Annotated in this window: 62 protein-coding genes and 2 tRNA genes (1 of these 64 only partly in view); 26 read left to right on the top strand and 38 right to left on the bottom strand. The window is 60.6% G+C overall.

Translation table 11 applies throughout. From position 1 onward, the window contains the following. Positions 1-610: the 3' portion of an NAD(P)/FAD-dependent oxidoreductase gene (locus EOL43_RS12270; RefSeq protein WP_133489008.1), read on the top strand. 599 nt of this gene lie to the left of the window's left edge; 610 of the gene's 1,209 nt are visible here — the last part of the coding sequence; its start codon lies beyond the left edge, outside the window; the stop codon is at positions 608-610. Next, complete coding sequence (gene rsmD / locus EOL43_RS12265) at positions 607-1,167, top strand: 16S rRNA (guanine(966)-N(2))-methyltransferase RsmD (protein ID WP_133489006.1); 561 nt, start codon at positions 607-609, stop codon at positions 1,165-1,167. Before EOL43_RS12270 ends, rsmD begins: the two co-directional genes overlap by 4 nt. A gap of 76 nt (positions 1,168-1,243) precedes the next feature. Here the strand turns inward: rsmD and map are convergent, their stop codons facing one another. Next, a complete protein-coding gene (gene map, locus EOL43_RS12260) occupies positions 1,244-2,092 on the bottom strand; it encodes a type I methionyl aminopeptidase (RefSeq protein ID WP_133489003.1) in 849 nt (282 codons plus the stop codon). 35 nt (positions 2,093-2,127) lie between these two features. After that, positions 2,128-2,826 carry a DNA/RNA nuclease SfsA gene (gene sfsA, locus EOL43_RS12255; RefSeq protein WP_133489001.1) on the bottom strand — a complete coding sequence of 233 codons (699 nt, stop codon included), beginning with the start codon at positions 2,824-2,826 and terminating at the stop codon, positions 2,128-2,130. Positions 2,827-2,864: 38 nt separating this feature from the next. On the opposite strand from sfsA, the gene EOL43_RS12250 reads away from it, so the two are divergent. Genes EOL43_RS12250 through EOL43_RS12235 form a run of 4 tightly spaced genes read left to right on the top strand, consistent with a single transcriptional unit; the run spans position 2,865 to position 5,829 of the window. Continuing rightward, positions 2,865-3,593: a competence/damage-inducible protein A gene (locus tag EOL43_RS12250; protein ID WP_133488999.1), complete on the top strand. Its 729-nt coding sequence runs from the start codon at positions 2,865-2,867 to the stop codon at positions 3,591-3,593. Next, the gene (locus EOL43_RS12245; protein WP_133488997.1) at positions 3,590-4,321 is read left to right on the top strand and encodes a GNAT family N-acetyltransferase; all 732 of its coding nucleotides are present in this window, start codon (positions 3,590-3,592) and stop codon (positions 4,319-4,321) included. The genes EOL43_RS12250 and EOL43_RS12245 overlap by 4 nt, the downstream gene beginning before the upstream one ends. Positions 4,322-4,333: 12 nt before the next feature. Then, positions 4,334-4,909: a peroxidase-related enzyme gene (locus EOL43_RS12240; protein ID WP_133488995.1), complete on the top strand. Its 576-nt coding sequence runs from the start codon at positions 4,334-4,336 to the stop codon at positions 4,907-4,909. Beyond that, entirely contained in the window at positions 4,906-5,829 is a 924-nt protein-coding gene (locus EOL43_RS12235; RefSeq protein ID WP_133488993.1) for an OmpA family protein, read from the top strand. Before EOL43_RS12240 ends, EOL43_RS12235 begins: the two co-directional genes overlap by 4 nt. Before the next feature lie 63 nt (positions 5,830-5,892). On the opposite strand, the gene EOL43_RS12230 is transcribed toward EOL43_RS12235, so the two are convergent. From EOL43_RS12230 to EOL43_RS12200, 7 genes are all read right to left on the bottom strand, one after another. Then, entirely contained in the window at positions 5,893-6,798 is a 906-nt protein-coding gene (locus EOL43_RS12230) for a LysR family transcriptional regulator (protein ID WP_133488991.1), read from the bottom strand. A 235-nt stretch (positions 6,799-7,033) separates the two neighbouring features. Next, the gene (locus EOL43_RS12225) at positions 7,034-7,954 is read right to left on the bottom strand and encodes an AEC family transporter (RefSeq protein WP_133488989.1); all 921 of its coding nucleotides are present in this window, start codon (positions 7,952-7,954) and stop codon (positions 7,034-7,036) included. A gap of 25 nt (positions 7,955-7,979) precedes the next feature. Next, the gene (locus EOL43_RS12220) at positions 7,980-10,007 is read right to left on the bottom strand and encodes an NADPH-dependent 2,4-dienoyl-CoA reductase (protein WP_133488987.1); all 2,028 of its coding nucleotides are present in this window, start codon (positions 10,005-10,007) and stop codon (positions 7,980-7,982) included. A gap of 84 nt (positions 10,008-10,091) precedes the next feature. Then, positions 10,092-10,577, bottom strand: coding sequence for a 2-thiouracil desulfurase family protein (locus tag EOL43_RS12215; protein WP_133488985.1), 486 nt, complete (start codon positions 10,575-10,577; stop codon positions 10,092-10,094). After that, entirely contained in the window at positions 10,574-10,954 is a 381-nt protein-coding gene (locus EOL43_RS12210; RefSeq protein ID WP_133488983.1) for a hypothetical protein, read from the bottom strand. The genes EOL43_RS12215 and EOL43_RS12210 overlap by 4 nt, the downstream gene beginning before the upstream one ends. 24 nt (positions 10,955-10,978) lie before the next feature. After that, positions 10,979-11,752, bottom strand: a complete 774-nt coding sequence (locus EOL43_RS12205; RefSeq protein ID WP_205669551.1) for a DUF6478 family protein — start codon at positions 11,750-11,752, stop codon at positions 10,979-10,981. A gap of 120 nt (positions 11,753-11,872) precedes the next feature. Beyond that, on the bottom strand, positions 11,873-12,400 hold the full coding sequence (locus EOL43_RS12200) for a hypothetical protein (RefSeq protein WP_133488981.1): 528 nt from the start codon (positions 12,398-12,400) through the stop codon (positions 11,873-11,875). Positions 12,401-12,727: 327 nt separating this feature from the next. Between EOL43_RS12200 and EOL43_RS12195 the strand changes: the two genes are divergently transcribed. From EOL43_RS12195 to EOL43_RS12185, 3 genes are read left to right on the top strand one after another with little or no spacing between them, the layout of a single operon-like run. Continuing rightward, positions 12,728-13,654, top strand: coding sequence for a CPBP family intramembrane glutamic endopeptidase (locus EOL43_RS12195; protein ID WP_133488979.1), 927 nt, complete (start codon positions 12,728-12,730; stop codon positions 13,652-13,654). A 31-nt stretch (positions 13,655-13,685) separates the two neighbouring features. Continuing rightward, on the top strand, positions 13,686-14,636 hold the full coding sequence (gene accD, locus EOL43_RS12190; RefSeq protein WP_133488977.1) for an acetyl-CoA carboxylase, carboxyltransferase subunit beta: 951 nt from the start codon (positions 13,686-13,688) through the stop codon (positions 14,634-14,636). A 32-nt stretch (positions 14,637-14,668) separates the two neighbouring features. After that, on the top strand, positions 14,669-15,907 hold the full coding sequence (locus tag EOL43_RS12185; RefSeq protein WP_133489351.1) for a bifunctional folylpolyglutamate synthase/dihydrofolate synthase: 1,239 nt from the start codon (positions 14,669-14,671) through the stop codon (positions 15,905-15,907). Positions 15,908-16,313: 406 nt separating this feature from the next. Here the strand turns inward: EOL43_RS12185 and zapE are convergent, their stop codons facing one another. Next, positions 16,314-17,399, bottom strand: a complete 1,086-nt coding sequence (gene zapE, locus EOL43_RS12180; protein WP_133488975.1) for a cell division protein ZapE — start codon at positions 17,397-17,399, stop codon at positions 16,314-16,316. Between the two features lie 98 nt (positions 17,400-17,497). On the opposite strand from zapE, the gene EOL43_RS12175 reads away from it, so the two are divergent. Beyond that, positions 17,498-18,739: an MFS transporter gene (locus EOL43_RS12175; protein ID WP_133488973.1), complete on the top strand. Its 1,242-nt coding sequence runs from the start codon at positions 17,498-17,500 to the stop codon at positions 18,737-18,739. A 109-nt stretch (positions 18,740-18,848) separates the two neighbouring features. Here EOL43_RS12175 and EOL43_RS12170 read toward each other — a convergent pair whose 3' ends face one another. Further along, on the bottom strand, positions 18,849-19,307 hold the full coding sequence (locus EOL43_RS12170) for an Lrp/AsnC family transcriptional regulator (protein WP_133488971.1): 459 nt from the start codon (positions 19,305-19,307) through the stop codon (positions 18,849-18,851). Between the two features lie 162 nt (positions 19,308-19,469). On the opposite strand from EOL43_RS12170, the gene ald reads away from it, so the two are divergent. Then, entirely contained in the window at positions 19,470-20,588 is a 1,119-nt protein-coding gene (gene ald / locus EOL43_RS12165) for an alanine dehydrogenase (protein ID WP_133488969.1), read from the top strand. A 122-nt stretch (positions 20,589-20,710) separates the two neighbouring features. Here the strand turns inward: ald and EOL43_RS12160 are convergent. From EOL43_RS12160 to EOL43_RS12125, 8 genes are all read right to left on the bottom strand, one after another. Continuing rightward, a tRNA-Met gene (locus tag EOL43_RS12160) sits at positions 20,711-20,787 on the bottom strand. 142 nt (positions 20,788-20,929) lie between these two features. Continuing rightward, positions 20,930-21,358 carry a large conductance mechanosensitive channel protein MscL gene (gene mscL / locus EOL43_RS12155; protein WP_133488967.1) on the bottom strand — a complete coding sequence of 143 codons (429 nt, stop codon included), beginning with the start codon at positions 21,356-21,358 and terminating at the stop codon, positions 20,930-20,932. Positions 21,359-21,488: 130 nt separating this feature from the next. Further along, entirely contained in the window at positions 21,489-21,938 is a 450-nt protein-coding gene (locus EOL43_RS12150) for a YtoQ family protein (RefSeq protein ID WP_133488965.1), read from the bottom strand. A 115-nt stretch (positions 21,939-22,053) separates the two neighbouring features. Then, a complete protein-coding gene (gene pheT / locus EOL43_RS12145; RefSeq protein ID WP_133488963.1) occupies positions 22,054-24,450 on the bottom strand; it encodes a phenylalanine--tRNA ligase subunit beta in 2,397 nt (798 codons plus the stop codon). After that, the gene (locus tag EOL43_RS12140) at positions 24,447-25,166 is read right to left on the bottom strand and encodes a hypothetical protein (RefSeq protein ID WP_133488961.1); all 720 of its coding nucleotides are present in this window, start codon (positions 25,164-25,166) and stop codon (positions 24,447-24,449) included. Before EOL43_RS12140 ends, pheT begins: the two co-directional genes overlap by 4 nt. After that, positions 25,163-26,236, bottom strand: a complete 1,074-nt coding sequence (pheS, locus tag EOL43_RS12135) for a phenylalanine--tRNA ligase subunit alpha (protein ID WP_133488959.1) — start codon at positions 26,234-26,236, stop codon at positions 25,163-25,165. Before pheS ends, EOL43_RS12140 begins: the two co-directional genes overlap by 4 nt. Before the next feature lie 70 nt (positions 26,237-26,306). After that, a complete protein-coding gene (locus EOL43_RS12130; RefSeq protein ID WP_133488957.1) occupies positions 26,307-27,554 on the bottom strand; it encodes an RNA polymerase sigma factor in 1,248 nt (415 codons plus the stop codon). 6 nt (positions 27,555-27,560) lie between these two features. Beyond that, positions 27,561-27,911, bottom strand: coding sequence for a YciI family protein (locus EOL43_RS12125; protein ID WP_133488955.1), 351 nt, complete (start codon positions 27,909-27,911; stop codon positions 27,561-27,563). Positions 27,912-28,060: 149 nt separating this feature from the next. On the opposite strand from EOL43_RS12125, the gene EOL43_RS12120 reads away from it, so the two are divergent. Further along, the gene (locus EOL43_RS12120; RefSeq protein ID WP_133488953.1) at positions 28,061-28,396 is read left to right on the top strand and encodes a cupin domain-containing protein; all 336 of its coding nucleotides are present in this window, start codon (positions 28,061-28,063) and stop codon (positions 28,394-28,396) included. 17 nt (positions 28,397-28,413) lie between these two features. Here the strand turns inward: EOL43_RS12120 and EOL43_RS12115 are convergent, their stop codons facing one another. From EOL43_RS12115 to pyk, 5 genes are all read right to left on the bottom strand, one after another. Further along, complete coding sequence (locus tag EOL43_RS12115; RefSeq protein WP_133488951.1) at positions 28,414-29,955, bottom strand: hypothetical protein; 1,542 nt, start codon at positions 29,953-29,955, stop codon at positions 28,414-28,416. A 176-nt stretch (positions 29,956-30,131) separates the two neighbouring features. Then, positions 30,132-30,497 carry a 50S ribosomal protein L20 gene (rplT, locus tag EOL43_RS12110; RefSeq protein ID WP_133488949.1) on the bottom strand — a complete coding sequence of 122 codons (366 nt, stop codon included), beginning with the start codon at positions 30,495-30,497 and terminating at the stop codon, positions 30,132-30,134. 14 nt (positions 30,498-30,511) lie between these two features. Further along, positions 30,512-30,712, bottom strand: a complete 201-nt coding sequence (gene rpmI / locus EOL43_RS12105; protein ID WP_133488947.1) for a 50S ribosomal protein L35 — start codon at positions 30,710-30,712, stop codon at positions 30,512-30,514. A gap of 132 nt (positions 30,713-30,844) precedes the next feature. After that, complete coding sequence (locus EOL43_RS12100; RefSeq protein WP_133488945.1) at positions 30,845-31,081, bottom strand: hypothetical protein; 237 nt, start codon at positions 31,079-31,081, stop codon at positions 30,845-30,847. Positions 31,082-31,142: 61 nt separating this feature from the next. Further along, a complete protein-coding gene (pyk, locus tag EOL43_RS12095; RefSeq protein ID WP_133488943.1) occupies positions 31,143-32,582 on the bottom strand; it encodes a pyruvate kinase in 1,440 nt (479 codons plus the stop codon). A gap of 161 nt (positions 32,583-32,743) precedes the next feature. Here pyk and EOL43_RS12090 point away from each other — a divergent pair, with 161 nt between their 5' ends. The 4 genes from EOL43_RS12090 to parA all read left to right on the top strand — a co-directional run bounded on the left by EOL43_RS12090 (position 32,744) and on the right by parA (position 34,930). Further along, positions 32,744-33,484: an N-formylglutamate amidohydrolase gene (locus EOL43_RS12090; RefSeq protein WP_133489349.1), complete on the top strand. Its 741-nt coding sequence runs from the start codon at positions 32,744-32,746 to the stop codon at positions 33,482-33,484. A gap of 1 nt (position 33,485) precedes the next feature. After that, positions 33,486-33,821 (top strand): 5-carboxymethyl-2-hydroxymuconate Delta-isomerase, encoded by a 336-nt coding sequence (locus EOL43_RS12085; protein WP_133488941.1) that lies wholly within the window; start codon positions 33,486-33,488, stop codon positions 33,819-33,821. 12 nt (positions 33,822-33,833) lie between these two features. Beyond that, positions 33,834-34,148, top strand: a complete 315-nt coding sequence (locus tag EOL43_RS12080) for a DUF1244 domain-containing protein (RefSeq protein WP_133488939.1) — start codon at positions 33,834-33,836, stop codon at positions 34,146-34,148. Between the two features lie 116 nt (positions 34,149-34,264). Next, positions 34,265-34,930: a ParA family partition ATPase gene (parA, locus tag EOL43_RS12075; protein ID WP_133488937.1), complete on the top strand. Its 666-nt coding sequence runs from the start codon at positions 34,265-34,267 to the stop codon at positions 34,928-34,930. Between the two features lie 68 nt (positions 34,931-34,998). Here the strand turns inward: parA and EOL43_RS12070 are convergent, their stop codons facing one another. Continuing rightward, entirely contained in the window at positions 34,999-35,853 is an 855-nt protein-coding gene (locus EOL43_RS12070) for a D-amino-acid transaminase (protein WP_133488935.1), read from the bottom strand. A gap of 117 nt (positions 35,854-35,970) precedes the next feature. On the opposite strand from EOL43_RS12070, the gene EOL43_RS12065 reads away from it, so the two are divergent. After that, on the top strand, positions 35,971-36,420 hold the full coding sequence (locus tag EOL43_RS12065) for a DMT family transporter (RefSeq protein ID WP_133488933.1): 450 nt from the start codon (positions 35,971-35,973) through the stop codon (positions 36,418-36,420). A 2-nt stretch (positions 36,421-36,422) separates the two neighbouring features. On the opposite strand, the gene dgcA is transcribed toward EOL43_RS12065, so the two are convergent. Beyond that, a complete protein-coding gene (gene dgcA / locus EOL43_RS12060; RefSeq protein WP_133488931.1) occupies positions 36,423-37,388 on the bottom strand; it encodes an N-acetyl-D-Glu racemase DgcA in 966 nt (321 codons plus the stop codon). Positions 37,389-37,470: 82 nt separating this feature from the next. Then, positions 37,471-38,472: an N-acetyltransferase DgcN gene (gene dgcN, locus EOL43_RS12055; protein ID WP_133488929.1), complete on the bottom strand. Its 1,002-nt coding sequence runs from the start codon at positions 38,470-38,472 to the stop codon at positions 37,471-37,473. Between the two features lie 270 nt (positions 38,473-38,742). Between dgcN and EOL43_RS12050 the strand changes: the two genes are divergently transcribed. Both EOL43_RS12050 and EOL43_RS12045 read left to right on the top strand, forming a co-directional pair. Beyond that, entirely contained in the window at positions 38,743-39,702 is a 960-nt protein-coding gene (locus tag EOL43_RS12050; protein WP_133488927.1) for an L-malyl-CoA/beta-methylmalyl-CoA lyase, read from the top strand. Positions 39,703-39,771: 69 nt separating this feature from the next. Continuing rightward, complete coding sequence (locus EOL43_RS12045; protein ID WP_133488925.1) at positions 39,772-40,287, top strand: Spy/CpxP family protein refolding chaperone; 516 nt, start codon at positions 39,772-39,774, stop codon at positions 40,285-40,287. 43 nt (positions 40,288-40,330) lie between these two features. Here EOL43_RS12045 and EOL43_RS15585 read toward each other — a convergent pair whose 3' ends face one another. Next, the gene (locus EOL43_RS15585; RefSeq protein ID WP_276320890.1) at positions 40,331-40,453 is read right to left on the bottom strand and encodes a hypothetical protein; all 123 of its coding nucleotides are present in this window, start codon (positions 40,451-40,453) and stop codon (positions 40,331-40,333) included. Positions 40,454-40,646: 193 nt separating this feature from the next. On the opposite strand from EOL43_RS15585, the gene EOL43_RS12040 reads away from it, so the two are divergent. Next, the gene (locus EOL43_RS12040; RefSeq protein WP_133488923.1) at positions 40,647-41,612 is read left to right on the top strand and encodes an acetyl-CoA carboxylase carboxyltransferase subunit alpha; all 966 of its coding nucleotides are present in this window, start codon (positions 40,647-40,649) and stop codon (positions 41,610-41,612) included. A gap of 86 nt (positions 41,613-41,698) precedes the next feature. After that, a complete protein-coding gene (locus tag EOL43_RS12035; protein WP_133488921.1) occupies positions 41,699-42,034 on the top strand; it encodes a carboxymuconolactone decarboxylase family protein in 336 nt (111 codons plus the stop codon). Between the two features lie 3 nt (positions 42,035-42,037). Here EOL43_RS12035 and EOL43_RS12030 read toward each other — a convergent pair whose 3' ends face one another. From EOL43_RS12030 to EOL43_RS12015, 4 genes are read right to left on the bottom strand one after another with little or no spacing between them, the layout of a single operon-like run. Beyond that, complete coding sequence (locus EOL43_RS12030; protein ID WP_133488919.1) at positions 42,038-42,643, bottom strand: pyridoxamine 5'-phosphate oxidase family protein; 606 nt, start codon at positions 42,641-42,643, stop codon at positions 42,038-42,040. Further along, positions 42,643-43,377 carry a lysophospholipid acyltransferase family protein gene (locus EOL43_RS12025; RefSeq protein WP_133488917.1) on the bottom strand — a complete coding sequence of 245 codons (735 nt, stop codon included), beginning with the start codon at positions 43,375-43,377 and terminating at the stop codon, positions 42,643-42,645. The genes EOL43_RS12030 and EOL43_RS12025 overlap by 1 nt, the downstream gene beginning before the upstream one ends. After that, the gene (locus tag EOL43_RS12020; RefSeq protein ID WP_205669550.1) at positions 43,377-44,279 is read right to left on the bottom strand and encodes a cell division protein FtsX; all 903 of its coding nucleotides are present in this window, start codon (positions 44,277-44,279) and stop codon (positions 43,377-43,379) included. The genes EOL43_RS12025 and EOL43_RS12020 overlap by 1 nt, the downstream gene beginning before the upstream one ends. Then, entirely contained in the window at positions 44,279-44,953 is a 675-nt protein-coding gene (locus EOL43_RS12015; protein ID WP_133488913.1) for a cell division ATP-binding protein FtsE, read from the bottom strand. The genes EOL43_RS12020 and EOL43_RS12015 overlap by 1 nt, the downstream gene beginning before the upstream one ends. A 158-nt stretch (positions 44,954-45,111) precedes the next feature. Here EOL43_RS12015 and EOL43_RS12010 point away from each other — a divergent pair, with 158 nt between their 5' ends. Then, positions 45,112-46,170, top strand: coding sequence for a zinc-ribbon domain-containing protein (locus EOL43_RS12010; RefSeq protein WP_133488911.1), 1,059 nt, complete (start codon positions 45,112-45,114; stop codon positions 46,168-46,170). Positions 46,171-46,206: 36 nt separating this feature from the next. Here the strand turns inward: EOL43_RS12010 and EOL43_RS12005 are convergent, their stop codons facing one another. From EOL43_RS12005 to EOL43_RS11990, 4 genes are all read right to left on the bottom strand, one after another. After that, positions 46,207-47,223 carry an AbrB family transcriptional regulator gene (locus tag EOL43_RS12005; RefSeq protein ID WP_133488909.1) on the bottom strand — a complete coding sequence of 339 codons (1,017 nt, stop codon included), beginning with the start codon at positions 47,221-47,223 and terminating at the stop codon, positions 46,207-46,209. 32 nt (positions 47,224-47,255) lie between these two features. After that, positions 47,256-48,770 (bottom strand): tripartite tricarboxylate transporter permease, encoded by a 1,515-nt coding sequence (locus EOL43_RS12000; protein WP_133488907.1) that lies wholly within the window; start codon positions 48,768-48,770, stop codon positions 47,256-47,258. A gap of 11 nt (positions 48,771-48,781) precedes the next feature. Next, positions 48,782-49,264, bottom strand: coding sequence for a tripartite tricarboxylate transporter TctB family protein (locus EOL43_RS11995; protein WP_133488905.1), 483 nt, complete (start codon positions 49,262-49,264; stop codon positions 48,782-48,784). Between the two features lie 264 nt (positions 49,265-49,528). Further along, complete coding sequence (locus EOL43_RS11990; RefSeq protein ID WP_133488903.1) at positions 49,529-50,506, bottom strand: tripartite tricarboxylate transporter substrate binding protein; 978 nt, start codon at positions 50,504-50,506, stop codon at positions 49,529-49,531. A 118-nt stretch (positions 50,507-50,624) separates the two neighbouring features. Here EOL43_RS11990 and EOL43_RS11985 point away from each other — a divergent pair, with 118 nt between their 5' ends. Genes EOL43_RS11985 through EOL43_RS11975 form a run of 3 tightly spaced genes read left to right on the top strand, consistent with a single transcriptional unit; the run spans position 50,625 to position 53,649 of the window. Next, entirely contained in the window at positions 50,625-51,290 is a 666-nt protein-coding gene (locus tag EOL43_RS11985; RefSeq protein WP_133488901.1) for a response regulator transcription factor, read from the top strand. Next, positions 51,287-52,663: a sensor histidine kinase gene (locus EOL43_RS11980; RefSeq protein WP_133488899.1), complete on the top strand. Its 1,377-nt coding sequence runs from the start codon at positions 51,287-51,289 to the stop codon at positions 52,661-52,663. The genes EOL43_RS11985 and EOL43_RS11980 overlap by 4 nt, the downstream gene beginning before the upstream one ends. Then, a complete protein-coding gene (locus tag EOL43_RS11975) occupies positions 52,633-53,649 on the top strand; it encodes an ABC transporter substrate-binding protein (RefSeq protein WP_133488897.1) in 1,017 nt (338 codons plus the stop codon). Before EOL43_RS11980 ends, EOL43_RS11975 begins: the two co-directional genes overlap by 31 nt. Before the next feature lie 79 nt (positions 53,650-53,728). Here the strand turns inward: EOL43_RS11975 and EOL43_RS11970 are convergent. Then, a tRNA-Met gene (locus EOL43_RS11970) sits at positions 53,729-53,805 on the bottom strand. Between the two features lie 144 nt (positions 53,806-53,949). Here EOL43_RS11970 and EOL43_RS11965 point away from each other — a divergent pair. Then, positions 53,950-54,462, top strand: a complete 513-nt coding sequence (locus tag EOL43_RS11965; RefSeq protein WP_133488895.1) for an acyloxyacyl hydrolase — start codon at positions 53,950-53,952, stop codon at positions 54,460-54,462. A gap of 2 nt (positions 54,463-54,464) precedes the next feature. Here the strand turns inward: EOL43_RS11965 and EOL43_RS11960 are convergent. Continuing rightward, the coding region (locus EOL43_RS11960; RefSeq protein WP_205669549.1) for a cyclic nucleotide-binding domain-containing protein at positions 54,465-55,101 on the bottom strand (637 nt) is incomplete at its 5' end.

Below are 55,101 nucleotides of genomic sequence, written 5' to 3'. Positions count from 1 at the left end.
CGACATTCGCGAGGGCGTAGGACTGGACCGTCTGACCGGCGAGGACCGCGTAACGGGCGCCACCCTGTCGGACGGCACCAAACTGGACATTGATTTCGCCATCGTCGGTGTGGGTATCGCCCCCGATAGCGCGCTGGCCGAAAGCGCGGGGCTTGATCTGGACAACGGCATCAAGACCGATGCGCAGGGCCGCACTTCAGATGCGTCGATCTGGGCGGCGGGCGATTGCGCGTCCTTCCCCTATCGCGGCGAGCGGATCCGTCTGGAAAGCGTCCCCAACGCCATTGATCAGGCCGAGATCGTCGCCCGCAACATGCTGGGCGAAGGCGTCGACTATGTCGCCAAGCCGTGGTTCTGGTCGGATCAGTATGACGTGAAGCTGCAAATCGCGGGGCTGAATACGGGCTATGACAACATCGTCACCCGCCCCGGCGACAAGGATGGCAGCGTCAGCTTCTGGTACTATCAGGGCGACACGCTTCTGGCCGTGGACGCAATGAACGACCCGCGCGCCTATATGGTCGGCAAACGGCTGGTCGAAGGCGGCAAATCGCCCGACAAAGTCGCCGTGGCCGATCCGGGGACCGAGTTGAAAGCCCTTCTGGCATGAGGATCATCGCAGGCCGTTTTCGCGGGCTTGCGCTGGCGAGTGTCGGCAAGGGGGACGCGGGCGCACATTTGCGCCCCACCACCGACCGCGTCCGCGAAAGCCTGTTTTCCATGCTGACCGGCGGACGCTTTGGCGACCCGATCGAGGACGCCCGCGTGCTGGACCTGTTTGCGGGCACCGGCGCGCTGGGGCTTGAGGCGCTGTCGCGCGGGGCGACCCATGTCACCTTGGTGGATGACGGACGCAAAGCGCTGTCGCTGATCCGCGAGAACATCCAGAAATGCCGCTGCGCGGACGAGGTAACGATCCTGAAACGCGACGCTACCCGCCTGCCCGAAGGCACACCCCATGACCTGATCTTTCTGGACCCGCCCTACGGCAAAGGGCTGGGGGAAAAGGCGCTGGCGGCGGCAATCAAATCCGGTTGGGTTGCCGACGGCGCACTGATCGTGTGGGAGGACAACATGCCGGTTATCCCGCCCGCAGGCGTTACCCAGCTGGACAGCCGCCGCTATGGCGACACGGTGATCACGATCTGCGAGTACGCGGAAACGTAGCAGGCACCACGATTTCAAAGAAGATTCTGTGACTAGGGGGAAACCTCAGAAAGTTTCCCCTAAGTCAACTTTGCGTTCACCCCCAGGTCGGGTGGAACTTCCCGGCAGGCGACAGGGTGAAGATCTCGCACCCATCCGCCGTCACGCCGACCGAGTGTTCGAACTGCGCCGACAGCGACTTGTCGCGCGTGATCGCGGTCCAGTCATCGGACAGGATCTTGGTTTCCGGGCGGCCCAGATTGATCATCGGCTCGATGGTGAAGAACATGCCTTCTTCCAACACAGCACCGGTGCCCGGGCGGCCATAATGCAGCACGTTAGGCGGGGCGTGAAACACGCGGCCCAGACCGTGGCCACAGAAATCGCGGACGACGGACATGCGCTGTGCCTCGGCATATTTCTGGATGGCGTGACCGATGTCGCCGAAGGTGTTGCCCGGCTTGACGGCGGCGATGCCCTCCATCAGCGCGTCATGGGTCACTTGGATCAGGCGATCCGCGAAGGACTTGATCTTGCCCACTTTGTACATGCGGCTGGTGTCGCCATACCAGCCATCGACGATCACAGTGACGTCGATGTTCAGGATGTCGCCCTCGACCAGCTCGTCATGTTTGCGGCCGGTCTTGTCATTCTTCATCTTCGGCGTTTTCGAGCCGGGAATGCCGTGACAGACCACATGGTTCAGCGAAATACACGACGCGTGCTTGTAGCCCTTATAGCCAATGGTGGCCGACACGGCACCCGCTTCGTCGACCATCGCTTCGATCGCAGCATCCAGTTCGGCGGTAGTCACACCGGGGGCGATCATCGGGGCCACGCGGTCCAAAATCTCGGCCGCCAGCTTGCCTGCCGCATGCATCCCCGCGAAATCCGCCGGGTCATAGAGGCGAATGCCTTCCTTGGTTACGCGCATCTTGTCGTCCATGGTGGTTTCCTTCTTCTGCCCCCTAGATAGGGCCTTCAGGCCAAAGACGCCAGAGGGGCTGCGACATCGACCCCAGACGGCGAAATTGAGGTGCCTAAAACGATCACCTCGACCCCCGCCGCGCGGGCGGCATCAAAAGCCTGCCCATAGGCGGGATCAATGTCCCGCGCTAAATCGAACCGGTCGCAATCGGTGCGCTGCACCAGATATAGCATCACGGCACGGTGGCCCTCGCCCACCATCTTCGCCAATTCGCCCAGATGCTTAGTGCCACGGGCGGTGACGCTGTCGGGAAATTCGGCCAGACCGGGTTGGCGGGAGAGGGTGACGGATTTGACTTCGACATAGGTCAGGCCATCCCCTTCCAGCAGGAAATCAATGCGGCTCTTCTCGCCGTATTTCACCTCGGCCCGGACGGTGTCGTAGTCGCCCAACCCCGGCACGGCACGTGCCTCAAGCGCGGCCTTCAGCGCGCGGTTTGGAACCGAGGTATCGACGCCCGTAAAATGCCCGTCCGCATGTTCGACCAAGCGCCAGCCAAATTTCAGCTTTTTCTTGGGATCGTCGTTAGGCTCCAGCCAGATTTTCGCCCCCGGCTCGGCCAGACCCATCATGGAACCGGGATTGGCGCAATGCGCCGTGACTTCGCGACCATCTGTCAGCAGGCAGTCGGCCAGAAAGCGTTTATAACGACGTACAAGCGTAGCGGGTATAAGAGGGCTGGGAAATTCCATATCTCGGGCCTATACCGGAAACAGGAAAGGAACAAGCGATGCCCAACCCCTCTGCCGCAATGCTGGTAATCGGAGACGAGATTCTATCGGGCCGGACACGGGATGCGAATATGCATCACCTTGCAGGCCGCCTGACCGAACACGGCATTGACCTGAAAGAGGTCCGCGTGGTGTCCGACGATGCCGATGCCATCGTGACCGCCGTGAAAGCCCTGTCCGCAGGCTATGACCATGTGTTCACGTCCGGCGGGATCGGTCCGACGCATGACGATATCACCGCCGACTGCATCGCTCGTGCCTTTGACGACCACATCGACATTCGCGACGACGCCCGTGATCTGTTGGCCGCCTATTACGCCGAGAACGGCCGCGAGTTTAACGCAGCCCGCCAGCGCATGGCGCGCATCCCGGATCGGGCCACCCTGATCGACAACCCTGTCTCAATCGCACCCGGATTTACGCTGGAAAACGTGCATGTCATGGCAGGCGTCCCATCCGTCTTCAACGCCATGGTCGAAAGCGTCCTGCCCAGCCTGACCGGCGGCGCGCCCTTGGTGTCGCGCACCGTGCGGATCGACCGGGGGGAAGGCGATATTGCGGGTCCGTTGGGGCAGCTTGTGCAGAACTATGCTACGCTCAGCTTTGGATCCTACCCGTTCATCGAAAACGGCGCGTTCGGCGTCAACATTGTTATTCGCGGCACAGATGCGGCCCTGATAAGTGACGCCGCCCGTTCGCTTCAAGACCAGTTCAAGGAGGCCACATGACAACGCCCCATCTTCCTTCCCCCGAACAACTGATCGAGGTCTGTGAAGCCACCTGGCCCCCCGCCGCCACGCAGCGTGTTGGCGCATGGGTGGTGCGTGACGGCGCAGGCGGTGGCAAGCGTGTGTCCGCCGCGACCGAGAACTGGCCGACCACCGAAGCCGACCTGCCCGCCGCTGAAAAAGCGATGCGCGACATGGGCATGGATCCGCTGTTCCAAATCCGCGCAGGTGACGAGCATCTGGACGAGATGCTGGCGCAACACGGGTACGAGATCGTGGATCCGGTCAACATCTGGGTCATTCCCGTGGCCGAACTGACCCGCGACCCGCTGCCGCCCGTCTCGGCCTTTGCGATCTGGCCGATGTTGTCGATCATGACCGAGCTGTGGGAAGCTGGCGGCATCCACGAACACCGCCGCGCCGTGATGGAGCGCGCGGATTGCCCCAAGACAGCCCTTCTGGCGCGCACCGATGACACACCCGCGGGTGTTGGCTTTGTGGGCATCCATGACGGCATTGCGATGGCGCACGCCCTGCATGTGGATCCCAAGATGCGCCGGATGGGCACTGGTCAGAATCTGCTGAAACAGGCCGCCAAGTGGGCCGAGGATCAGGGCGCCAAGTTCCTGTCGCTGATCGTGACCCAAGGCAACCACGCTGCAAATCCGCTGTATGCAAATCTTGGCATGCATCTGGTTGGGCACTACCATTACCGTGTGAAACGCTAAGAAGGATACAGCATGGCGCGCAAAACAAACGGTGTCACCGCCCTTGACCTGCCGATGGTCGACCCCCTGCCCGAAGACATTCAGAAGTATTTCGACATCTGTGATGAGAAACTGGGGCTGATCCCGAACGTGCTGCAGGCCTACGCCTTCGACATGGCCAAGCTGCGCCCCTTCATGGACATGTATAACGAGGTGATGCTGGACGACAGCGGGCTGTCCAAGCTGGAACGCGAGATGATCGCGGTCGTCGTCAGCTCGATCAATCGGTGCTGGTATTGTCAGGTTGCCCACGGCGCCGCCGTGCGTCAGCTGTCGGGCAATCCAATGCTGGGCGAGGCGATGGTGATGAACTGGCGCATGGCCGATCTGGATGCGCGCCAAACCGCGATGCTGACCTTCGCGGAAAAGATCACCAAAGCCTCCTCGGAAACCTCGGAAGCCGATCGTCAGGCGCTGCGTGATGTTGGGTTCTCAGATCGGGATATCTGGGACATTGCGGCGACGGTCGGGTTCTTCTCGATGTCCAACCGCATGGCCTCGGCCGTTGGGATGAAGCCAAACGACGAATACCACGCCCAAAGCCGATGATCTTACCCCGCCGCCTGCTTGCCCTTGCCTGTGTGGTCGCCACGCTGCCCTTCTCGGCGGCGGCGCTGGACCTGCCCGCCGGGGCCAGGCTTCAGGCCGAGGTCTCGGAAAACGGTCAGGCCGAGATCGCCACAAGCCGTTTCGACGGCGCGGCGGTTCCGGCCATCACCGCGACTGGCCATGTGAACAGGCAGGCGTGGCGCGTCCCCGGCCAAAACGCGCGCAGCTATCAGATTTTGACCGCGCTGCGCGAGCAGTTACTTCAGGACGGCTATAACTTCCTCTATCAATGTCAGGCTGTGTCCTGTGGCGGGTTCGATTTCCGGTTTCAGGTAGGGCATTTTCAGTCCCCCGACATGTTCGTTGATCTGGCGGATTATCACTTCCTGAGCGCCCGCAAGGATGACAGCTTTGCGCAAATTCTGGTCAGCCACAGCGCGCAGGACGCGTTTTTCGAGCTCACCTTTGTGACGCCCTCGAAAGACAGCGTGCCTGTGCTGACGACGACAGAGGCGGCGCCGATTGCTGCGCCCCAGCCCAGCGACCCGCTGGATGTTCAGCTGTCGACCCTTGGGCATGTGGTCTTGTCCGGCCTGTCCTTCGCCACCGGATCAGCTCAGCTGGCCGAAGGCGACGTGCCCGCACTGTCCGATCTGGCCGCGTATCTTAGCGCAGACCCAGCCCGACGGGTGGTTCTGGTCGGGCATACGGATGCCGAGGGCAGTCTTGAGGGCAATGTCGCTCTGTCCCGCAAACGTGCGACGTCGGTAATGGAGCGTCTGATCACAGGCTATGGTGTAGACGCGGGCCAAGTGTCTGCTGACGGCGTTGGCTATCTGTCCCCCTTGGCCGGGAATGCCACAGCCGAAGGGCGCGAGCTGAACCGTCGCGTGGAAGCGGTTCTGCTGAACACCAACTAACCCGAACAAAAAAGCGGCGGGACCAGCCCGCCGCAGATGCTCTTCGCTTTTACTGCTCTGCCTTTACCAGATGTCTGGCCCTTTGTTTGCAAAGGCTTGCACCAGAAAATCAATGAAGGCCCGCACTTTGGGCTGCGTGAACCGTCCCGGAGGATACACCGCGTAAATCCCCTGAATGTCGGCGGGCAAATCCGGAATGGCCTCTTCCACCAAGCCCTGCTCTAACGCGTCGGCGTAGAGGAAGCTGGGCAGATAGGCGATGCCCAGACCCGAGATCGCCGCGTTCAACAGCGACTGCCCGTCATTCACGCTGAGCCAGCCAGCAGAACGCACCTGCCGGAGCTCGCCGGACGGAGCGGGGATCTTCCACACATTGCCCGAGCTTTGGCTGGAATAGTGTAGAAGCTTGTGATTGTTCAGATCATCAATGCGCTGCGGGCGTCCGTAGCGCTCGAAATAGGCGGGGCTGCCGACCATCTTGCGCGTGGTTTCGGCGATCTTGCGCGCGCGCAACGAGCTATCTTCAAGCTCGCCCACACGGATGGCCATGTCGAACCCTTCCGAGATCAGCTCGACATAGCGGTTTGCCAATTCCATGTTCACGGTGACGTCTGGAAAATCCTTCAGGAACTCACCCAGAACTGGGCTCAGGTGGTTAACGCCGAAATCTGTCGCGACCGAGATCCGCAGCATCCCAGCCGGGGCTGATTGCATAGACGTGACCAAGGCATCTGCTTCGCCCGCGTCATTCAACACGCGCCGCGCGCGGTCGTAATAGGCAAGTCCAATCTCGGTCGGGCTGACGCGCCGTGTCGTGCGGTTCAGAAGCCGCGCCCCCAAACGCGCCTCAAGACTGGACACATGCTTTGATACGGCAGACTTCGAGATCCCCATCTTCTTGGCGGCATCGGTGAATCCCCCTTGATCCACGACAGTTGCGAATGCCTCCATTTCGGTCAATCGATCCATCACTCACTCTCTAAAAAAATTCTCGCAGCCATATTTGTATCGCCACAAATTGGGGCAAGACTGTGAAGACCTGCCGACATTACAGGGGTAATTCGGTTTATGTTCACGATCTGGAAACGAGATAATTTGACAGATCCCAAGCGCTTCACAACTTCAAGCTGCAAGAGGTCGCCGCCCCCTTCGTGAGAACTGCAAAACCTCAACTAAGGAACAGCGAACTGAACGCGTGTTCACCCTAACGCAGGGTAAATACAACCTCTGCGATTGTAATCCAAAGGGGCAGACTGAGGGCGGACAGCAAGGTTGTTTGTGCAATCAATGTGGCCACAAGACGGCGATCTGCGCCAAATGCGGACGCAAGCACGTGTGCGGCGGACGCGGTAGGCAGCGCCGCAAACACCACGAGGACCGAGGCCACACCCGGCGACAGCCCCAGGATAACGCCACAAGCCAGTGCGAAGGCGGGCAGCGCCAACAGCTTGATGCCCGAGATCGCCGCGCTGAACCGGTTCAACCGCGCCAAGGCCTTCCACTCCATCGTGGCCCCGATGGACAACAGCGCGATCGGAATGGCGGCTTTTGCCAGCAGATCCAGCGGTGCCATGATCGGTTGCGGGATTTGGATTTTCAGAAGCCCGACGCACAGGCCGGACAGACTGGCCAGCAGGAAAGGATTCAGCGCGATCTTCAGAAGGGTCTGTTTCAGCCCCATCGCGCCGCCACGGGACAAAGCACTGACTGCAAACAGATTTGCGACGGGCACGCCCATGCCAACGGCCACGGCCATCTCGCCCAGACCGCCTTGCTGCAACAACCCTACAGCCACCAGACCCAGCGCGGTGTTGAAGCGCCACGTGACCTGCCAAGCACCCGCGAAATCCAGAAAACGGTCCGGCCCGATGCCGCGCGTCAGCCAGCCCAGCGCCAGCCCCATGCCCAGAATGGCCCAGACCACCGGGGCCATGGTGATGACCTGTGCAATCTCGATTGGGCGGCTGGCGGCGGCGACGAACAAAAGAGCGGGGAATAGGATCTCAAAATTCAGGCGATCCAGCCCCTGCCACGCGTTATCCGACAGACGCCCACGCACCAGCCCGCCCAGCACAATCAAAAGGAAGCTGGGCAGAAGTCCCAAGAAGATCGACAGGAATAGCATAGGGCCCTCATTCAGGCCCCAGCTGTTAGAGCGAGGCCGCCAATCGCGATCCTTGGTCGATGGCGCGCTTGGCGTCAAGCTCGGCAGCGACATCTGCGCCGCCAATGATGTGCGCGGTAATGCCTTTCTCGGCCAGCTGATCGAAAACTGTGCGCTCAGGCACTTGGCCTGCGCAGAGGATGATGTTGTCGGCCTCGATCACGCGCGGGTTCTCGCGCGCCTCGCCCGAGCTGACCATCAGCCCTTCGTCCGAGATGCGTTCGTAGTTCACGCCGCCCTGCATTTCGACGCCCTTCATCTTCAGCGTCGCGCGGTGAATCCAGCCAGTGGTCTTACCCAGCCCCTTGCCCAGCGCCTGCGCCTTGCGCTGCAGCAGCACGACCTGACGCGCGGGGGCTTCCGGTTTCGGACCCTCAGGGGCCAAGCCACCCCGCGCCGCGCCCGGATCGGTGACGCCCCATTCAGACAGCCATTCCTCTAGGTTCTCGGTCGGGCTGTCGCCCGCCTGTGTCAGGAATTCAGCGACATCAAAGCCGATGCCGCCCGCGCCGATGATGGCCACCTTGTCCCCCACGGGCGCCTCGTGGCGCAGCACGTCGATGTAAGACAGCACATTCGCGCCGTCCTGCCCATCGATCTGCGGATCACGGGGCGAGACACCGGTGGCGATCACCACCTCGTCAAAGCCAACCAAATCGTCAGCCGACACCTCGCGCCCCAATTGCAGATCAATGTCCGAGGCACGGACCATCCGGTCATACCAGTCAACCAGCCCAATGAACTCTTCCTTGCCGGGGATCTTCTTGGCCATGTTCAGCTGCCCGCCCACCTGATCGGCGCGGTCAAACAGCGTAACCTTGTGGCCGCGCTCATCCGCGACCAGCGCGGTCGCCAGCCCCGCGGGCCCAGCGCCCACAATGGCGATGGATTTCGGCGTGTCGGTCAGATCATAGCTCAGCTCGGTCTCGTAACAGGCGCGCGGGTTCACCAGGCAGGTCGAGATCTTACCGCCGAAGGTGTGGTCCAAACAGGCTTGGTTACAAGCGATACAGGGCGCGATCTCATCGGCGCGATCCTCGGCGGCTTTGACCACGAAATCCGGGTCCGCCAAGAACGGGCGCGCCATCGACACCATATCGGCCGCGCCGCCTGCCAGAACCTCTTCCCCCACGTCGGGTGTGTTGATCCGGTTTGAGGTGATGACCGGGATCGACACCTGCCCCATCAGCTTTTTCGTGACCCATGTAAACGCTGCACGCGGCACCGAGGTCGCAATGGTCGGGATGCGTGCCTCGTGCCAGCCGATGCCAGTGTTGATGATGGTCGCACCCGCGGCTTCGATTTCCTTGGCCAGCTGGATCACCTCGTCAAAGCTGGAGCCGTTCGGAACAAGGTCGATCATCGACAGGCGGTAGATCACGATGAACTCCGGCCCAACGGCGGCACGCACGGCCTTCACGACCTCAATCGGCAGACGCATACGATTTTCATAGGACCCGCCCCAGCGGTCCTCGCGTTTGTTGGTATGGGTCACAAGGAACTGGTTCAGGAAATAGCCTTCGGAGCCCATAACCTCGACCCCATCATACCCGGCCTCCTTGGCGCGGGCGGCGGCGGTGGCGAAATCGTCGATCTGTTTCTGGATGCCGTCCTCGTCCAGCTCTTTCGGCGGGAAGGGCGAGATCGGGGACTTCACCGGGCTGGCCGATACGCAGTTCGGCCCATAGGCATAGCGCCCAGCATGCAGGATCTGCATCGCGATCTTGCCGCCTTCCGCATGAACCCGATCCGTAACCGTCTTGTGGTTGGCAATGTCTTCGTCCGAGAACAATCCCGCCGCGCCGGGGAACACGCCACCTTCGTCATTCGGAGACATCCCGCCCGTCACGATCAGCGCCGCGCCGCCACGGGCACGGGTCGCATAGAACTCGGCCACGCGGTTCCAGTCGCCGCGCTCTTCCAGTCCGGTGTGCATCGAGCCCATCAGCACGCGGTTTTTCAACGTGGTGAAACCAAGATCGAGCGGGGCAAGAAGATGTGGGTAGCGGGTCATAGCGGTCCTCGGGCTGCCTGTTTCTCGAGATATTGACGTGCACGTAAAGCGCTGTCACCTGAAACGCTGCGTAATCTAGTTGCCCTAGGTTTCAATCAGGGATGCCAGTTCCTCGATCTGCTCGGACGAAAACACCTGCACCCCGGCCTGCGTCAACGCCGCCGTCACAACGCCCATCCCGGCACGTCGCTCCCCATCATGATGGCCACTGTAGATTACACGTGACCCGCAGGACGGGCTGGCCTCGGTCAGCAAAGCATATTGGCATCCGTGTTTTCGCGCATGGTCCACGGCAATCTTAGCGCCCTGAAGAAATGCATCCGTCACGTCGCCGCCATGCAGGTCCAAAATACGCCCCTGCCCCGACAGGACCGACGCACCATCATGGCCCGGTTCGATCTCGGCTGGCAGGCGCGGGACGGACAGACCACCCAAAAGCTCGGGACAAATCGGATGCAACCACCCTTTCTGCGCCCAACGGCTTAACCGCGCATCTGTCAGCGTTTTCGCCGCCCCGTCATAGCGCACTTTCTGCCCCAGCAGACACGCACTGACGAGGATCGCGGTCATCCTTCGTCGCCGTCCTGACAATGCCGACGGAAGGCGCGTTTCAGCATGTCGAGCTCGGATCGCAGCAAATCCATCTCGGCCCGGATGTCTGCCTGAAGCGGCTCGCCGGTGACAATCACGAAGCTGTCCAGCGTCTGCCCGGTGGCCTTGTCCTGAATGACGAAGGTCTGAATACCGTCAGCCAAAAGCGCGGCCGGGATCGGCACGCGCACGCTGAACTGACCGGACTGGCCGTCCAGCGCGGTGACCTCGACCCCCGGCACCTCTTGCGCCTGATGCATCACCTGAAGCGCGGGCGCGGCATCGACGGGCGCGGTCAGGACACCTTCCCAGATGCCGGCGTGAATGCGGGCTTTTTCAAGCGTCATGTTGGCCATGAGTGCTCCTTCTTGGCGATGCCCTTAGATCTCGGCACGGGGGTAACGGTACAGCGTCAGATCGCGCAGCGTGATTTGGTTCATAGCGGGATCACCAAACACCAGATCGACCCACATTTTCTGCACCCGCTTTTCGTTCATGTTGGAATAGGCGAGGTCGAATTCGAAGTTTGTCTCACCTTCGCCAAGGGTCTGCTTATTGGGCAGTTGTTCGTGGTTCGGGCCATGCTGAATGTTCAGACGTGCAAAGACGTCGATGGGGCGTTCGGCCTCGGCGGATACGGCCAGGCGCACGATATGATTACGGTGCAGACCGTCGGTTGCGCCTTCGGGCAGCTCGACCGCGAAGGACAAGAACGAGCCTTCGAAGCCAAAGACCTCAAGCGCGACGCCAAACGGCGCAAGGTCCGCTTCGCGCGTGTTGCGCACTTGGCGGACGGCAACCTCGGCCAGAGGACAGTCGTGGAACAGCTTCACCTCGTCCCCGAATTGCGTCGCGTTGCGCACAGACGCTACGCCGGATGGTTCGAGCGGGCCCCGCCATGCCTCGGGCCGGTGTGCCCAATCGGAATGGAGTGGCTTTTGAAACGTGTTGGACCCAAGGGCTGGCAGCGCCAAGCGGCTGTCAGCGGTGTAGAGCACCTGATCCAACTGCTGACGCAACTGCCGCGCCCGCACGCGTGCCTGCCGCAGTGTGGGCTTGTCGATCGCCCCAGCATCGCCCGCCGCACGCGTCCAACGGCGCAGGGCCCGACGGTCGGTCAAGCGATCCGAAAGCGAGGTAATCCAGCTTTGCATATCTGTGTGTCTGCCCGTTCTGGTGGTGATCAGGTGTCAGGATGGCTGCACTTAATCAGATAATCGTTAATTTCGCAATTTACGAAAAGTTGACGCCGCGCCACCATTGGCAGCGCGGTTTCAGGGGTTGGCCTTTTCGATCGCCGCGATGAATTTATTCAACTGCGTCAGACCATTGCGCGGGCTTAGCGGATGCTCTGTGAACCCGGTGACGCTGGCGACGACAAGTTTGTCACCAACCGGCAGGAACGCACGCCAGGTCGTGTCTGACAAGGATTCAGGACGATTGCCCGAACTGTCACGCGTTAGCACTTTCACCACGCCCGACGCGGTCTTTAGGTCCAAGACAGTCACGGTATCGGCATCGCCGGACCGGCTGAGCGCCGCGCGGCCAGCGGTGCTTTCCAGAAAACGCCGCGCCTGCGCCATCTGCGCGTCAGCATCACCCTTTGCAGTCACCGCACCTGCGGGCTGGGCCGAGACACTGGCCACCAGAAAGGCTGGTGTCTTAGGGCTAGGATCGGCGGCATTGCGCGTCAGGGCCGCACAGGCGCCAAGCGGGACAAATGCCCCCGACGCCTGATCCCGCAGCGAACTGACATCAACGCAATATCCCTTGGGCGCGGCGATGGTCACAGCCCCGGACATGACCGTCCGCTTCCGAACCAAATCGCGCGATGCGGACGGTGCTTGTTTCGAAAACAAAGGGCTATTGCGTACATCATCGGACGCTGCCCCACCGAAGCAGCCGGCAAGCAACGCCGTCAGAACAACCCCCGCCGCCCAACGCATCTGCTGCCTCCGAACTCGGCTTTTTCCGTTACTTAACACTCGGACACCCATTCCCGCCTCGACCCTGATCGGATAGCAAGCCTACCCCGCCAGACGCAAGTCACGGAAAACCTGATTGTCCTTTTTGGCGATCCACGACACATTTGTCAGGACGATCCAGTTGATGTGTACAGGAGCCGCCCCGTGACCCCCGTCCCCCAGTCTTACTTCTGGTCCCCTGCGCAGCACTCCTGCCAAATCTGGCGCTCGATCCTTGGGTTCATCCTGATTCATGTGGTCTTTTTCACAGCCACCTTCGCGATCTTCATGGGCGGCGCGTGGCTGATCGATACAGACCCTGCCATCATCTTTGGCGGTGGTTCGGCCACACATTCTGGCATCTTCTTTCTGACCTTCCTTGGCTATCACCTTGGCCTGTGGCTGGTCGTGCGTTTCCTGCACAAGCGCAGCTTCTTAACGCTGCTTGGCCCTCAGAGACGCGTCCTGTGGAGACAGTTCCGCATCGGCCTCTTGATTGCTCTGGGGATCAGCTTCGCTGCCGGTCTGCTGCAAATGTTCGAACCGCTGTTCATTGCCGCCCAAGATCAAACCCAGCTTGAGCGCAACCTGCCCACGGACGAATGGATGCTGGTTCTTGTTCCAGCCCTGATTCTGATCTTCATCCAGGCCTTTGCCGAGGAACTGGTCTTTCGCGGATACATGCTCCAACAACTTCGCGCCCGGTTTCAGTCGGTCTGGATCTGGGCGGTCCTGCCCTCGGTCGCCTTCGGCCTGATGCACGGAGACTATGCCACTTGGGGCATCAACGCGGTGTTTTACGTCATCCACACCAGCGTCGTGGGCATAGTCCTTAGCTTTGTGACCATCCGCACCGGCAATATCGGCGCGGCTGCAGGGCTGCACTTCGGCAACAACATGGCGATGGTGCTGGTGGGCAATGCGGGAAGTTTGGATGGTTTTTCCCTTTTCGTGGCCGAAGTTGATCTGAAAGGTTGGACCACGACGGCCGCAATGATTCTGCAAACCGTGCTGGTTCTGGTCGCATTTGTGATCTGGTTGAAGCTCACGCAGCGGCAAGCCCCAATTGCAAATGCCTCCAAGGCAGACTAACTAAGGCCAAACGCAAAAAGGAAGTCTGGCGATGAACTGGATCTCGAACTACGTCCGCCCCCGCATCAACTCGCTTTTCTCGCGCCGCGAGGTGCCGGAAAATCTGTGGACCAAATGTGGTGAATGCGGAACCATGCTGTTCCACCGTGAATTTGCCGAGAACCAGAATGTCTGCACGAGCTGCGATCACCACATGGCGATCACCCCGCGCGACCGCTTTACGCATCTGTTCGACGGCGGCATCTTCACCGAGGTAGACGTCCCCGCCCCGATCGACGATCCGCTGCAATTCAAAGACCAGAAGAAATACCCCGAGCGTATGAAGTCCGCCCGTAAAGGCACCGGCGAACGCGAAGCAATGCTGGTGGCCGAGGGCGAAATTGGCCGCACGCCGATCGTCGCTGCCGCGCAGGATTTCAGCTTCATGGGCGGCTCGATGGGCATGTATGTCGGCAACGCGATCATCGCCGCTGCCGAACGCGCTGTGGCTCTGAAACGCCCCTTGGTTCTGTTTTCCGCTGCCGGTGGCGCCCGGATGCAGGAAGGCATCCTGTCGTTGATGCAAATGCCGCGCACCACGGTTGCCGTGCAGATGTTGAAAGAAGCAAACCTGCCTTACATCGTCGTCCTGACCCACCCGACCACGGGCGGCGTGACGGCGTCCTACGCGATGCTTGGCGACGTGCATATCGCCGAACCCAACGCTCTGATCTGCTTTGCTGGCCCGCGCGTCATCGAACAGACCATCCGCGAAAAACTGCCCGAGGGTTTCCAGCGCGCTGAATACCTGCTGGATCACGGCATGCTGGATCGCGTGACACACCGCAAGGACATGAAGGACGAGCTGGTGACGATCCTGCGCATGCTGACCGGCCAGCCGCCTGCGGTGAAAGGCGATCTTCCTGCCCCGGCGCAGGAAGAGACCACAGACGAGGCCGCGCCCGCCCCAAAGGCCGACGCAGACAAGGCCGACAAAGCGTGAGCGCCCAAGGCTCGGACGTCATCCTTGACCGGATGATGTCGCTGCACCCGAAAATCATCGACCTGACGCTTGATCGTGTTTGGCGGCTGCTGGGGGCCGTGGACAACCCGCAGGACAAACTGCCTGCGGTCATTCATCTGGCAGGGACGAACGGCAAGGGCTCGACCCAAGCGATGATCCGCGCGGGGCTTGAGGGCGCGGGCAAGGCCGTGCACGCCTACACTTCGCCGCACCTCGCGCGCTTCCACGAACGCATCCGCCTGGCCGGTGAGCTGATCAGCGAAGACGCCCTGAGTGAGGTGCTGGACCGCTGCTATGCTGCCAATAACGGCGAAAACATCACCTATTTCGAGATCACAACCGTCGCGGGGCTGATGGCCTTCGCCGAAACGCCTGCCGACTTCACTTTGCTGGAAACCGGGCTGGGCGGTCGGCTGGACGCGACCAACGTCGTCGAGAAACCCGCGCTGACCGTGATCACCCCGATCTCGATCGACCACACGCAGTTTCTGGGCGAAACCCTGCCCGAGATTGCAGGCGAGAAAGCAGGCATCCTGAAACGCGGTGTGCCCTGCGTGGTTGGCCCGCAGAAAGACGAAGCGCTTGAGGTGATCGAGGCGCGTGCCGCCAAGCTGGGCTGCCCCCTGTTCGTGCACGGCCAGCACTGGCATTTCTGGGAAGAGCGTGGACGGCTGATCTTCCAAGACGAAAACGGGCTGCTGGATCTGCCCCTACCCGCCCTGATCGGCCCGCACCAGATCGAAAATGCTGGCGCCGCAATCGCTGCCCTGCGCGTGTTGGGCTTTGACGAAGCCGCCTGCGAGGCCGCGATGCGCGACGTCACATGGCCCGCGCGGATGCAGCGTTTGCGCAATGGCCCGCTGATCGACGCAGCAGGCGACGCCGAGCTGTGGCTGGATGGCGGTCACAACCCCGCCGCGGGCGAGATGCTGGCAGGCGTACTGGCAGATCTGCCCAAGCGCCCCACTCATCTGGTCTGCGGGATGCTGAACACCAAGGACATCGCGGGATATCTGCGCCCGTTGGCGGGTGTGGCCGATAGCCTGACCGCCGTGTCCATCCCGGACGAGCCCAACACCCTACCTGCCGAAACCACGGCAGAGGAAGCCGCGAAGGTCGGGATGACCGCGCGCACCGCAGACTCGGTCGAGGCCGCGATTGCCGCCATCACGCAAACCGATCCGCAGTCGCGCATCCTGATTTGCGGGTCCTTGTATCTGGCGGGCGCAATCCTGCGCGAAAACGGCTAAGACGGCGAATTTCACGGGCGTGATCACAAAATTAATTTTGCACGGTCACGCCCAACCGCATCAAGAACACGAGTCAAACCCCCGAAAAGAATCACTTTTTTACCCGATTCGCGAATCGGCAGTGATTCCATGTAAAACGTTGACGGTTTAAGGGGTTAGCGCCTATAAATAGAGTATTCTATAGGCAAAGTCCGCAATAAGTGGACGGCTTATCGAGCAGTACATTTCGCCGGGGCGGCAAAGTGATTCGCACGGGGCAAGAATTACCTATGCCTTTGTGATCACAAACTAACATCGTGACTCTTTGCCTAACCCAGCGGCGCTTCGGGGTATTCCGACCCCATCCGAGTTAGGCAGGCAGGTGCAAACCTGAGGGGTCGCAGATGCGCGGCCCCTCGTCCCGCCGCTAGTCGTCCATTCCCCAGTCTTTGTCCTGCATCTCGCGCAAGCGACTGGCCGTGCGTTCAAACTCGAACGAACCTTCGCCTTCGACATAGAGCATCTCGGGCAGGGCCGCAGCGGATGCGATCAGGCGCACCTTCGCCTCATAAAGCGCGTCGATCAGCGTGACGAAGCGCTTCGCCTCGTTGAAGTTCTGACGGCTCAGGCGCGGAATGTCTTCCAGCACCAACAGCTTCACCGCATTGGCGACGGTCAGATAGTCACCCGGCCCCAACATCGCGCCGCACAGATCATGGAACCGCGCCCGCGCGGCCCCGTTGCGATAGGCGGGCAACACGACCTCGCGCCCTTTGACGGTCAGCACCAAGGGCTCGGCCTGCCCGCCGGTCAAATCCCTCCACAGCGCATCAATCGCCTGCCGTGCTTCCGCATTCGCGGGGCTGAAATAGACCTGCTCGCCCGCCAGGCGATCTTGGCGATAGTCGTTCGGACTGACCAGTTCGTGCACCACCATCTGATCTTTCAGAAGTGCTATGAAAGGCAGGAACAACTGGCGGTTCAGCCCGTCTTTATACAGTTCATCCGGGTGGCGGTTCGACGTGGTGACAACAACCACACCCGCGTCGAACAGCTTTTCGAACAATCGCCCGACAATCATCGCATCGGTGATGTCGGTGATTTGCATTTCGTCAAAAGCAAAAAGCTTTACATCGGCGGCGATCTTCGCAGCGACCGGCGCCAGCGGGTCATCCACGCCGGTCTTGCGCGCCTCGGCCATGCCCTCGTGCACCTCTTGCATGAAGGCGTGGAAATGCACGCGGCGGGCGGCGGTGTTTTCCAGACTGTCGACAAACAGGTCCATCAACATTGACTTGCCACGCCCAACGCCGCCCCACAGGTACAGCCCCTGCGGCACCTCTTCGGGTTTGGAATGAAACAGCCCACCCAGAATGCCCCGCTTGCGCTTGGGGGCGGCGTCCAGATGTTCGCGGATGTCTTCGAGGCCCGGCAGGCAGGCCTCTTGTGCGGGGTCGCGGGTAATCTCGCCAGATTGGGCAAGGGCATCATAGGTTTGGATCAAATTCGCCATGACCGACAGATAAAACGCCGCGTCACATAAGGAAAGGTTAAGTGGCACATCAAAAAGCAAGAATTGACGCAGTGCGGCTATTGTCTGACATTGCTGCTATGGAACAAACGCGCGCGCCCCTTATCACGCCGGTCCTTGTGGCTGGTTGTCTTATCATTCTGATCAGCTTTGCGATCCGGGCCAGCTTCGGCGTGTTCCAGATCCCGATTGCCACCGAATTCAACTGGCCCCGCGCCGAGTTTTCGCTGGCGATTGCGATCCAGAACCTTGCCTGGGGCATCGGACAGCCGATTTTCGGCGCGATTGCCGAGAAGATCGGGGACCGCAAGGCGATCATTATGGGTGCGATTGTTTATGCAGTTGGTCTGGTCGCAAGTTCGATGGCCGTGACGCCGGAAGCGCACCAGATGCTTGAGGTGATGGTGGGTTTCGGCATCGCGGGCACCGGGTTTGGCGTCATTCTGGCCGTCGTGGGCCGAGCCTCGAGCGACGAGAATCGCTCGATGGCTCTGGCAATTGCCACCGCTGCCGGGTCCGCCGGTCAGGTTTTCGGGGCTCCGCTGGCCGAATACTTGCTGAGTTTCATGACGTGGCAAAACGTTTTTGTTGTCTTTGCTGCCGCCATTCTGGCCACGCTGGCCCTGCTGCCGCTGATAAAGACCGAGACCATCGCCAGTAAGTCCGAGCTGGAAGAAAGCATGGGACAGATCCTGATCAAGGCGTTCAAGGATCCCAGCTATACGCTGATCTTCCTGGGTTTCTTTTCCTGTGGCTATCAGCTGGCCTTCATCACCGCCCACTTCCCGGCCTTCGTGACCGAGATGTGCGGGGCGATTGATCCGTCAGGCACGCTGGCCGCGGTTGGGGTCTCGACGACTTCGGCGCTGGGGGCGATTTCGATCTCGCTGATTGGGTTGGCCAATATCGCGGGCACGCTCTTTGCGGGCTATCTGGGCAAGACCTATTCGAAGAAATATCTGCTGGCGGCGATCTATGCCGGGCGCACGATTGTGGCTGGGTTGTTCATCCTGATGCCGATCACGCCGACCTCGGTCATTATCTTCTCGATCGCGATGGGGTCACTGTGGTTGGCAACCGTTCCGCTGACGTCGGGTCTTGTCGCGCATATTTATGGGCTGCGTTACATGGGGACGCTTTATGGGATCGTCTTCTTCTCGCACCAGTTGGGCAGCTTTTTGGGCGTCTGGCTGGGCGGCCGGATGTATGACGCGTTTGGCGATTACACGCTGGTCTGGTGGATCGGTGTGGGGGTCGGGGCGTTCTCGGCCATTGTGCATTTGCCGGTGAAAGAGCGGCCATTGTCGGCGCGCACGGCGTAAGTTTCGGTGGCTCACTTCGTGAGCCTGAGGGGCGCTGCCCCTTGCATGAGTTTCCTTCGGAAGCTCATGCTACCCCGGGATATTTATGGCAAGAAAATGCGGGCGCGTTTCAGACGGGCAGCGCCGTGGTTTTGAACACCGTACGCAGGGCGAAGCTGGACTGCATCCCCTGAACACCCGGTAGGCGGGCGAGGTATTGGCGGTGGATGCGCGCGAAATCTTCGGTGTCTTGGGCGACGACTTTCAGAATATAGTCCGCTGTGCCTGCCATGAGGTGGCATTCCAGAACGTCCGGCACCCGTGCAACCTCGCGTTCGAAGGCGTCCAGCACTTCGTCGGCCTGACCTGACAGCGTGATCTCGACGAAGACCGTGGTCGGGCAGTTCATTTTACGCGCATCCAGAAGCGCCACGTAATCCTTGATAAAGCCCTCGGCCTCGAGTCGTTGGACCCGGCGATGGCAGGCGGACGGAGACAGGTTCACTTTCTCGGACAGCTCTGCGTTCGAGATGCGGCCAGTGCGCTGCAATGCCCGCAAGATGCGACGATCTACGCTATCAAGTTCCAATTTCGATCACATTCCTTGCGCTGTTTGCGCCATCGGCGCAGATTTCTTCGAAGAACTATACCCAACACGCCACATCTTTTCAAAGCAATTGCGTCGGGACACCCCCAAGATCAAAGAAGAACAGCCTATTTTTTCAGCGCTAGGGAGAAGGAGGACACCCCCATGCTGATCGGATGCCCGAAAGAGATCAAACCACAGGAATTCCGCGTCGGATTGACGCCCGCCGCCGCAGGCGAGGCCATCGGACGTGGCCATTCCGTCATCGTTGAAACCAATGCCGGGATGGGCGCTGGGTTCTCGGATGACGATTACCGCGCCGTTGGTGCGACCGTCTTGGACACGGCCGAAGAGGTCTTTGCCAAGGCCGACATGATCGTGAAAGTGAAAGAGCCGCAGGCCGTCGAGCGCAAGATGCTGCGCGAAGGTCAGCTTCTGTTCACCTATCTGCACCTTGCCCCCGATCCCGAGCAGACCCATGACCTGCTGGCCTCGGGCTGTACCGCGATTGCGTACGAGACCGTGACCGACAACAATGGCGGCCTGCCCCTGCTGGCCCCGATGTCGGAAGTTGCCGGACGTCTGGCCCCGCAGGTTGGCTCGTGGACCCTGCAGAAGGCCAATGGCGGTCGTGGTGTGCTGATGGGCGGTGTGCCCGGTGTGGGCCCGGCCAAGGTCGTTGTAATTGGCGGCGGTGTCGTGGGCACCCACGCGGCCAAGATCGCGGCTGGCATGGGCGCGGATGTGACCGTTCTGGACCGCTCGCTGCCGCGTCTGCGCTATCTGGATGACGTCTTTGGCGGCACCTTCAAGAATCAGTACTCGACCGCTGCGGCCACCGCCGAGCTGGTCCAGCAGGCTGACATGGTGATCGGCGCCGTTCTGATCCCGGGCGCGGCCGCCCCGAAACTGGTCAGCCGGGCGCAGCTGTCGACCATGAAACCGGGCGCTGTGCTGGTCGACGTGGCCATCGACCAAGGTGGCTGCTTCGAAACCTCGAAGGCGACCACCCACGCTGACCCGATCTATGAGGTCGATAACGTGATGCATTACTGCGTGGCCAACATGCCGGGCGCAGTTGCGCGCACCTCGACCATCGCGCTGGGGAACGCCACCCTGCCCTTCATGCTGTCGCTGGCCGACAAGGGCTGGAAGCAGGCATGTGAAGACGATCCGCATCTGCTGAACGGCTTGAACGTGCACGCGGGCAAGCTGACCTACTATGCCGTTGGCGAGGCCCTTGGCCTTGACGTCCTTTCGCCAGCCTTGGCGCTGAAGGCCTGATCCTCCCTTCCCAGGCCTTTTGAAAAGCCCCGCCATTGTGCGGGGCTTTTTGTTTTCGGCGCAATGGGTCCCCAAAACGAAAGAAGCCCCGCCAGATGGCAGGGCTTACTTCAGGATTGAGATGGTAGCGTGGGGCGGACTTGAACCGCCGACCCCAGCATTATGAGTGCTGTGCTCTAACCAGCTGAGCTACCACGCCATCTCATATCGGAGGTCCGAATATTCCGGCACGCTGCCAGTGTCAAACGAAAAACGCCAGAAATCGGCAAACGGGCGCAGAAATTTCAAACAAAAGGGCGCCGGTTTTTCCGACGCCCTTTCGCGGTCCAATTGGGCCCGTTTTATTTCTTCAAAGCGTCGCGAATCTCGGTCAGCAGATCCAGTTCGCTGGGGCCTGCGGGGGCCTCTTCCACGGCTTCTTGTTCCTTCTCGGCGGCCTCCTTGGCCTTGTTGACCATCTTAACCAGCATAAAGACAACCCATGCGATGATCAGGAAGTTGATCACGGCCATGAGGAAGGCGCCATAGGCGAAGACCGAAGCGCCCGCCTCGCGCGCGGCTTCAAGCGACGCGCCTGCGGCGACATCGCCTGCCAGCACCGCATATTTGTTGGTGAAATCCACACCACCGGTGAACAGACCGATAAAGGGATTGATCAAATCGTCGACCATAGATTTGACGATCGCGGTGAAGGCGGCACCGATGATGATACCAACAGCCATGTCCATGACATTGCCCTTGGCGATGAAATCCTTGAATTCTTTAAGCATACTGTCCCCGTATGTTTCGTGATCGTGCACCATGCATGATCCTGTTCGCATTAGGGCCAAATATACACGGAGACCGCGAATTTTTGCTGGGGAAAAATCTGACTGACGTCACCGCAAGCTGACGTCAGGGTCAGCTTGGGAGGGTGCCGTTCAGCACATAGGCCAGAATCTCGACCACTTGCGCAGGCTCGCGGGCGACGGCAAGTGCTGCGGCATCGACCTCTTTCAAGGCGTGATCATGTTCGGGCATTTGCAGGATGATCAGCGACTTGCCCTTGGCAGCCGCATAGCCAGCGTCGAAGGCTGCGTTCCACTGGCGGTATTTCTCGCCAAAGCGGACGACGACCACGTCTGCATCCTCGATCCCCTTCCGGGTGCGGATGGCGTTGATCATCGCGCCTTTGTGGTCGTGCCAGTACTTGTTGGGCTCTTCACCCAGAATGGCCACACCGCAATCGTCCGAGGCATCGTGATCGGTGACAGGGGCCGAGAAGGTGACGTCCAGATCCTTGGCGCCGTCGACGATCTGCTCGCGCCAATCGGTGTGGATTTCGCCGGAAAGATAAACGGAAAGAGTCATAGGAAGTCCTTTCATCCCCAGACGTTAGGCACGCGACCGCACGGGTGGGCGTGGAACACGCCCGCCATGGGGCGGGCGGGCGTGTGCCGGGCCGCAAAGCGCCCCGGCGAAAGATTTAGCCGCGCAGGCTTCCGCCCGTGGCTTTCTCGACCTTCTGGACGATCTTCTGGCTAACCGCCTCGATGTCCTTGTCGGTCAGCGTCGCGTCACGCGGTTGCAGGCGTACGGTGATGGCGAGGGATTTCTTGTCCTCACCCAGCGATCCGCCGATGAATTCGTCAAAGACGTTCACATCCGTGATCAGCGCCTTGTCGGCACCTGCGGCGGCATTCACCAGATTGATGGCTTCCACATTGGCGTCAACAACGAAGGCAAAATCACGTTCGACAGGCTGCAAATCGGACGCGCCCAGCGCCGCGCGGCCCGTGCCTTTGGCTTTCGGGAACGGCACTTTGGCCAGATGCACTGCGAAGGCCACGACGGGACCTTTCACGTCCATCTCAGCGATTGTCTTCGGGTGCAGCTCGCCAAACGCGCCAAGGATGTTCTTCGGACCCAGACCCAGCTTGGCCGAGCGGCCCGGGTGCCACCACGCGTTCATATCGCGCACGAAGGTCAGCTTGGCGGGCGCGCCTATGGCGGCCAGCACAGCCTCGACATCTGCTTTGGCGTCATAGGTGTCGACCGGGCGACGCGCGCCGAAACGGTCGCGCGGGCCGGTGTGACCGACGAGGATACCGGTGACCATCTGCTCGTACTCATCCGGCTCGCCACCGTGGAAAACCGGGCCGACCTCGAACAAGGCCAGATCCATGAAACCGCGCGCTTGGTTGCGAGCGGCGGCTTGCAGCAGACCGGGCAGCAGCGACGGGCGCATGTGGCTCATCTCGGACGAGATCGGGTTCGCCAAAGCTACGTCATCGCCACCGGTGCCAAAGCGTTCCGCGCTGGCCTGATCAATGAAGCTGTAGGTCACACATTCATTGTAGCCCAGCGCCGCCACGGTGCGCCGCGCAATGCCTTCGCGCTTTTGCATCGGGGTCAGGATCGCTTTGGGCACGCCAACATGGCTGCGCGGCAGGGGCTTGCCGACCAGCTTGGTCAGGGATGCCACACGGGCGACTTCCTCGACCAGATCGGCTTCGCCGAGCACGTCAGGACGCCACGACGGCACATGGGCCATGTCGCCTTCCAGCGTGAAGCCCAGCGCAGTTAGTGTCTTGCGCTGCTCATCGGCGGGAATGTCCATGCCCACCAGCGACTGCACGCGGTCGGTGTCCAGCTTATAGGCGCGCGAGACGTCCGGCACTTCGCCAGCGACTACAACATCCGATGCCTCGCCCCCGCAGAGATCAAGGATCATCTGGGTCGCGGCCTCGATCGCCGGGGCGTTATATTCCGGGTCGATGCCGCGCTCATTGCGATACCGCGCGTCCGAGTTGATCTTCAGCGCACGGCCGGTTTTCGCGATCTGGATCGTGTCCCAGACAGCGGCCTCAAGGAAGACGTTCGTAGTCTCTTCGGTACAGCCCGTGGGCAGACCGCCCATGATGCCCGCAATCGATTCAACGCCTTCCGCGTCCGAGATCACGACGGCGCCCTCGGGGAAGGTGTATTCCTTCTCGTCCAGACCCATCAGGGTCTCGCCACCCTTCGCGCGATGCACGCGCAGGTCGCCTTTGACCTTGTCGGCATCAAACACGTGCAGCGGGCGGTTCATGTCGTAGGTGAAGAAGTTGGTCACATCGACAAGGGCCGAGATCGGGCGCAGCCCAACCGCTTTCAGACGCGCCTGCAACCACGCAGGCGACGGGCCGTTCTTCACGCCTTTGATCAGACGGCCCATGAAGACGGGCGCATCATCGCGGGTGTCGTCATCAATGGTTACGTTGATTGGGCTGGGGCCGTTGCCTTCAACCTTGTGCTCTTTCAGAGGCTTCAGCGTCCCCAGACCACGGGCGGCCAAGTCGCGCGCAATGCCGCGTACGCCCAGCGCATCGGGGCGGTTCGGCGTGATCGCAATCTCGATCACCGGGTCCACCTTGGTCGGGTCATTGGCGGCCAGCCAGTCGACGAATTTCTCGCCCACCTCGCCCGAAGGCAGCTCGATAATGCCGTCATGCTCGTCCGACAGCTCCAGCTCGCGCTCGGAGGCCATCATGCCGTGGCTTTCCACGCCGCGGATTTTACCAACCGAGAGCGTCACGTCGATGCCGGGTACATAGTCGCCGGGTTTGGCCAGCACCACGGTGATGCCCTCGCGCGCATTCGGCGCACCGCAAACGATCTGCTTTTCGCCCTCGTTCGTCTCGACCGTGCAGACACGCAGACGGTCGGCATCGGGGTGCTTCTCGGCCGATTTCACCTTGGCGATGGTGAAGGCGCCCAGACGGTCCATGGGGTTGAAGATATCCTCAACCTCGAGCCCCAGATCGGTGCAGGCATCGGCGATCTCATCGACGCTCGCGTCGGTGTCGAGGTGGTCTTTCAACCAAGAGATTGTGAATTTCATTCGCTTTTCTCCGAAATCCGGCTGTCTTGCACTTCTAACTTAGGGCCACCAGCTGCGTATTTATTCGTGCCGATGCCTACTATCGAAATGACAACAGCCGCAAGAGCAAGACTTGCCACGACAACATTCCCCAACCTCGACTGCCAATCCGACTTTTTGCGCTTAATGAAAGCTATCGGTATGAGATCAGAGTAGGTGTATCTTTCCACTTCACCCCCACTCGAAGTAACAGATGTAACTGAACTAAAGTCGATCCCTCTAAAGGTGGCCTTTGTTTGCTTCTTCGGTTCGATTGGGGGCAGAAGATATTCATACGATCCGTTTGCAACCTCACGAAACTGAACCGGAACATCTGGATCTACGCTAAATCTTTGAGGTTTCTGGGAAACTAGTATCGAGACTTCTGCCGAATTCACTTTCCCGTCATTGTATACGACGACGGCGGTGGATCTGATGGGGTCATCGAAGCGCTCTCTGATCTCCTTGAAGCCCCACGAAGCCCATTTTTCTTGGTTCACCTGCTTCGCATCTTCGAGCAGTTGATCAACAGTAATATGGAGAGCACTTTCCATACCTGAACTGTCATTGTGGGTTCGAAACCAAATTAGCCTAGCTTCTCCATTCAGCCATTTTTCAACTGATCTCCAGAGCAATCGACCGACAACCGCAGCCAATATACCCCCAAATAGAAGTAAGGCATCACGTCCGTCGATCACCTACTCAGCCCTCCACGCATAGTTGGAACATCAAGCGAGCTGAAGCCATAGTGGCGCAGCCAGCGCAGGTCTGAATCAAAGAACGCGCGCAGGTCGGGGATGCCGTATTTCAGCATGGCCAGACGGTCGATGCCCAGACCGAAGGCAAAGCCTTGCCACTCGTCGGGGTTCACGCCCGCTGCCGACAGCACTTTGGGGTGCACCATGCCAGAGCCGAGGATTTCCATCCAGTCGTCGCCCTCGCCCAGTTTCAGGGTGCCGCCTTCCCACGAGCAGCGGATGTCGACTTCGGCCGACGGCTCGGTGAAGGGAAAATGTGACGCGCGGAAGCGCAGTTCGATGCCGTCGATTTCAAAGAAGGCGCGGCAGAATTCTTCCAGCGTCCATTTCAGGTTCGCCATCGAGATGTCTTTGTCGATCGCCAGCCCCTCGACCTGATGGAACATCGGGGTGTGGGTCTGGTCGTAATCCGAGCGATAGACGCGGCCCGGTGCAATCACGCGGATCGGTGCGCCGGTCTTCTCCATCGCGCGGATTTGCACCGGCGATGTGTGGGTGCGCAGCACGTGCGGCGGGCGGTTGTCGCCTTCGTCGCGGTGCATGTAGAACGTGTCGAACTCCTGCCGCGCAGGGTGGTGCGGCGGGATGTTCAGGGCGTCGAAGTTATACCAATCACTTTCGATCTGCGGACCTTCCGCGACCGAGAAGCCCATGTCACCGAAGATGGCCGAGATTTCCTCGGTCACTTGGCTGATTGGGTGGATCGAGCCTTGGCGCTGCGGGCGGCCCGGCAGGGTGACGTCCAGCCATTCGGTGCGCAGGCGTTCGTCCAGTGCGGCATCGGCCAGCGCGGATTTCTTGGCGGCGATGGCCGAGTTGATCTCGTCCTTCAGCGCGTTCAGCTTGGGGCCGGCCACTTGGCGTTCCTCGGGCGTCATCTTGCCCAGCTCGCGCATTTTCAGGGCGACTTCGCCCTTTTTGCCGACCGCCTGCACGCGGATATCTTCCAGCGCTGCCTCATCCGCAGCCCCACCGATTGCGTCCAGATATTTTGTTCTGAGCTCGTCCATCTCGGTCCCTTTGCTTCGCACCGCTTCCAGCTAGCGAATAGAGGGCAAAATGGCAAGCGGGGGAAGGGGTTCAGGGCGCGTTCAATGCGTGAAGGCGGCTTTCAAGGAACGCTGCTTGCGCGGGGACGTCGGACAGGGCGATGGCCGTGCGATAGCTTTCGGCGGCATCGTGGTCGCGGCCAAGGCGGGCCAGAAGGTCGGCGCGGCAGGCATGGAAGGGCTGGTAGCGGGCGAATTTGCCCTCCGCTTCGACCGAGTTCAGCAGGGCCAGCCCCGCCTGTGGGCTGTCGGCATAGGACAGCGCCACGGCCTGATTGATCTTTAGGACCGGGTTGGGCTGGCGAGCATAAAGCACGTCATAGAGCGCCACGATCTGCGCCCAGTCGGTCGACGCAAAATCGTCTGCCTGCGCGTGCACCGCGCTGATCGCCGCCTGAAGCGCATACGGCCCCGCGCGGCCCATCGAGAGGGTGGTTTCAACCAACTCCAGCCCCTCGGCGATCTTGGCGCGGTCCCAGCGGGCACGGTTTTGAAGCTCCAGCGGAATGAAGGCCCCACCCTGCCCCTGCCGCGCCAACCGTCGACTTTCGCCCAGCAGCATCAGGGCCAGAAGGCCGTGCGCCTCCGCATGGTCAGGCAAGAGGCCGGTCAGGATGCGCCCCAGCCGGATCGCTTCGGCCACCAGATCGCCACGGGTCAGCTGGCCGTCGGATGCCTGATAACCTTCGTTGAAAATCAGATAGACGACGCGCAACACGGCATCGGTGCGGTCATGCAGGTCCTCGGGCTCGGGCAGTTTGAAGGGGATACCAGCGCCCGCGAGCTTTTTCTTGGCACGGGTCAGGCGGGCGGCCATGGCATCGGTTTTGTCCAGAAACGCGCGGGCGATCTCGGCCGTGGTCAGCCCGCCCAGCGCGCGCAAGGTCAGGGCCACGCGGGATTTTTCCTCGAGCGCGGGGTGGCAGCAGGTATAGATCAGTTCCAGCCGGTGGTCGGTAATCAGCATCGGCGTGTCCTCGGGATCGCTTTGGTGCTGTTCAAGCCAGAGGGTCAGTTCAGCCTCTTTCCGGGTCGCGGTGGCACTGCGGCGCAGACGATCCAGAGCTTTGCGTTTCGCGACCGAGATCATCCACGCGTCCGGATGACGCGGCGCGCCTTTCTCGGGCCAGACCTCAAGCGCTTTGATAACCGCGTCCTGCAAGCTATCCTCGGCCAGCGCGTAGTCGCCAATGGACGACACAAGCGCCGAGAGGATGCGCCCCCAGTCTTCGCGGATCAACCGCGTGACCTGCGCCTGAACATCAACCGGGGGCAGCATGTGGGATCAATCGAAGACCATGATCGGACGGACTTCCACCCGGCCATATTGGGCATCTGGAATCTTGGCGGCGTATTTCAGCGCCTCGTCCAGGTCCTTGCAATCGAGGATATAGTACCCGCCCAGCTGCTCTTTGGTTTCGGCAAAGGGACCGTCCACGACCTCGGTCTTGCCGTTCCGCACGGACACGGTGGTGGCGGTCGCCACCGGATTAAGGGCTTCGCCGCCGACCATCACGCCTGCGTCCTGCACTTCCTGCGTATAGTCCATATATGCCTGCATATAGGGGCCAAATTCGTCGGTGCCGGGCTGCGGGCCGTTATCCTCGGCATTATAAATCAAACAGATATATTGCATCGGTTTTCCTTTCGTCTGTTGGGAAAGGTCTATGCCTTTCTGTGTACCAGACGTTTGGGGATCGGCAAAATCGACAGTTGGACTGAGTTTCTTTCAAATTCGTGTAATTATTAACTCCTGACGGAACAATTTAATCAGAAGGATTCATTATGCCCTTTCCAGATTTCATCACAGAATTGCCCGGCATGGACGTCCCCTTCCCCGAAGATGTGGTGCAAACATCTGCCGTTCGATCAGACAACGGCTTGGTTGCCTTCCTCACCTTCCTGAAAGACATGGAGCTTCCGCCGCATTCACACGGACCGCAATGGGGCACCGTTGTCGAAGGCGAGATCGAACTGACCATTGGCGGCGAGACACGAACCTACAGGGCCGGTGACAGCTACAATATCCCCGATGGTGTCGTACATGGCGGCCGCATTAAGGCTGGAACGCGCGCCATCGACGTCTTTGCCGAGGCTGATCGATACCCAATCAAGGAATAGCGGCCACGTCGCCGCCCCTAGGGACACACCCGCGTGTAATAGAGGAACCGAAGCGGGTTCGGCGCCTCTTCGCCCCTTGCGGCAAGCTCTTTCGAATAGTGGACCGGTTCGATCACCTGCTGGTAGCACCGGGCGAACTCGGGCAGGATTTCCAGTTCCTTTCCTGACAGGAACCACGCGTCCGAGACTTCGACGCCGTGGGCTGGGCCGATGATGATCCGGTCGGGCGCGCGGGACAGCACATAGGCGCCGTCCCCTTTGGCGTGACCCGGCCAGCTTTGGCGCTCGGTCAATACGGGGACGTTTTTGCGTTTGGCGATCACCGGATCATTCAGCCCCAGCATGTCGATAAAGATACGATTCTGACCGGCAAAGAACGGGGTCGAGCCCGCCGTATTCACCGCAATCGTGATGCCTTCCGGCCATGTGGTGTCGATGTGGCGGCCGATGATCTCGCCGAAATGGGCGGCGTGGTCGCGCGTTTTCGGAGGCTCGACCAAGGCCACAACCAAGGTCGCAGCAGCCGAGGCCCCGACGACGATATTCCGCGTGCGCAGCGCCATCGCGGACAGGCTGGCCAGAAGCAACAGGGCCAGCGGCGCAAGCAGCGGCACCAGCATCCGCGCCCACGGCATATGATCGCCCCCGGCCCAACAGATATAGAGCAGCTGCAACACCGTCGCGCACAGCAGGAACGGCACAGCCGGGTTGGACCGTACGGTTTTCCGAAGGATCACCGCAGCACCCAAGGCAATGCCCAAGGTCGGGATCGTCACCAGCATATCGGACAGATACTCGGCACCGTTCAGAAGCTTTTCCGGCAGGGGCAGATCGGCTTTGGCATAAAAGGTCAGGGGGAAGAGCTCTCCATAGATCTGCCAGCGGATCCCCATCTGAATGAACGAGACCGCCGCCGGGATGCCAACAACGAGTGCAGCCCCCATCACGCGGGCGGATTTGGTCCCCGGCCCGGCCACCAGCAGACCCAGCCCCGAGCCCGCGATGAACACAGATGCATCCAACCGCGTCAGCACGGCCAGCGCATAGGCGATGGCTGCCAACGCCAGCAAAACGGGGCGCGGTTGGCGTAGATAGGTCAGCAACGCGGCCACGCCACTGGCAAGCAGCGCTGCGACGACCACCGCCTCGAGCCCGCCGAGCACCCAGAGCGCAATCGGGGTTGAACCCGCAATCGTCAGCACTGTCAGCGCCCGTCCCAGCCAGTTTTCCCGGCCCGGCAGCACCGCACGCGCTGCGACAGCCGTCGCCGCCAGCAAGACAAAAGCCGCAATGGCATTCACCGCCTGCGCCGCCGCAACTGCCGAAGCGCCAAGCCGTATGACCCAGCCGGTCAGCACCACGTGCAGTAAGCTTGTGTAGCCCTCGGCCCATTCGCCGGGGTTCCACTGGATCAAGCCGGTTTCCGCAAAGGTGCGCGCGTAGCGTAGGGTGATATAGGCATCATCGTGAAAAAAGCCGCTGTGCTTGGACAGAAGATAGGCCAGCACGGCAAGCGCACCGAAAACTGCAAGAGTGTCGCCCGAAATCCGTCTCAACATAGATGTGCCTTCACATACACTGCCCACTGGCAACCTAGCGCGAATGCCACCCGCCGCAATGTTAAGTTGATCACAGTAGCCCTTCGGGTAAGCAGCAGCGGCAAAATCGCACCATCATACGAAAAAGCCGCGAAGGTGTCCCCTCGCGGCTTTCGAATTCTTCGCTGAAATCAGGCTTAGGCAGCCAGAGCAGCTTTCGCTTTTTCGACGATTGCACCGAATGCATCGGGCTCGTGTACGGCCAGGTCGGCCAGCACTTTACGGTCGACTTCAACACCAGCCAGGTTCAGGCCGTTGATGAAGCGCGAATATGTCAGAGCCTCGTCATGCGAACGGACAGCAGCGTTGATACGCTGGATCCACAGCGCACGGAACTGACGCTTGCGGTTCTTACGGTCACGGGTTGCATACTGGTTCGCCTTGTCGACGGCCTGACGGGCAACTTTGAAGTTGCTCTTACGACGGCCGTAATAGCCTTTAGCGGCCTTGACGACTTTACGGTGACGGGCGTGGGTTGTGGTTCCACCTTTTACGCGGGACATATTAGTATCTCCTCTTAGCGGTCGTAGGGCATGTAGCCCTTGACGATCTTGGCGTCGGGGGCGGACAGGGTGGTGTTGCCGCGTGCGTTACGCAGGAACTTGTTGGTACGTTTGATCATGCCGTGGCGTTTGCCGGCCTGACCTGCGCGGACCTTGCCGGTCGCGCTTACCTTGAAGCGCTTTTTGGCGCTCGATTTGGTCTTCATCTTGGGCATTTTCGTCTCCAATTAAAGGTTACGTTGATGCACGGCGGGCATGCCACACTAGCCCACGCGCACATGAAGTTGGCCGTATAGGGGCAGATCGCCCGACTCGCAAGCGTTTTTTGCGTGGAAATGGGCCGTCACTTAGGTCCGCAAATACGCAATAAAATGGCTAATCACCGAGTCGATGACTTGCGGGATCGTACTGATCGAATAGGCATTGGGTTTCGCACCGATTGCGACAACGATCAGCCCACCGCCGATCAATACCAAGATAGCCGGAACGCGCGGGGCTTCTCCGCGCCGAAATGCGCCCAAGATTGCGGGCACAGCCAACACCAAAATGAAAAGCCCGACGACGAAAAAGGTATCATAGGTCACGCAATAACCTCCAACGATGAAACCACCTTGAGCCCCTTGCATCAAGGATAGCACAGATCGGTCAGGTTGCGTAGATCATACTTTCATCACAAGGGGCTACGCGCAGAATGTTGGTGGTTCCGGGCACGTTGAAGGGCACACCAGCGGTCACAACGATCTGGTCGGTTTCCTCGGCAAAACCAGCGCTGCGGGCGGCGCGCGCTGCGGACACAACGGCCGCTTTGAAGCGTTCGACCGCACCAGCCGTCACGAAACAGTTGGTGCCCCAGGACAGGCACAGACGACGGGCCGTGCCGCGCAGCGGAGTTAGCGCGATGATTGGCACGCGGGGACGTTCCCGCGAGGTCAAAAGCGCCGTAGTGCCCGACTGGGTAAAGCAGCAGATCGCCTTGATGTCCGTGGTTTCCGCGATTTCACGCGCGGCGGCGACGATCGCGTCGTTGATGCCCGAGCGGCTCGCCACGCGCGATGCCTCGACCTGTTCCAGATAGGTCTCGTCGCTTTCGACCTCGACCGCAACGGCGTTCATGGTGGCCACAGCCTCGACCGGGTACTGGCCGGCGGCACTTTCCGCCGACAGCATCACCGCATCCGCACCGTCATAAATCGCGTTTGCAACGTCCGAGACCTCGGCCCGCGTGGGCATCGGGCTTTCGATCATGCTTTCCAGCATCTGCGTGGCAACAATCACCGGCTTCCCTGCGCGGCGGCAGTCATGCACCAAACGCTTCTGGATCGGCGGCACCGCGTGCACGGGTAGCTCTACCCCAAGATCGCCACGGGCAACCATGATCCCGTCCGAGGCCTTCAGAATCTCGGCGAAGGCATCCACGGCGGCGGGCTTTTCGATCTTCGACAGCACGGCGGCACGCCCTTTGGCCAGATCGCGCGCCTCTTCCACGTCCTCGGGACGCTGTACGAAGCTCAGCGCCAGCCAGTCCACACCCAGCTGACAGGCGAATTCCAAATCCGCGCGGTCCTTGTCGGACAGCGCCGCCAGCGGCAGCACCACGTCCGGCACGTTCACGCCCTTGCGGTCCGAGATCGTTCCGCCAACCTCGACCTCGCAATCAGCAAAGTCCGGGCCGCAGGTCTTGACCTTCAGGCGCAGCTTGCCGTCATTCACCAGAAGGGTCGATCCGGGCTTCAGCGCTTCAAAGATTTCGGGGTGCGGCAGGCAGACGCGGTGTCCTTCACCGGGGGTCTCGTCCAGATCGAAACGAAACTCCTGCCCCTCTTCGATATCCGCAGCGCCCGCGGCGAACACACCGCAGCGCAGCTTCGGTCCCTGAAGGTCGGCCAGAATCGCGATCGGGCGATCCAGATCCTTCTCGACCTGACGCACCAAGGCGTGACGCGCGCGCTGCTCGTCATGGGTGCCGTGGGACATATTCATGCGGAAGACATCGGCCCCGGCCTCGAACAGCGCACGAATTGTATCGTAGTCACTGGAAGACGGACCAAGTGTTGCGACGATCTTGACATTACGATGGCGTCTCACGGCGCACCTCTCTTTCTTTTCTTGCACGGGCATTTCTTACGCGGGGTTAGCCGCTCTATGCCCTATTTTGTTAGCGCTGACAACAAAATGTTAGCGCTCACATGTAGCGCTCGGCTTTGACCTCGCTTAAAGGGGATATGAATCAGAATAACAACACCATCATGACATACCTTCCATTTCACGTTCACGGGCCGGATCGGCCTTCGCGCTGGCTGATCACCTGCGATCATGCTGCAAACACCGTGCCCTCTTGCGTCGGAGGCGGCGATCTGGGCATCGCGCCCGAAGATATGAACCGCCACATCGCCTATGACGTTGGCGCCGCTGGGGTCAGCATCCATCTGGCCGAACTTCTGGACGCGCCTGCGATCCTATCCAACTTTTCGCGCCTTGTGATCGACCCGAACCGGGGCGAGGATGATCCGACGCTTCTGATGAAGCTCTATGACGGCACCGTAATCCCCGCGAACCGCCATGCGGATGCGTCTGAGAAGGCCCGCCGTCTGGACGCGTTCCACCGCCCCTATCACAATGCATTGGCCGATATGGCCGCCCGTCAGGACAACACAGTGATCGTGGCAATGCACTCTTATACGCCGCAGCTGAACGGCCGCGACCCGCGCCCTTGGCATGTGGCGGTTCTGCACGAGAAAGACAGCCGCCTTGCCACACCTCTGATCGCGAAGCTCGCGCAAGAGCCTGATCTGTGCGTCGGCGAGAACGAACCCTACGGCGGTCATCTGGATGGCGATAGCATCGACCGTCACGCAGTGCTACAAAAGCGCCCCAACGTGTTGATCGAGATCCGCAACGACCTGATCGAAACGGAAGAGCAGCAACGCGCCTGGGCCGAACGACTCGCACCGATGCTGATGGAAACTCTGGCCGAAACGGGGCTCTGACATGCCGCATATCCGCATCGAATATACCGGCGAGGCCGAAACGGGCATGCAACCCCTGTGCGAGGCGCTGCTTGACGCGCTGTCATCCCATGACGCCATCCCCGATCCAAGCTCGATCAAAATCCGGGCGCTTCCGGTCGCCTATGCGGTATTGGGCACCGAGGCGCAAAGCTTTGCGCACGCGCAATTCGCGCTTCTTCCCGGGCGTTCGGAAGCCGTGAAATCCGACCTTGCCGGGCTGATCGTGGCCATCATGCGCACCCATCTGCCGCAGATTGCCAACCTATCCGTTGACGTCGAAGACCTCAGCCCTTCCTATGCCAAAGACGTTCTCTAAGGAGTGACCCACATGGACGACCAGACCCGTATCGAGATCGAAGCCGCCGCTTTCCGCCGCCTGCAAAAGCACCTGATGGAAGACCGCACCGACGCCCAGAACATCGACCTGATGAACCTTGCCGGCTTCTGCCGCAACTGCCTTGCCCGCTGGTATCAGGAAGCCGCCAACGAACGCGGCATCGAGATGTCGAAGGACGAGGGTCGCGAAGCCTTCTATGGCATGACCATGGCCGAGTGGAAGGCGAACTATCAAACCGACGCCAGCCCCGAAAAGCAGGCCGCGTTCGAAGTGGCGTTTAAGGAGAACGTGACGGATAAGCAGTAAGCATCACCGGAGGTTTCCGGGTGATTTTCCCGGAAACTTCCCTGCAATATATCCTATCGCTCATCCCTTCCAAGTGGTATGCTGCACCGCAGAAAAGACATTTGGAGGCTTGACCAATGAGCAGTCGGATCATCTGCGTGGCGCAGCAGAAAGGTGGCGCGGGCAAAACAACGCTCGTCTCGAACCTGGCAATCGCGTTCCTGTCGCAGGGCAAAAGCGTGGCCCTGCTGGACACCGACCCCCAAGGCAGTCTTGGTAAGTGGTTGGATATCCGCGAGGAATCTCTGGGCGAGGATGACAACCTTCAGTTCGCAACCGCGACCGCCTATGGCATCTCGCGCGCCGTTCGCGGGGTCAAAGAACAGGCCGACATCATCCTGATCGACACACCCCCCAAAGCCGACAGCGACGTGCGCTGGGTGCTAAGTGAGTCGGACTTGGTGTTGGTCCCCGTCTCGGCCAGTCAGGCCGATGTTTGGGCCACCAACGACGTACTGGACTTGGCCGACCGGGCGGGCAAGCCCACCCAGGTCGTCATGAACCGCACCCGCAACGGCACGCGGGTTGGCGAACAAGTCGCCGCCGCCGTGGTCGAACTTGGGGCAACATCGCTGCAATCCACGCTTACCCACCGCGTGATCTATGCCGAGGCACTGGGCCGCGGTCTAGGTGTGATTGAGGCCAAAAGGACGGGTCCCGCAGCAGACGAAGTACGAGCGCTCGCTGACGAAGTGGCCGCTATCCTAAACCTCGAACCCACCGCCGCGCGCCAACTGGCTTAGAACCGAGCCAACTCGCAACGAAAAAGGGGCCGCGACTGCAGCCCCTTCGGATTTCATTTGCCTGTGGCTTACACAGCCTTCTTCAGGCTCTCATCCAGATAAATCTCGCGCAGGCGCAGGGCCACGTTGCCCGGCGCGCCATCGCCCAGCGCTTGGCCGTCGATTTCCACAACCGGCATCACGAAAGCCGAGGCCGAGGTAAAGAAAGCTTCATCGGCGTTCTGTGCTTCTTCGATGGTGAAGTTACGCTCTTCAATCTCCATCTGGGCTTCTTCAGCGAAGCGCAGAACGGCAGCACGGGTGATGCCGTGCAGGATGTCGTTAGACAGACCGCGCGTGATGATCTTGCCGTCTTTCACGATGTAGACGTTGTTCGAGGTGCCTTCGGTCACATAGCCATCTTCGATCAGCCACGCATCGTCGGCACCGGCGGCCTTGGCCATCATCTTGCCCATCGACGGGTACAGCAGCTGTACGGTCTTGATGTCGCGACGACCCCAGCGGATATCCTCGATCGAGATCACTTTCATCGGCTTCACGGTCGCGGCCAAACCCGGCTTGTTCTGGGTAAACAGCACCACGGTCGGCTTCACCTTCTCGGGGTCCGGGAACACGAAATCACGGTCGCTGTCGGCGCCGCGCGAGATTTGCAGATAGACCAGACCCTCATCGATCTCGTTCACGCGCACCAGTTCGCGGTGCACTTCCAACAGATCCTCTTTCGAGATCGGGTTCTCCATCCCCAGCTCGTTCAGCGAACGGGCCAAGCGCACGGCGTGACCTTCGAAATCAATCAGCTTGCCATTCAGAACGCTGGTCACTTCGTACACCGCGTCCGCAAACAGGAAACCACGGTCAAAGATCGAGACGCTGGCTTCGGTCTCGGGCAGGTATTCTCCGTTCACGTAAACGGTGCGGGTCATGTCAGGTCTCCTTCATGTGACGCTCGGGCATGTGACGCTGCGGGCCATTTGACCCGCGCGGCATTTCCTGTTTGGGGTGTTGATACAAATACCGACGCCAGAGTCAAAGGAAACCCCATGCCCAGCGCCACGCAATCCGCCGCCATCATGTTGACCGCCGGAATTGGCATTCCGGTTCTGGCCGCGCTGAACGCCGCTTTGGGCCAGCGGATGGGGTCGCCGATTGCGGCGGGTTTGATCCTGTTCGTGGTGGCATTTCTGACCACCGGCGTTGTGTTCCTTTTGTCCGGCGCGTCGCTGAAAGGCGCGGTGGGGTCTCCGCCGCACCTGTTCTTCGCGGGCTGCCTTGTGGCGTTTTACGTGCTGACCATCACATGGGTCGCGCCCAGCTTTGGCGTCGGCAATGCCGTGTTCTTTGTGCTGATCGGACAGTTGATCGCCGCTGCCGCCATCGACCATTTCGGTCTGTTCGGCGCAAATGTCACGCCGCTGACCTTCTGGCGCATTGCCGGGATTGCGGTCATGGGCGTGGGCGTCTTTCTGACCCAGATTGCAGGACGTGGCTGACATCAGCCCCAAAGCGCGGCGCTGGGCGGGTGTACGCCCGCATCGTCGAACAAAAGCGGCGTCTCGCGGTCCTCGGCCAGCAGCAGCGGGCCGTCCAGATCGGTGACCATCGCCCCCTGCGCGACCAGCGTGGCGGGTGCCATCGCCAGCGACGAGCCGACCATACAGCCAACCATCACCTGATAGCCCTCGGCCAAGGCGGCCTCACGCAGGGCCAACGCCTCGGTCAGACCACCGGTCTTGTCCAGCTTGATGTTCACCACATCATACTTGCCTTTCAGCTTGGGCAGGCTGGAGCGGTCATGACAGCTTTCGTCGGCACAGACGGGCACGGGGCGGTCCATCCCGATCAGCGCATCATCTTCACCCGCAGGCAAAGGCTGCTCGACCAGATCGACACCCAAGCGCACCAGATGCGGGGCCAGATCAGCATAGACCTCGGCCGACCAGCCTTCGTTGGCGTCAACGATGATGCGCGATTTGGGCGCCCCAGCACGAACCGCCTCGAGCCGAGGCATATCGTCCGGCGTGCCAAGCTTGATCTTCAACAGCGGACGATGCGCGTTCTTCGCGGCCTGCGCCTGCATCGCAGCCGGTTCGTCCAGAGACAGCGTATAGGCGGTGATCTCGGGACCCGGCGCGGTCAGCCCGGCCAGCTCCCACGCGCGTTTGCCCGCGCGCTTTGCTTCCAGATCCCACAGCGCGCAGTCGACAGCGTTCCGAGCAGCCCCAGCAGGCAACAGATCATACAACGCGGCGCGAGTGATGTCGGCTGGCAGGCCCATGATCTCGTCCGTCACGCTCTCGAGCCTCTCGTCATAGCGCGCATAGGGCACGCATTCGCCCCAGCCCACATGATCGCCATCCTGAACCCGAACGGTCAGAACCTTCGCTTCGGTCCGCGACCCGCGCGAGATGGTGAACACCTGCGCCAGTTTGAACACATCAGGGGTAACGGAAATCTTCACGCGCCTGCCCTCTTTTTCTTGTCACAAATATCCCGGGGGTCTGGGGGCAGAGCCCCCAGCCACGAGAGCCGCTAACGAACTATCAGATCGCTTCCAGCGCATCCACCAGCTTGCCCGCGCCATAGCGGAACGGGTCGGTCGCGGGCAGGCCCATGTCAGCTTCAACCTTCGCCAGATAGGCCTTGGCGTCGTCATCCGACATGTGCTGCGTGTTGACCGAGATGCCGATCACCTGACAATCCGGGTTTGCCACCTTCGCCAAGTTCAGCGCAGTTTCGCGCAGCGCTTCCAGCGACGGCTGGGTGTACTCCGGCAGACCGCGCATATGCTCGCGGGTTGGCTCGTGCGCCAGAACCAAGGCATCCGGCTGGCCACCGTGGATCAACGCCATGGTCACACCCGAATAGGACACGTGGAACAGCGAACCCTGACCCTCGATGTGATCCCAGTGGTCTTCGTCATTGTCGGGGGTCAGCCATTCAACCGAACCGGCCATGAAGTCGGCAATCACGGCGTCCAGTGGCACGCCGTCGCCGGTGATCAGAATGCCGGTCTGACCGGTGGCGCGGAAGGTCGACTTCAGGCCGCGCTTGCGCATTTCGGCGTCCATGCACAGCGCAGTGTACATCTTGCCGACCGAGCAGTCGGTGCCCACGGCCAGACAACGCTTACCGGTGCGCTTCTTGCCGTTGGCGATCGGGTACTCGACCTCGGGGATGCGCACGTCGTGCAGCTCTTGTCCGGTGGCTTCGGCCACGGCAACCAGATCAGGCTCGTCGCGCAGCAGGTTGTGCAGGCCCGAGGCCAGGTCGAAGCCTTCCTCAAGCGCTGTGACCAGCACCTTCTTCCACTCTTTGGAAATCACGCCGCCACGGTTGGCCACGCCAACAACCAGCGTTTTCGCGCCAGCGGCTTTGGCTTCGGCCAACGTCATGTCGGTCAGCCCCAGATCGGCACCACAGCCTTCCATGCGGAACTGACCCACGGCGTTTTCAGGGCGCCAGTCACGGATGCCGATGGCCACTTTAGCAGCCAGTTGGTCGGGCGCGTCGCCCAGGAACAGAAGATACGGTGTCTTGATCATGGCCGTGGCCCTTTCGATGAGTGGTGGATTATCCGTCGCGTCATTTTGACGATTATCCAGCGGATTTTCTTGCGAACTCACTCCATTACACGACAAATGCACAAGATTTTGCGTTGGATTGACACTTTCAAGCAAGTTTCTTCGACACAATGTCGAAATCCGCCAGAATCTCCCAAGATGCTGCGCGCGCAAAATAACCTTGCGGGCGACGCAGCAATTTAATAACGATTGCATCCAAGAAATCGCAACATCATTACCGAGAGGCTCGCTATGTCCTTCCGACTGCAACCCGCCGCCCCGTCCCGCCCGAACCGCTGCCAACTGTTTGGCCCGGGCTCGAACACCAAGCTGTTCCCGAAAATGGCCGCCTCGGCCGCTGACGTGATCAACCTCGACCTCGAGGATTCGGTGGCGCCGTCGGACAAGGACGCAGCCCGCGCAAACATCATCGAAGCGCTGAACACCATTGATTGGGGCAACAAATACATGTCGGTGCGCATCAACAGCCTCGACACGCCCTATTGGTACCGCGACGTTGTGGACCTGCTGGAACAAGCTGGCGACCGTATCGACCAGATCATGATCCCGAAAGTGGGCTGCGCCGAAGACGTCTATGCCGTGGACGCGCTGGTCACTGCGATCGAGCGCGCGAAGGGCCGCACCAAGCCGGTTAGCTTCGAAGTGATCATCGAAAGCGCCGCCGGTATCGCCCATGTGGAAGCCATCGCTGCATCGAGCCCCCGCCTGCAAGCCATGTCGCTGGGTGCTGCTGACTTTGCAGCCTCGATGGGCATGCAAACAACCGGAATCGGCGGCACGCAGGAAAACTATTACATGCTGCGCGACGGCGAGAAGCATTGGTCCGACCCGTGGCACTGGGCGCAAGCCGCCATCGTCGCCGCCTGCCGCACCCACGGAATCCTGCCGGTCGACGGCCCGTTCGGCGACTTCTCGGATGACGAAGGGTATATCGCACAGGCCAAACGCTCGGCCACGCTGGGTATGGTGGGCAAATGGGCCATCCACCCCAAGCAGATCGCGCTGGCGAACGAGGTCTTCACCCCGTCGGAAGAAGCCGTCGCAGAAGCCCGCGAGATCCTTGCCGCCATGGAACAGGCGAAAGCCAATGGCGAAGGCGCAACTGTCTATAAAGGCCGTCTGGTCGACATCGCGTCGATCAAACAGGCCGAGGTGATCGTGGCACAGTCCGAACTGATCGCTGGCAGCTAAACATAAGAATATTCCCCGACTGGCCCCGCGTTTACGCGGGGCTTTTTTTGTGCGCGGTCAACTGGTCGCATGGGCAATCGCGTGCCGGGGGCTAAGGTGGGCGCGGGTCATGACGAGGCCCGTTTGGGGACGCATCCCAAACTGAAAGACACAGAGATGAAACCGCTTCTAATCGCCGCCGCGCTCACCCTTGGCCTGTCCGGGGCTGCTTTGGCGCAAATGCAACCCTCCAACCCCGCGCAGACCGGCCTGTCGCGTCCGGTGATCCAACTGACTGGCATTTTGGCCAAAAACATGGACGCGCTCGCGCTGAACGACGAACAGCGTGCGGACGTGAAGAACTGGGTCGCCACCATGCCTGCGAACCGCAAGGCGCTCGAGGCCGAGACGGTCGAGCTGCGCGCAGCCCTGCGCCAAGCCATCGTGGACGGCAAACCCACCGCCGAGCGTCAGGCCATCGCCGACAAGATCGGCGCGAACGAGGTCAATTTGGTGATGATGCGGTCAAACTGCGCCGATCACTGGCGCGTGGTTCTGACTGAAGAGCAGTTCGCCAAACTGCTGGAAATCGCAGGCGTGTCCTGATCTTGCAGGGCGGCGGCACGGCGTGTTGCCGCCCTCACTGTTCCTACAGCCCGACCAGCACCTCGGACGTCGCAACTGCGGCGAAGCTTAGGGTCATCAGCAAGACCAAATAGCTGGCCGTGAAGGCCCGGAAAGCGCTGCGTTTCGAGAATACGGCGTGTGTCATGCGTCTGCTCCTTTCGCGTTTTCGGCGTGGCGTGATCCAAATGGCTTAAGCGGCCACCTGATCTACAAACGCGCGAGCCAAGGATTCCCGTCGCTGGAATCGACAATTCCGCCTGGCTGGTTTCCCGCCCCCCGTTGCAAAGCCGCTTCCCAAGCGTCATATAGTCATGAACATTGTGTAATCAGGCAGGCCCATGACCAACTATCTCGAGTTCGAAAAACCGCTGGCTGAAATCGAAGGCAAGGCAGAAGAACTGCGCGCACTTGCCCGCAACAACGAAGAGATGGATGTCGAAGGCGAAGCGCAAGCGCTGGACGCCAAGGCCGAGAAGCTTCTGAAAGAACTCTATGAAGGCCTAAGCCCGTGGCGCAAATGTCAGGTGGCCCGTCACCCGGATCGCCCCCATTGCCGCGACTACATCAACGCGCTGTTCACCGAATACACGCCGCTGGCAGGCGACCGAAACTTTGCTGATGACCACGCGGTTATGGGTGGTCTGGGCCGCATCGGTGACATCCCGGTTGTCGTCATGGGTCAGGAAAAGGGCCACGACACCAAAACCCGCATCGAACGCAATTTCGGCATGGCCCGCCCCGAGGGCTATCGCAAAGCCATCCGCCTGATGGATCTGGCCGACCGCTTTGGCCTGCCCATCGTGGCGCTGGTCGACACCCCCGGCGCCTATCCCGGCAAAGGTGCGGAAGAACGCGGCCAGTCCGAGGCGATCGCCCGTTCGACCGAACGCTGCCTGAACGTGAAATCGCCCGTGATCTCGGTGATCATCGGCGAAGGTGGCTCGGGCGGTGCGGTTGCACTGGCCACGGCGAACTCGGTCATGATGCTGGAACACTCGGTCTATTCGGTGATCTCGCCGGAAGGCTGCGCATCGATCCTGTGGAAAGACGCCGAGAAGATGCGCGAAGCTGCCGAAGCACTGCGCCTGACCGCGCAGGACCTGAAGCAGTTGGGCGTGATCGACAACATCATCCCCGAACCGATGGGCGGCGCCCAGCGCGGTCGGGATGAAACCATCGCAGCCGTCGGCAAGGCCATCGAAGCCGAGCTGAAAGCGCTGATGAAGCGTCAGGATGGAGATTCGCTGTTGAAGGAACGCCGCGAGAAGTTCCTGAAGATGGGTTCGAAAGGTCTGGCCGCCTAACACCAGATTCACGCTTTCGTGGGGCGGGTTGGAAGCCCGGCCCGCATGCACAATATTCACGGGACCACAGATCAGGAGGGTTCCCCGTGGATTGGAAAGCATTTCTTGCAGAAACCGAAGGTAATATTGGACATCTGGCCAAGGACGTTCCGGCCACGATGAAAGGCTTTGGCCAGATGGGTGCTGCGGCAAAGACCGACGGCGCGCTCAGCGAAAAGACCAAAGAATTCATTGCCCTCGGCATCGCGATCTCGACCCGCTGCGACAGCTGCATTGGCTTTCATGTGCGGTCTCTGGTTCGACTGGGAACCACGCTGGATGAGCTGAACGAGGCGTTGGCCATGACGACCTATATGGGCGGCGGCCCGTCGCTGGCTTACAGCGCCAAGGCGCGGGAGGCGTATGAGCAGTTCAGCGCCTAAGCCTTACCACAAGGTCCGTTCTGCACGCTCCGGCCAGGCGCGGTCATAGTCTTCGCCGCCAAACTCGCCCGAGCTCATTTCCTTCAAAATGTCCCCGATGGTGGGCAGCGCGCCGCTCTGATCCCCGGCGCTCCACAGTTTGGAGCGCATCAGGGCCTTGGCGCATTGCACATAGATCTCGTGAATGCGGAAGATCAGCACGGTGCGGGGGCGTTTTCCGGATTTCTCGAACCGGGCGCAAAAGGCGTCGTCTGCAGTGATCCGCGCCTCTCCGTTCACGCGGACCACGTTGTCGGATCCGGGCACCATGAACATCAACGACGCACGCGGGTCTTGGACAATATTGCGCAGGCTGTCGATGCGATTGTTACCGCTCCAATCCGGCATCGCCAGCGTGCGGGCGTCCAGTTCGGTCACCACCGGGCCATCATCCCCGCGCGGGGTGCCATCTGTACCGTCAGGACCAACCGTGGACAGAATGCAAAACTTCGAGGCCATGATCCATTGGCGATAGGTCGGCGTCAGCTCGTGTGCGACTTTGACCTGCGAGCCTTTGCTGGGCGTTCCGTACAGCGCCTCGAGCGCCTCTGTCGTCTTGATGAAGTCCATTATTTCTCCAGCTTAAATCCGGCCTCTTCCATCAACGCGTCCGAGCCGCTTTCCACCACGTCTTCGATCCGTTCCATGAATTCGTTCAGCTCAAGGCCCGGTTCAATCGGGTCGTGAAACTCCAACACTGCGAGCCCCGGATGGCGCATGATCCCGTGGCGCTTCCAGAACACGCCGACATTGGTCGAGGCGGGAATGACAGTCTGCCCAGTTTCCCGATACAGCACGCCCGTGCCAACCTTATAGGGTTTCTTGGCCCCCGCCGCGACGCGCGTCCCTTGCGAGAAAATCACCAGCTGCCCCGGTTTCGATTGCCCGTCCTTCACGGCGGCCACCATCTGCTTGATCGCCGCGCCCTTCTTGCCGCGGTTCACCGGGACCGAGTTGGTATAGACCGCGTAGATGTTGATGATCGGCGCCCATTTCAGCTGGCTTTTATAGATGAACTTCAAGCGCGGCAGGACCGAGGCCAGCAGCAAGATGTCGAAGAACGACTGGTGTTTTGCGGCGATCAGAACCTCGCCCGTCGGCACCTCGCCCCGGATTTCGCTTTTCAGCCCGACCATCCATGACGCGGTCCAGCGCACCCAGTTGCAGTAAAAGCGGATCACCTTGAACGCATTGTCGCGCTTGATCCAGACAAGTGGGACACCGATAAAGCCGACGATCGGCAGCATGATGTACATCTGGGTGATGAACAGAAGCGAGCGCAGCCATTGAATTGCGTGACGCATCAGCGTTTCTCCTGCAGGGTTGTCAGGGCGGCTTGGCGGGTGGCCAGGAACGCCACCAGTGCCGCGAAGAGGGGGATCACAAGGGGCCACAGCCACTGCCAGCCCTGAAGGCCAAGCCCGGTCAGGAAGCCGCCTTCGGCCCCGGCCGAGGGCAGCAGGAACAGCGCCAGCGCGCCCATCACAGTGCCCACCGCTGCACCGGCAAGCGCGCGCAGCGTGTAGCGGCGCACAAAGGCGTGGGCGATATAGCTGTCCCGCGCACCGATCAGACGCAGCACGCGGATCACCTGTTCATTGGCCGACAGCGCAGCCGAGGCCGCCAGCGTGATCACCACGCCCGCCAGTGCCGTGATCAACACAATTGCCACCAGTCCCAGCGACCGCAGTCGCGTGGCGGCTTTCACCAAAGGCTCGCGCCAGCGGGCATGGTCATCCAGAATGGCGCCGGGGGCTTCGCCCGCCAGACGGGCACGCAGCCCGGCGGCGTCAAAGCCCTCGTCATCTTCAATCACTTCGACCAAACGCGGGATCGGCAGACGATCCAGCGGCAGATCCGGGCCGAACCACGGCTCTAACAATGCGCGCTGTTCGTCCTCGCCCAAGGGCCGCGCCTCTTTCACGCCGGGGGTGGTTGCCAAGATCTCGGTCACGGCCAGCAGCTGGGCATCCATCTGGTCCGCCGGGGCCGAAATACGGATCGTCGCGCTTTTCGCCAAGGCATCGCCCCAGCGGTCGGCCAGACGTCCGGTCGCCAGCGAAAAGGCCAAGGCAAACACCGCCAGAAACGCCATCGCGGCCGAGGCAAAGACCGTCAGGCGCGCGGTAAACCCGGTGGGCGGCACCACGCGGTCGGCTTGCGCATCGCCAGACAGAAATCGAAGGATGTTGGACAGAAGGGTCATCACAGATTTGCCCCCGCTGCTGTTACCTGATGGTTCGAAATCCGCAGCACCCGCGCCTGCACTTGCGACTTGGCCGACCGGATCAGGTTCATGTCGTGGGTGGCGATCATCACGGTCTTGCCCATGCGGTTCAGTTCAACCAGCAACTGAAGCAGACGCACCGACATGTCCCAATCCACGTTGCCCGTCGGCTCGTCCGCCAAAATGACATCCGGGGACATGATCACAGCCCGCGCCAGCGCCGCCCTCTGACGTTCCCCGCCGGACAGCTCGGGTGGCTTGGCGTTGGCCTGTTGTTGCAGCCCGACCCACGCCAGAAGCTCTTGCAGTTCGGACGGGTCGTGCAACGCGCGACCAGACACGGTCAGCGGCAGCATGATGTTTTCCGCAAGGCTCAGGTGATCCAGAAACTGGCAGTCCTGATGCACGACACCGATGCGGCGGCGAACCTCGGCCACGTCATCGCGCTGCATCTCGCGCACATTCTGGCCAAACAACGCAACACTGCCCTGTTCCGCGACCAGCTCTCCATAGCACAGCTTCATCAACGTGGTTTTACCCGCGCCCGACGGTCCCGTCAGAAAATGAAACGATCCCTGCGCCAAGGACATGGTCACATCGGACAACAACGTCCCGGTGCCATAGCCATAAGCGACCTGTTCCAGCTCGATCAATGTGATGCCCTCGTGCTTGCTTGGCGCCAGTTGTGCCTCAGCTAGCGGATTGTTTCAATGTGCGACACACGAGTGTTTGATTTCCACAAGCTTTTTGCTCATATTACTCTTGATTGAGGCGGAAGATTTCCAGCCAGTCTGAGGGGAATAGGTACAAAATGCGTTTGGTTTGCCCCAATTGCGGTGCTCAGTACGAAGTTGATGATCGCGTGATGCCCGAAGAGGGCCGTGATGTTCAGTGTTCGAATTGTGGTCACGCGTGGTTTTTCACTCCACCCAAGCCTGCTACCGCCCAAGCCGAAGAAGCTCCTGAACCGAAGATCGAGATCCCGGCACCGGCTGCAGCAAACGTAGAAGAGGCGCCCGAATCCGCCCCGGAACCCGCGTCGACACCCGATCCCGAACCCACCCCGGACGAGACGCCCAGCGCCGATCCAGAGGTCCGCGAAGAAGTCGCCGAGGCTGAGGAAGCCGACGCGCCCGAAGCTGCCCCCGAAGAACCCGAAGTCGAGGCGGCAGAAGCCGAAGACCAGCCAAAAGAAGCGGACGCCGAGCCCGAGGCCGAAGCAGAGGTCGAACCAGACCAATCCGACGACGCAGACGATGGCGATGATGAAGACGACGCGGACACTCCGATGCCCGCCGTCGCCGCTACGCCCCGCAAAGAGGTCAGCGAAGAAGTCAAACAGATCCTGCAGGAAGAAGCCGAGCAAGAGCTGCGCGCCCGCGAGGCAGACCAACAAGGGATTGAAACCCAGCCGGATCTTGGGCTGGACGCGGCCCAACGGGACAATGACGCCGAACTTGCAGCCCGCCTTCAAAAAATGGAAGACGAGGCAAACGCCGCGCTGGAAGAGGTCGAAGAGAAAGACCTGCGCAGCCGCGACATGCTGCCGGATATTGAAGAGATCAACTCGACCCTCGATGCCCCGGATGGCGCGGATGACACGCGCATCGATCTTGGCCCCATGGCCGGTGAAACCGCATCTGGCGGCAAAGGATTCCGTCGCGGCTTCAGCCTGACCATCCTGCTGGCCGTGCTTCTGGTCAGCCTTTACGTGCTGGCCCCGCAGATCGCTGAACGCTTCCCGCAGGCGCAGGGCGTGCTTGACCAATACACCGCGATGGGCGACAGCGTCCGGCTTTGGCTGGAAGGTGCCATGCAATCCGCAATCGAGAAGATGCGTGGCTTGATGGATACCTCGTCCGAAGGCTAACCCCCCGAAACTTGACCAGATTGGCTCCGGCGCGTTTCAGCGCCCCGGAAACTTGCGCCCGATTACCGGTGCAAACAGCACGACAATCACGATCCGCAGGATGTGGTGCGTGACGACATAGGCCAGATCCGATCCCGCGATAATCGCGATCACCACCATCTCGGCCTGACCGCCGGGCAGGAAGGCCAGAAGCGCATCAAGGGACGGGGCAAGCTCCAAGCGGGTGATCAGGATGAAAAATCCAAACGAGATTGCGCCAAGTAGGACGGAATAGAGGACGCCGGCAAAGACATTCACGCGGATTTCCCGGCTGGTGATCCCGACATATTTCACACCCACGGCGATCCCGATGAAGAACTGTGCGGCCTGAATGATCTCGGCCGGGGGGCGCGTCTCGATTACGCCCGCCAAGGACAAGGCGGTGGTCACGATCATCGGCCCCAGAATGGACGCACCAAACAGGCCGATCCGTTCGAAAAACTTCCAGCCAAACAATCCGGCCGCGACCATGATCGCAATCTGCGCGGGCGAGATGGCCGACATCGGCTGCCCCGGCGCGACGCTCAGGTCCAGCCCCCAAACATACTGCATCAGGACAGGCGCACAGCTGACCAGCACGACGACGCGGGTTGCGTGGATCAAGGACAGCGCGCGCGGGTCGCCGCCCGCTTCCTCACCAAAGACCAGCATGTCCTGTAGCCCACCGGGCATGGCGCTGTACCACGACGTGACGGGATCAAAGCCGAAGACATGGCGCAACAGGGGATACCCCACTACCGCAATGGTCGCGATGAATAGCGGCACGAAGGCCAACGAGCTTGCGATCTCGGGCATGCGGCCCAAAAGCTCGGGCGTGATTGAGCTGCCAACCGCGACCCCAAGAAAGGTCCGCATGAACAGCCCGAATTGCCCAGCGCCCTTCAGCTGCATCCCCGCAAGGGCGGCAATCAGGCAGGCGGACATTGGCCCAAGCAGGAACGGCAAAGGCAGCCCAAGGATAAAGAACCCCAGACTGCCTGCACCTGCGATCAGAAAGGTCATGGCACGCGACATGCGTCAGCCTTTCGCCTTAATCGACATAGACATCAATCCCCTTCTGCCACGCCTTCCTGACGCGCTTTCGCACGGCGGGCGCGGTAGCTTGGGATGACCACCAGCAGAACCGCGATCACCAGCAAGCCTAGGGTCATCGGACGGTCAAAGATGAACCCGATCCCATCATACAGCTGCATCGAGCGCGAGAAGTTGTCCTCCAACATCCCACCCAGAATGAAGCCGATCAGCAGCGGCGCCAGCGGGTAATCCGCAAACTTCAGAACCGTCGCACAGATGCCCATGCCCACAAGGATCAACAACTCGGTCGCGTTGTTCTGTCCGATATAGCTGCCCATCAGCGTGAAGAAGAGGATGAACGGAATCAGATAGTTACGCGGAATGGCCAGAACCTTGGCGATATAGGGGATCAGCGGCAGGTTCAGGATCAGCAGCACAAGGTTGCCGATATACATCGAGATGATGACCGCCCAGAAAATCTGCGGCTCGTCGATCATCAGGCGCGGACCGGGCGTGACGTTCAGCGCAATTAGCGCACCCAGCAGGATCGCCGTCGTGCCCGAACCGGGAATGCCCAACGTCAGAAGCGGCACGAACGAGCCGGTGCAGGCCGCGTTGTTGGCGGTTTCCGGCGCGGCTAGACCCTTGATGGCACCCTTGCCGAACTCCTCCTGCTCTTCCTTGGTCGCGATGTTGCGTTCAACCGCATAGCCAAGGAATGATGCGATGGTCGCCCCCGCTCCCGGCAGCACCCCGATGAAGAAACCTTGAATCGACTGACGGCCAATGACCGGCGCGATCTTGCGTCCCTCTTCTTTGGTGATGCGCAGGTTCTCGATCTTGCCGCTAGCACCTTGGGCCGACCGTTTCGGATTCAGGACCAGAAACAGCGCCTCGGGCAAAGCGAACATCGCCATCGCCAGCGTAATGAAACTGAAACCCGACTGCAGATCCATCAGCCCCATGGTGAACCGCGGCATGTTGAACAAGGCACCTTCGCCCACTGTGGCCATGACAAGCCCCAGCAAGGTCATCAGGATCGCCTTACCCACGTTGCCGGTCCCCGCGAAGGCCGCGATGGCCGACAGGCCTACGACCATCAGGGCGAAGTACTCGGCCGAGTGGAACAGCAGGGCGACAGTCGACAGCATGGGGGCAAAGATCATCAGAAGCAGCGCCCCGATGCTGCCCCCCGCGAACGAGGCGATGGCCGCAATGGTCAGCGCCTTACCGGCCTGCCCTTTTCGGGCCATCGGATAGCCATCAAAACTGGATGCCACGGTCCCAGCCACGCCCGGTGCGTTCAGCAGGATGGACGAGGTCGAGCCGCCGAAAATGGCGCCGTAGTACACACCGGCCAACAGGATGATGGCAGCCGACGGATCCCCGATGGTGATGGCAACCGGGATCATAATGGCGATGATCGACATCGGGCCCAAACCGGGCAACATGCCAATGAACGTGCCGATCAGACAGCCCGCAATCACCATCAGAAGGTTTTGGATTGAGAATGCGGCGCTAAGGCCGATCAGAAGTCCTTCGATCATGTCTCAGCTCCTTAAATAAAGAACGGCCAGGGGCGCAGGAAGATGCCCAGCACCTCGTCCACCAGATACCAGACGACAAAGCTGGCAAGGCCAGCGACGGGCAGCAGGATGTGAAACTTGCGTTCCCCCAAGGCGAAAGAGCCGCAGCACAGGAAAGCGAAGGTCGCGAACAGGAAACCCGCAGGACGCAACAGCAGCGCATAGGCCACCATCAAGCCCAAGAGCGTCAGCGCTTGGCCCAGGTGATAGTCCCCCAGACGCCGATAATCGATGTCCGGCTCTTGGTCACTTTCCGGAGCTTTTTCGAACCCCAGCAGAATGAACAGCGACGTGGCGATCGTTAGCACGGCCAGAACCTTGGGGAAGGTGCTTGGCCAGATCGGGTTGCGCTGCATAAATGGCGGCAAAGACGCGTCCATTGTGAAGAAGGCGGCATAGCCATAGGCCAGCGCGGCGCATAGAATGATGAATGATACCCAGCGATCCAAAGCCATCAGGTTCCTCCTTGTTCCGATAGTTGGGAAGGGGCGTTGCCCCTCTTGAGCCTGCGGCTCAATTCACCCCAAGGTATTTTGGGCAAGAGGAAAGAGGTTGTTAACCATTCTTCCGCTAAGCTCCCCGCACGGTACAGGCTGAGGAGCCGATGACCGTGCAAGGGGAAGGTGTCTCCTTCCAGTGGGGAGGGCCTTTGCTCTCCCCTTCCTCTTGCCCGAAATACCTCGGGGAGCGCGAGGGGCTGGCCCCTCGCACCCGGTGTTTTAGAGGAAGCCGAGCTTCTTCATCAGGTCACCAATGACCTGCTCCTGACCTTCCAGGAAGGTTTTGAAGTCATCGCCCGAATTGTGGATGTTGACCCAGCCATTGCGTGCGCGCACGGCTTCCCATTCGGGGGTGTCATACATCTTGGCGATGGCCTCTTGGTACATGGCCAGCTTGTCGGCTGGCAGGCCGGGGGCTGCGAAGAACCCGCGCCAGTTGACGAAGGTGGTATCGATCCCTTGTTCCTTCATAGTCGGGGCGTCATAGGCGGCGACACGCTCGTCCGCGGTCACGCCAAGGATCTTGACCTCGCCGGCTTCGGCCAGGGCCACGGCTTCCGAGAACCCGGTCGACAGGGCTGCGATTTCGCCCGACAGCAGGGCTGCCATGGCTTTACCGCCTGCGTCGTAGGGGATGTACTTCACGGCCAGCGCATCTTTGCCCGCGGCCTCCATCACCATGGCTGCAACCAGGTGGTCCATACCGCCCGGAACCGAACCGCCACCAATGGCGGTGCCCGATGCATCCGCGTCGAACGCTGCCAGAAGGTCGCCCATCGAGTTCAGCGGGCTGTCCTTGCCCACAACGATGGCCGCGTAGTCGCCGATGGTGCCCGAGACCAAGGTCAGGTCGCGGAAGTTATGCGGGAACACGCCGGTCAGCGAGCGGATCACGATCGGGGTCGAGTTGACCATCAGTGTGCCGTGCTGGCTATCAGCGTTTTCGATCAGGTAACCGATGGCCTTACCACCGCCGCCACCCGACATGTTCTCATACGATGCGGTGCCGACCAGACCTGCGCCGGTCAGCGCTTCGCCGGTGCCACGTGCGGTGCCGTCCCAGCCGCCGCCTGCGCCACCGGGGATCAGGAAGTGAATGCTGTCAACGACCTTGTGGTCATCAGCAAAAACCGGAGCAGCAAGGCTGAGCGATGCAGCAGCAGCGATAAAGGCGCGACGGCCCAATGTGAATTTCATGTTTATGTCCTCCCATTTGACATTGGCGGCGCTTGCCGCTCATGTCGGAAGAAGGTGACAATCTAAGCTGACACAAAGCTGACACGACTAAAAAACGAGCAAAAAGAGAAAATCTTTCATGCGATTCTTGCTGATCGAAGACAACGAACAACTGGCCGAGGCTGTCGTGGACAGGCTGATGCTGGATGGCCATGTCGTCGACCACGCGCCCGATATTCAGACGGGGCATGACTTCACCGCTACAACAACTTACGACTTGATTTTGCTTGATATTATGCTTCCGGACGGCGACGGTCGTACCTTTCTTGCGCAGCATCGCAAGCAGGAAGAAAGCACGCCAGTCATCGTCCTGACCGCACGGTCTGAAGTCGCGGATCGCGTCGGTCTTCTGGATCTTGGCGCGGATGATTACATGGTGAAGCCCATCGATTTTTCCGAGCTCGAAGCACGCTGCCGCGCGGTCATGCGCCGTCGCGGAGGCGCCGCGCAGAACCTGCTGACCCTCGGTAATCTCCGCTTCGATTCGCTGTCAGGGACCCTGAAACTGCCCGATCAGGACATCCAATTGCGCACCCGCGAGCTGCGACTTTTTGAGGTTCTGGCCAACGCGCCCGGGCAGGTGTTTTCAAAATCCACGCTGGTGGACCGGCTGTTTTCCTATGACGAGGACGTCACCGAAAACGCGATCGAGGTCTATATCGGGCGGCTGCGTCGCCACCTTGATGCCTCAACCGTGAAGATCACGACCATTCGCGGGCTCGGCTATAAGCTCGAGGTCGCATGAGCACGCCGGTCGCACATGGCTCGATCCGCCGCAGGTTGTTGTTATCGCTTCTGGCAAGTGCAGCCGTCTTGGCGATTGTTGTGTACTTCGTGGTGCAATCCGTAGCGCGGCAGGTAGCGCAGGAAAGCCAAGACAACGTGTTGACCGCGTCCGCCCTGTCCATTCTGGACAGCGCGCGTCTAAGCGGAGGCGAGATCAGCATCGACCTGCCCTATTCCGCGCTCTCGATGCTCGACAGCATTTCGGACGAGCGCGTGTTTTATGCCATCCGTCTTGAGGACGAGTTCCTGAGCGGTTACGCCGACCTGCCGGAGCCCACAGGTGATCCGAATGGCACCTCTAGCTTTCTTTCAACCACGTTTCTGGGCGAGGACGTCCGTGTCGTGCTGGTGAAACGGCGGATGTCGACGGATACCGGTCGAAGCTTCCTGAAGGTCTCGGTCGCGCAGACACTATCAGGGCAGAAACAGGCGCTTGCGCGGATCTCGCGGACGTCAATGGGGATCGGGGCGGGGTTCTTCTTGGTCTCGGTGTTGCTGGCGGCGCTTATCTCGCGCAGTACGATCCGTCCGCTAGATCGGTTAACGGGCTCAGTGTCGCGCAGGGGGCCGAAAGACCTGCGCCCGGTCGCCGCCCCCGTCCCGTCCGAGATGGTGCCGTTGGTCGCCTCACTGAATTCGTTCATGCGACGCTTGCAGCAATCCCTGATGCGGTCCGAGGACTTTATCGCCGAAGCCGCGCACCGGGTGCGCACCCCCTTGGCCGTGGTCCGCACCAAGGCCGAGGTTGCACAGCGTAAGTCCGACGATCCCGAGACCCGCAAAGCGCTGCGGGAAATGATCCGCGCCATCGACGACAGCTCGCGCACAGCGGGGCAGCTTTTGGATCATGCGATGGTGACGTTTCGGCTGGACCATCTGGCGCGGGAAGAGATCAGCCTGCATCGCCTTGTGCAGGACACTGTGGAACGCATGCGCCCGACATCGGAACTGAAGGACGTCACGCTTGAAGCGACCGAGGTCGAGACGGCGACCATCAAAGGCGACCCCATCCTTGTACAGAACGCGCTGCACAATCTGTTGGACAATGCGGTAAAATATTCGCCCTCCGGGGCCGAAATCCATGTGGCGCTGACCACCACCGATGACGGCGCAAAGATCAGCGTCAAAGACACTGGACCCGGCTTCCAGACCGATGAATTGGACGTGCTTCCGAAACGCTTTGCGCGCGGTGCGAACACGCAAGACATCGTCGGGTCCGGCCTTGGCCTGACCATCGCGAAAGAGGTGGTCGAGGCCCACGGTGGCACCCTGCACATCACGAACAATCCAGGAGGCGGCGCATGCGTCAGTTTGGTCTTTCCCTCGTCCTGATCTTCGCGGCCGGCTGGGCCAGCGCCTTCGAGGCGGAAGAGGTCGCTCGGTTCGGCCCGGAGAATAGCGACCGGGAACTGCGGATCATCTCGACCGCCGACATCGCGTTCTTTGAACCGATGATCACGTCCTTTCTGGCCTCCGCCCCCAACACATCCATCGAGTACACGGTGGTCAGCTCGTCTGAACTGCAAAAGGCGATTGTGGATGAAGGCGAGGCGTTTGACGTGGCTGTGTCCAGCGCGATGGACCTACAGACCAAGCTGGCGAATGACGGCTGGGCCCAACGCTTCACGCCCGCAGCCAACAGCGCTCTACCAGACTGGGCCGTGTGGAATGACATGCTGTTTGCTTTCACACAGGAACCGGCGGCCATCGTCGTGTCCAAATCCGGCCTTGGCGACTTGCCCGTGCCCGACAGCAGAAATGACCTGATCAACCTTCTACGCCAGCACCCTGATCTATTCCGGGGCCGCGTTGGCACCTATGACGTGCGCCAGTCCGGCCTTGGCTATTTGTTCGCCACACAAGACACGCGCGCCTCAGAAATCTATTGGCGCCTGACCGAGGTCATGGGCGCGCTGGATGCACAGCTGTATTGCTGTTCGTCCGACATGATCGACGCGGTAAAGTCCGGCGAGCTGCTGATCGCCTACAATGTCCTTGGAAGCTACGCCATCAACCGCGCAGATCGGGACGAGTTCGCCATCATACTGCCGTCCGATTTCACCACGGTCATGCTGCGCACCGCACTGATTCCCAGCAATGCGCCATCGTCTGAACTGGCTGCCTTGTTTCTGGATCACCTGATGGCGCGATCGCATGGACAAGATGCGCAGCTTCTGACCAATCCCGCGCTAGATCTCAGCCAGAACGAAGCCGCTTTAAATCGAATCCGGATCGGTCCGGGACTTCTGGTGTTCTTGGATCAGCTGAAGAAACGCGCTTTTCTGTCGGAATGGGAAAGCGCCATTTTGCAAAACTGAGCCCGACGTGGTCGCATCCCCAGAAATGACAAAACCCGCCAAAAAGGCGGGCTTTGATCAAAGCGATAGATCGCTATTTTGGTTGCGGGAGCAGGATTTGAACCTGCGACCTTCAGGTTATGAGCCTGACGAGCTACCGGGCTGCTCCATCCCGCGCCAGTAGTGTGCTGTATATAGTCCCGGGTTTCGGGAAGCTCAAGCGCAATCGGCAAAAAAACTGTTACAAAATGCATCCCATGCACTGGACGGATGACTTCGCGCGCGCAGTTCGCTAAGTCTTTGGGAACAAATGAGGGTTTCATGGACGGCACACTGGCAATTCTGTTTCTGTTGACCGGGCTGATTGACATGTGGGTCAATCACTGCGACCGCGGCTGCGTGAAACCCGCAATCGAAATTGCACGCCACACCATGTCCGCAGGCAGCGTCATTTTCGAGGCAGATTCGATTGGCGGCGAGGTGTACTATCGCCATGACCTGCCCGTCAGCTTCGGCCCCTTCCGACCCGTCGTTGGCGTGTCTGTCGACAGTCTTGGCGATGTCTGGATTGGCGCGGGGGCTGTGAACGAGTTCCGCATGCCAAGTGGACCGGGCTTTGCCGAGCTCAGCTTCATGCCTGGCTGGTGGATGCGTTCGGAAAACGGCCCCGTCTTAGGGTATCCGCTAGAGTTTCGCTCGGGCATCGAGGCCGGCGTTTATCGTGAAACCGGCGAACGGGTTGGGGTGTCTCTGGACCATCGGTCAAACGGAGAGCTGAGCTATCCTATTCCGAATCCCGGGCTGGAAACGCTTCACCTTCGCTTCGCACAGTGACATCACACGACAGCTTCCAGACTGTCTTCGGCGGCTTCTTTCGGTGCGCCAGCCTGCGCAACCTTTCGCGCAAGATCCAATGAGATCATCGCATCCAACGCCAACCGAAACCTCACATCCCGCTCAGCCCGTGCGCGCAACTCATTCACATCCCAGAACAGCAACTCCCCGTCTTCGGCCATCATGACCGTCGCTGACGCCTTGTTGTTGGTCAGAAACGCGACTTCCCCTACGAAATTGCCACTGTGCATGAAGAAACTGCCATCCGGCTTCTGAACTTCAACCAAGCCTGAGATGACATAGTACAGATCAGGCACTGCAGCGCCGGCGGTGGTTAACACTTTGCCCTTAATCAGTTTTTCGCGCTGCGCCAGCAACATGAGCTTCCGGAAGTCTCCCGGGGGCAATGCGCTGAACGACGGGTAGATATCAATGTCCCTCCTTGGCAAAATCCATCTGGATCTCCGGATCAACAGATTGCTGAGGCCGATTAGGTTCGCCATCCCAGTGGCTGCACTGGCCCAGATCGCCGACCAAAGCGGGTCATCGGACACGACCGCGTAGTACCAGATATACAACCCGGTCCCGATCAACAGCATTGTCAAGGGCGGCGCAAAAGTGGGCCAGTAGGGCGGCGTA

Origin of the sequence: Aliiroseovarius marinus (genome assembly GCF_004360145.1) — a bacterium.
GTDB classification, from domain to species: domain Bacteria; phylum Pseudomonadota; class Alphaproteobacteria; order Rhodobacterales; family Rhodobacteraceae; genus Aliiroseovarius; species Aliiroseovarius marinus.
This window is presented reverse-complemented; position numbering and strand designations above follow the sequence as displayed.

Coding starts and splice junctions, on each gene's coding strand:
- rsmD (WP_133489006.1), top strand. CDS start 607: ATGAGGATCATCGCAGGCCGTTTTCGCGGGCTTGCGCTGGCGAGTGTC.
- map (WP_133489003.1), bottom strand. CDS start 2,092: ATGGACGACAAGATGCGCGTAACCAAGGAAGGCATTCGCCTCTATGAC.
- sfsA (WP_133489001.1), bottom strand. CDS start 2,826: ATGGAATTTCCCAGCCCTCTTATACCCGCTACGCTTGTACGTCGTTAT.
- EOL43_RS12250 (WP_133488999.1), top strand. CDS start 2,865: ATGCCCAACCCCTCTGCCGCAATGCTGGTAATCGGAGACGAGATTCTA.
- EOL43_RS12245 (WP_133488997.1), top strand. CDS start 3,590: ATGACAACGCCCCATCTTCCTTCCCCCGAACAACTGATCGAGGTCTGT.
- EOL43_RS12240 (WP_133488995.1), top strand. CDS start 4,334: ATGGCGCGCAAAACAAACGGTGTCACCGCCCTTGACCTGCCGATGGTC.
- EOL43_RS12235 (WP_133488993.1), top strand. CDS start 4,906: ATGATCTTACCCCGCCGCCTGCTTGCCCTTGCCTGTGTGGTCGCCACG.
- EOL43_RS12230 (WP_133488991.1), bottom strand. CDS start 6,798: ATGGATCGATTGACCGAAATGGAGGCATTCGCAACTGTCGTGGATCAA.
- EOL43_RS12225 (WP_133488989.1), bottom strand. CDS start 7,954: ATGCTATTCCTGTCGATCTTCTTGGGACTTCTGCCCAGCTTCCTTTTG.
- EOL43_RS12220 (WP_133488987.1), bottom strand. CDS start 10,007: ATGACCCGCTACCCACATCTTCTTGCCCCGCTCGATCTTGGTTTCACC.
- EOL43_RS12215 (WP_133488985.1), bottom strand. CDS start 10,577: ATGACCGCGATCCTCGTCAGTGCGTGTCTGCTGGGGCAGAAAGTGCGC.
- EOL43_RS12210 (WP_133488983.1), bottom strand. CDS start 10,954: ATGGCCAACATGACGCTTGAAAAAGCCCGCATTCACGCCGGCATCTGG.
- EOL43_RS12205 (WP_205669551.1), bottom strand. CDS start 11,752: ATGCAAAGCTGGATTACCTCGCTTTCGGATCGCTTGACCGACCGTCGG.
- EOL43_RS12200 (WP_133488981.1), bottom strand. CDS start 12,400: ATGTCCGGGGCTGTGACCATCGCCGCGCCCAAGGGATATTGCGTTGAT.
- accD (WP_133488977.1), top strand. CDS start 13,686: ATGAACTGGATCTCGAACTACGTCCGCCCCCGCATCAACTCGCTTTTC.
- EOL43_RS12185 (WP_133489351.1), top strand. CDS start 14,669: ATGATGTCGCTGCACCCGAAAATCATCGACCTGACGCTTGATCGTGTT.
- zapE (WP_133488975.1), bottom strand. CDS start 17,399: ATGGCGAATTTGATCCAAACCTATGATGCCCTTGCCCAATCTGGCGAG.
- EOL43_RS12175 (WP_133488973.1), top strand. CDS start 17,498: ATGGAACAAACGCGCGCGCCCCTTATCACGCCGGTCCTTGTGGCTGGT.
- ald (WP_133488969.1), top strand. CDS start 19,470: ATGCTGATCGGATGCCCGAAAGAGATCAAACCACAGGAATTCCGCGTC.
- mscL (WP_133488967.1), bottom strand. CDS start 21,358: ATGCTTAAAGAATTCAAGGATTTCATCGCCAAGGGCAATGTCATGGAC.
- EOL43_RS12150 (WP_133488965.1), bottom strand. CDS start 21,938: ATGACTCTTTCCGTTTATCTTTCCGGCGAAATCCACACCGATTGGCGC.
- pheT (WP_133488963.1), bottom strand. CDS start 24,450: ATGAAATTCACAATCTCTTGGTTGAAAGACCACCTCGACACCGACGCG.
- pheS (WP_133488959.1), bottom strand. CDS start 26,236: ATGGACGAGCTCAGAACAAAATATCTGGACGCAATCGGTGGGGCTGCG.
- EOL43_RS12130 (WP_133488957.1), bottom strand. CDS start 27,554: ATGCTGCCCCCGGTTGATGTTCAGGCGCAGGTCACGCGGTTGATCCGC.
- EOL43_RS12125 (WP_133488955.1), bottom strand. CDS start 27,911: ATGCAATATATCTGTTTGATTTATAATGCCGAGGATAACGGCCCGCAG.
- EOL43_RS12120 (WP_133488953.1), top strand. CDS start 28,061: ATGCCCTTTCCAGATTTCATCACAGAATTGCCCGGCATGGACGTCCCC.
- EOL43_RS12115 (WP_133488951.1), bottom strand. CDS start 29,955: ATGTTGAGACGGATTTCGGGCGACACTCTTGCAGTTTTCGGTGCGCTT.
- rplT (WP_133488949.1), bottom strand. CDS start 30,497: ATGTCCCGCGTAAAAGGTGGAACCACAACCCACGCCCGTCACCGTAAA.
- rpmI (WP_133488947.1), bottom strand. CDS start 30,712: ATGCCCAAGATGAAGACCAAATCGAGCGCCAAAAAGCGCTTCAAGGTA.
- EOL43_RS12090 (WP_133489349.1), top strand. CDS start 32,744: ATGACATACCTTCCATTTCACGTTCACGGGCCGGATCGGCCTTCGCGC.
- EOL43_RS12085 (WP_133488941.1), top strand. CDS start 33,486: ATGCCGCATATCCGCATCGAATATACCGGCGAGGCCGAAACGGGCATG.
- EOL43_RS12080 (WP_133488939.1), top strand. CDS start 33,834: ATGGACGACCAGACCCGTATCGAGATCGAAGCCGCCGCTTTCCGCCGC.
- parA (WP_133488937.1), top strand. CDS start 34,265: ATGAGCAGTCGGATCATCTGCGTGGCGCAGCAGAAAGGTGGCGCGGGC.
- EOL43_RS12070 (WP_133488935.1), bottom strand. CDS start 35,853: ATGACCCGCACCGTTTACGTGAACGGAGAATACCTGCCCGAGACCGAA.
- EOL43_RS12065 (WP_133488933.1), top strand. CDS start 35,971: ATGCCCAGCGCCACGCAATCCGCCGCCATCATGTTGACCGCCGGAATT.
- dgcN (WP_133488929.1), bottom strand. CDS start 38,472: ATGATCAAGACACCGTATCTTCTGTTCCTGGGCGACGCGCCCGACCAA.
- EOL43_RS12050 (WP_133488927.1), top strand. CDS start 38,743: ATGTCCTTCCGACTGCAACCCGCCGCCCCGTCCCGCCCGAACCGCTGC.
- EOL43_RS12045 (WP_133488925.1), top strand. CDS start 39,772: ATGGGCAATCGCGTGCCGGGGGCTAAGGTGGGCGCGGGTCATGACGAG.
- EOL43_RS15585 (WP_276320890.1), bottom strand. CDS start 40,453: ATGACACACGCCGTATTCTCGAAACGCAGCGCTTTCCGGGCCTTCACG.
- EOL43_RS12040 (WP_133488923.1), top strand. CDS start 40,647: ATGACCAACTATCTCGAGTTCGAAAAACCGCTGGCTGAAATCGAAGGC.
- EOL43_RS12030 (WP_133488919.1), bottom strand. CDS start 42,643: ATGGACTTCATCAAGACGACAGAGGCGCTCGAGGCGCTGTACGGAACG.
- EOL43_RS12025 (WP_133488917.1), bottom strand. CDS start 43,377: ATGCGTCACGCAATTCAATGGCTGCGCTCGCTTCTGTTCATCACCCAG.
- EOL43_RS12020 (WP_205669550.1), bottom strand. CDS start 44,279: ATGACCCTTCTGTCCAACATCCTTCGATTTCTGTCTGGCGATGCGCAA.
- EOL43_RS12010 (WP_133488911.1), top strand. CDS start 45,112: ATGCGTTTGGTTTGCCCCAATTGCGGTGCTCAGTACGAAGTTGATGAT.
- EOL43_RS12005 (WP_133488909.1), bottom strand. CDS start 47,223: ATGTCGCGTGCCATGACCTTTCTGATCGCAGGTGCAGGCAGTCTGGGG.
- EOL43_RS12000 (WP_133488907.1), bottom strand. CDS start 48,770: ATGATCGAAGGACTTCTGATCGGCCTTAGCGCCGCATTCTCAATCCAA.
- EOL43_RS11995 (WP_133488905.1), bottom strand. CDS start 49,264: ATGGCTTTGGATCGCTGGGTATCATTCATCATTCTATGCGCCGCGCTG.
- EOL43_RS11990 (WP_133488903.1), bottom strand. CDS start 50,506: ATGAAATTCACATTGGGCCGTCGCGCCTTTATCGCTGCTGCTGCATCG.
- EOL43_RS11985 (WP_133488901.1), top strand. CDS start 50,625: ATGCGATTCTTGCTGATCGAAGACAACGAACAACTGGCCGAGGCTGTC.
- EOL43_RS11980 (WP_133488899.1), top strand. CDS start 51,287: ATGAGCACGCCGGTCGCACATGGCTCGATCCGCCGCAGGTTGTTGTTA.
- EOL43_RS11975 (WP_133488897.1), top strand. CDS start 52,633: ATGCGTCAGTTTGGTCTTTCCCTCGTCCTGATCTTCGCGGCCGGCTGG.
- EOL43_RS11965 (WP_133488895.1), top strand. CDS start 53,950: ATGGACGGCACACTGGCAATTCTGTTTCTGTTGACCGGGCTGATTGAC.